54 protein-coding genes, 1 tRNA gene and 1 riboswitch (1 of these 56 running past the window's edge) are annotated in these 57,671 nt (G+C 45.1%); of the genes, 14 read left to right on the forward strand and 41 right to left on the reverse strand.

Translation table 11 applies throughout. From position 1 onward, the window contains the following. Nucleotides 1-137: 137 nt before the first annotated feature. Nucleotides 138-1,046: a hypothetical protein gene (locus BUA75_RS10495; RefSeq protein ID WP_072874565.1), complete on the forward strand. Its 909-nt coding sequence runs from the start codon at nucleotides 138-140 to the stop codon at nucleotides 1,044-1,046. 512 nt (nucleotides 1,047-1,558) lie between these two features. On the opposite strand, the gene BUA75_RS10500 is transcribed toward BUA75_RS10495, so the two are convergent. Next, complete coding sequence (locus BUA75_RS10500) at nucleotides 1,559-2,887, reverse strand: MFS transporter (protein WP_083574281.1); 1,329 nt, start codon at nucleotides 2,885-2,887, stop codon at nucleotides 1,559-1,561. After that, nucleotides 2,884-3,459, reverse strand: a complete 576-nt coding sequence (locus tag BUA75_RS10505; RefSeq protein ID WP_165611997.1) for a small multi-drug export protein — start codon at nucleotides 3,457-3,459, stop codon at nucleotides 2,884-2,886. The genes BUA75_RS10500 and BUA75_RS10505 overlap by 4 nt, the downstream gene beginning before the upstream one ends. A 136-nt stretch (nucleotides 3,460-3,595) precedes the next feature. Between BUA75_RS10505 and BUA75_RS10510 the strand changes: the two genes are divergently transcribed. Continuing rightward, a complete protein-coding gene (locus BUA75_RS10510) occupies nucleotides 3,596-4,027 on the forward strand; it encodes a GNAT family N-acetyltransferase (RefSeq protein ID WP_242650303.1) in 432 nt (143 codons plus the stop codon). 49 nt (nucleotides 4,028-4,076) lie between these two features. Here BUA75_RS10510 and BUA75_RS10515 read toward each other — a convergent pair whose 3' ends face one another. Then, on the reverse strand, nucleotides 4,077-4,718 hold the full coding sequence (locus tag BUA75_RS10515; protein ID WP_072874567.1) for an MBL fold metallo-hydrolase: 642 nt from the start codon (nucleotides 4,716-4,718) through the stop codon (nucleotides 4,077-4,079). Nucleotides 4,719-4,849: 131 nt separating this feature from the next. Between BUA75_RS10515 and BUA75_RS10520 the strand changes: the two genes are divergently transcribed. Beyond that, nucleotides 4,850-5,836, forward strand: a complete 987-nt coding sequence (locus BUA75_RS10520) for an aldo/keto reductase (RefSeq protein ID WP_072874568.1) — start codon at nucleotides 4,850-4,852, stop codon at nucleotides 5,834-5,836. A gap of 11 nt (nucleotides 5,837-5,847) precedes the next feature. Here the strand turns inward: BUA75_RS10520 and BUA75_RS10525 are convergent, their stop codons facing one another. From BUA75_RS10525 to BUA75_RS10575, 11 genes are all read right to left on the reverse strand, one after another. Further along, nucleotides 5,848-6,822, reverse strand: coding sequence for an aldo/keto reductase (locus tag BUA75_RS10525; RefSeq protein ID WP_072874569.1), 975 nt, complete (start codon nucleotides 6,820-6,822; stop codon nucleotides 5,848-5,850). Between the two features lie 125 nt (nucleotides 6,823-6,947). Continuing rightward, nucleotides 6,948-8,042, reverse strand: a complete 1,095-nt coding sequence (locus tag BUA75_RS10530) for an ATP-binding protein (protein WP_072874570.1) — start codon at nucleotides 8,040-8,042, stop codon at nucleotides 6,948-6,950. 6 nt (nucleotides 8,043-8,048) lie between these two features. Beyond that, nucleotides 8,049-8,738, reverse strand: coding sequence for a cobalamin B12-binding domain-containing protein (locus BUA75_RS10535; RefSeq protein ID WP_207549748.1), 690 nt, complete (start codon nucleotides 8,736-8,738; stop codon nucleotides 8,049-8,051). A 198-nt stretch (nucleotides 8,739-8,936) separates the two neighbouring features. Continuing rightward, complete coding sequence (locus BUA75_RS10540) at nucleotides 8,937-11,147, reverse strand: alpha-galactosidase (RefSeq protein ID WP_072874572.1); 2,211 nt, start codon at nucleotides 11,145-11,147, stop codon at nucleotides 8,937-8,939. Nucleotides 11,148-11,180: 33 nt separating this feature from the next. After that, nucleotides 11,181-12,113, reverse strand: a complete 933-nt coding sequence (locus BUA75_RS10545) for a carbohydrate ABC transporter permease (protein WP_238413543.1) — start codon at nucleotides 12,111-12,113, stop codon at nucleotides 11,181-11,183. Between the two features lie 108 nt (nucleotides 12,114-12,221). Continuing rightward, nucleotides 12,222-13,592 carry an ABC transporter substrate-binding protein gene (locus BUA75_RS10550; RefSeq protein WP_072874573.1) on the reverse strand — a complete coding sequence of 457 codons (1,371 nt, stop codon included), beginning with the start codon at nucleotides 13,590-13,592 and terminating at the stop codon, nucleotides 12,222-12,224. A 100-nt stretch (nucleotides 13,593-13,692) separates the two neighbouring features. Continuing rightward, nucleotides 13,693-14,520, reverse strand: coding sequence for a carbohydrate ABC transporter permease (locus BUA75_RS10555; RefSeq protein ID WP_072874574.1), 828 nt, complete (start codon nucleotides 14,518-14,520; stop codon nucleotides 13,693-13,695). Nucleotides 14,521-14,602: 82 nt separating this feature from the next. Beyond that, entirely contained in the window at nucleotides 14,603-15,604 is a 1,002-nt protein-coding gene (locus BUA75_RS10560; protein ID WP_072874575.1) for a LacI family DNA-binding transcriptional regulator, read from the reverse strand. A 238-nt stretch (nucleotides 15,605-15,842) separates the two neighbouring features. Next, nucleotides 15,843-16,793, reverse strand: a complete 951-nt coding sequence (locus BUA75_RS10565) for a cation diffusion facilitator family transporter (RefSeq protein WP_072874576.1) — start codon at nucleotides 16,791-16,793, stop codon at nucleotides 15,843-15,845. Nucleotides 16,794-16,908: 115 nt separating this feature from the next. Next, a complete protein-coding gene (gene rpoN / locus BUA75_RS10570) occupies nucleotides 16,909-18,225 on the reverse strand; it encodes an RNA polymerase factor sigma-54 (protein ID WP_072874577.1) in 1,317 nt (438 codons plus the stop codon). Nucleotides 18,226-18,439: 214 nt separating this feature from the next. After that, nucleotides 18,440-19,042 (reverse strand): transglycosylase SLT domain-containing protein, encoded by a 603-nt coding sequence (locus BUA75_RS10575; RefSeq protein ID WP_072874578.1) that lies wholly within the window; start codon nucleotides 19,040-19,042, stop codon nucleotides 18,440-18,442. Between the two features lie 295 nt (nucleotides 19,043-19,337). On the opposite strand from BUA75_RS10575, the gene BUA75_RS10580 reads away from it, so the two are divergent. Then, on the forward strand, nucleotides 19,338-19,919 hold the full coding sequence (locus BUA75_RS10580) for a pyridoxamine 5'-phosphate oxidase family protein (protein ID WP_072874579.1): 582 nt from the start codon (nucleotides 19,338-19,340) through the stop codon (nucleotides 19,917-19,919). A gap of 197 nt (nucleotides 19,920-20,116) precedes the next feature. Here BUA75_RS10580 and BUA75_RS10585 read toward each other — a convergent pair. The 9 genes from BUA75_RS10585 to BUA75_RS10625 form a co-directional block, all read right to left on the reverse strand. Further along, nucleotides 20,117-20,201: transfer RNA gene (locus BUA75_RS10585), tRNA-Leu, on the reverse strand. 47 nt (nucleotides 20,202-20,248) lie between these two features. After that, nucleotides 20,249-20,860, reverse strand: coding sequence for a lytic transglycosylase domain-containing protein (locus tag BUA75_RS10590; protein WP_203115624.1), 612 nt, complete (start codon nucleotides 20,858-20,860; stop codon nucleotides 20,249-20,251). Next, on the reverse strand, nucleotides 20,848-21,456 hold the full coding sequence (gene coaE / locus BUA75_RS10595; protein WP_083574283.1) for a dephospho-CoA kinase: 609 nt from the start codon (nucleotides 21,454-21,456) through the stop codon (nucleotides 20,848-20,850). Before coaE ends, BUA75_RS10590 begins: the two co-directional genes overlap by 13 nt. Continuing rightward, entirely contained in the window at nucleotides 21,453-22,319 is an 867-nt protein-coding gene (mutM, locus tag BUA75_RS10600; RefSeq protein ID WP_072874581.1) for a DNA-formamidopyrimidine glycosylase, read from the reverse strand. The genes coaE and mutM overlap by 4 nt, the downstream gene beginning before the upstream one ends. A 159-nt stretch (nucleotides 22,320-22,478) precedes the next feature. Beyond that, entirely contained in the window at nucleotides 22,479-25,139 is a 2,661-nt protein-coding gene (polA, locus tag BUA75_RS10605; RefSeq protein WP_072874582.1) for a DNA polymerase I, read from the reverse strand. 169 nt (nucleotides 25,140-25,308) lie between these two features. Then, the gene (mdh, locus tag BUA75_RS10610) at nucleotides 25,309-26,250 is read right to left on the reverse strand and encodes a malate dehydrogenase (protein WP_203114672.1); all 942 of its coding nucleotides are present in this window, start codon (nucleotides 26,248-26,250) and stop codon (nucleotides 25,309-25,311) included. A gap of 100 nt (nucleotides 26,251-26,350) precedes the next feature. Further along, complete coding sequence (icd, locus tag BUA75_RS10615; RefSeq protein ID WP_072874583.1) at nucleotides 26,351-27,646, reverse strand: NADP-dependent isocitrate dehydrogenase; 1,296 nt, start codon at nucleotides 27,644-27,646, stop codon at nucleotides 26,351-26,353. Between the two features lie 83 nt (nucleotides 27,647-27,729). Next, the gene (gene trpS, locus BUA75_RS10620; RefSeq protein ID WP_072874584.1) at nucleotides 27,730-28,719 is read right to left on the reverse strand and encodes a tryptophan--tRNA ligase; all 990 of its coding nucleotides are present in this window, start codon (nucleotides 28,717-28,719) and stop codon (nucleotides 27,730-27,732) included. Between the two features lie 18 nt (nucleotides 28,720-28,737). After that, complete coding sequence (locus tag BUA75_RS10625; RefSeq protein WP_072874585.1) at nucleotides 28,738-29,646, reverse strand: NAD(P)-dependent oxidoreductase; 909 nt, start codon at nucleotides 29,644-29,646, stop codon at nucleotides 28,738-28,740. 190 nt (nucleotides 29,647-29,836) lie between these two features. Between BUA75_RS10625 and BUA75_RS10630 the strand changes: the two genes are divergently transcribed. After that, a complete protein-coding gene (locus BUA75_RS10630) occupies nucleotides 29,837-30,397 on the forward strand; it encodes an HNH endonuclease (RefSeq protein ID WP_083574285.1) in 561 nt (186 codons plus the stop codon). A gap of 68 nt (nucleotides 30,398-30,465) precedes the next feature. Continuing rightward, nucleotides 30,466-30,553: riboswitch (ZMP/ZTP riboswitch) on the forward strand. Nucleotides 30,554-30,628: 75 nt separating this feature from the next. Continuing rightward, nucleotides 30,629-31,495, forward strand: a complete 867-nt coding sequence (locus BUA75_RS10635) for a bifunctional 5,10-methylenetetrahydrofolate dehydrogenase/5,10-methenyltetrahydrofolate cyclohydrolase (protein ID WP_072874587.1) — start codon at nucleotides 30,629-30,631, stop codon at nucleotides 31,493-31,495. A gap of 53 nt (nucleotides 31,496-31,548) precedes the next feature. Here BUA75_RS10635 and pyk read toward each other — a convergent pair whose 3' ends face one another. The 7 genes from pyk to BUA75_RS10670 form a co-directional block, all read right to left on the reverse strand. After that, nucleotides 31,549-33,303, reverse strand: a complete 1,755-nt coding sequence (pyk, locus tag BUA75_RS10640; RefSeq protein ID WP_072874588.1) for a pyruvate kinase — start codon at nucleotides 33,301-33,303, stop codon at nucleotides 31,549-31,551. A gap of 306 nt (nucleotides 33,304-33,609) precedes the next feature. After that, entirely contained in the window at nucleotides 33,610-34,563 is a 954-nt protein-coding gene (locus BUA75_RS10645; protein ID WP_072874589.1) for an acetyl-CoA carboxylase carboxyltransferase subunit alpha, read from the reverse strand. Beyond that, nucleotides 34,547-35,455 (reverse strand): acetyl-CoA carboxylase, carboxyltransferase subunit beta, encoded by a 909-nt coding sequence (gene accD / locus BUA75_RS10650; RefSeq protein ID WP_072874590.1) that lies wholly within the window; start codon nucleotides 35,453-35,455, stop codon nucleotides 34,547-34,549. The genes BUA75_RS10645 and accD overlap by 17 nt, the downstream gene beginning before the upstream one ends. Before the next feature lie 15 nt (nucleotides 35,456-35,470). Continuing rightward, a complete protein-coding gene (locus BUA75_RS10655; RefSeq protein WP_072874591.1) occupies nucleotides 35,471-35,665 on the reverse strand; it encodes a glutamate decarboxylase in 195 nt (64 codons plus the stop codon). A 103-nt stretch (nucleotides 35,666-35,768) separates the two neighbouring features. After that, the gene (locus BUA75_RS10660) at nucleotides 35,769-36,251 is read right to left on the reverse strand and encodes a phosphatidylglycerophosphatase A family protein (protein ID WP_072874592.1); all 483 of its coding nucleotides are present in this window, start codon (nucleotides 36,249-36,251) and stop codon (nucleotides 35,769-35,771) included. Nucleotides 36,252-36,291: 40 nt separating this feature from the next. Then, on the reverse strand, nucleotides 36,292-39,279 hold the full coding sequence (gene dnaE, locus BUA75_RS10665; protein WP_072874593.1) for a DNA polymerase III subunit alpha: 2,988 nt from the start codon (nucleotides 39,277-39,279) through the stop codon (nucleotides 36,292-36,294). An 8-nt stretch (nucleotides 39,280-39,287) separates the two neighbouring features. Next, nucleotides 39,288-40,592, reverse strand: coding sequence for a DRTGG domain-containing protein (locus BUA75_RS10670; RefSeq protein ID WP_072874594.1), 1,305 nt, complete (start codon nucleotides 40,590-40,592; stop codon nucleotides 39,288-39,290). Between the two features lie 141 nt (nucleotides 40,593-40,733). Here BUA75_RS10670 and BUA75_RS10675 point away from each other — a divergent pair, with 141 nt between their 5' ends. Then, nucleotides 40,734-41,627 (forward strand): YitT family protein, encoded by an 894-nt coding sequence (locus BUA75_RS10675; RefSeq protein ID WP_072874595.1) that lies wholly within the window; start codon nucleotides 40,734-40,736, stop codon nucleotides 41,625-41,627. A 4-nt stretch (nucleotides 41,628-41,631) separates the two neighbouring features. Here the strand turns inward: BUA75_RS10675 and BUA75_RS10680 are convergent, their stop codons facing one another. Both BUA75_RS10680 and cysK read right to left on the reverse strand, forming a co-directional pair. Continuing rightward, nucleotides 41,632-43,278, reverse strand: a complete 1,647-nt coding sequence (locus tag BUA75_RS10680; RefSeq protein WP_072874596.1) for a pyrroloquinoline quinone-dependent dehydrogenase — start codon at nucleotides 43,276-43,278, stop codon at nucleotides 41,632-41,634. A gap of 145 nt (nucleotides 43,279-43,423) precedes the next feature. Then, nucleotides 43,424-44,347, reverse strand: coding sequence for a cysteine synthase A (cysK, locus tag BUA75_RS10685; RefSeq protein WP_072874597.1), 924 nt, complete (start codon nucleotides 44,345-44,347; stop codon nucleotides 43,424-43,426). A 242-nt stretch (nucleotides 44,348-44,589) separates the two neighbouring features. Between cysK and BUA75_RS10690 the strand changes: the two genes are divergently transcribed. The 4 genes from BUA75_RS10690 to trxA all read left to right on the forward strand — a co-directional run bounded on the left by BUA75_RS10690 (nucleotide 44,590) and on the right by trxA (nucleotide 46,580). Next, a complete protein-coding gene (locus BUA75_RS10690) occupies nucleotides 44,590-44,994 on the forward strand; it encodes a Fur family transcriptional regulator (RefSeq protein ID WP_072874598.1) in 405 nt (134 codons plus the stop codon). Between the two features lie 83 nt (nucleotides 44,995-45,077). Next, entirely contained in the window at nucleotides 45,078-45,617 is a 540-nt protein-coding gene (locus BUA75_RS10695; protein WP_072874599.1) for a peroxiredoxin, read from the forward strand. 116 nt (nucleotides 45,618-45,733) lie between these two features. Further along, on the forward strand, nucleotides 45,734-46,183 hold the full coding sequence (locus tag BUA75_RS10700; protein WP_083574286.1) for a TlpA disulfide reductase family protein: 450 nt from the start codon (nucleotides 45,734-45,736) through the stop codon (nucleotides 46,181-46,183). Between the two features lie 73 nt (nucleotides 46,184-46,256). Continuing rightward, on the forward strand, nucleotides 46,257-46,580 hold the full coding sequence (gene trxA / locus BUA75_RS10705; RefSeq protein ID WP_072874600.1) for a thioredoxin: 324 nt from the start codon (nucleotides 46,257-46,259) through the stop codon (nucleotides 46,578-46,580). Between the two features lie 128 nt (nucleotides 46,581-46,708). On the opposite strand, the gene tpx is transcribed toward trxA, so the two are convergent. The 5 genes from tpx to BUA75_RS10730 form a co-directional block, all read right to left on the reverse strand. Next, complete coding sequence (tpx, locus tag BUA75_RS10710) at nucleotides 46,709-47,227, reverse strand: thiol peroxidase (protein ID WP_370541883.1); 519 nt, start codon at nucleotides 47,225-47,227, stop codon at nucleotides 46,709-46,711. A gap of 76 nt (nucleotides 47,228-47,303) precedes the next feature. Then, a complete protein-coding gene (locus BUA75_RS10715) occupies nucleotides 47,304-48,515 on the reverse strand; it encodes a M20 metallopeptidase family protein (RefSeq protein WP_165611998.1) in 1,212 nt (403 codons plus the stop codon). A 186-nt stretch (nucleotides 48,516-48,701) separates the two neighbouring features. Then, nucleotides 48,702-49,160 (reverse strand): arginine repressor, encoded by a 459-nt coding sequence (gene argR, locus BUA75_RS10720; RefSeq protein WP_255567371.1) that lies wholly within the window; start codon nucleotides 49,158-49,160, stop codon nucleotides 48,702-48,704. 139 nt (nucleotides 49,161-49,299) lie between these two features. Next, entirely contained in the window at nucleotides 49,300-49,818 is a 519-nt protein-coding gene (lepB, locus tag BUA75_RS10725; protein WP_072874603.1) for a signal peptidase I, read from the reverse strand. A gap of 326 nt (nucleotides 49,819-50,144) precedes the next feature. Then, nucleotides 50,145-50,450 (reverse strand): hypothetical protein, encoded by a 306-nt coding sequence (locus BUA75_RS10730; protein WP_072874604.1) that lies wholly within the window; start codon nucleotides 50,448-50,450, stop codon nucleotides 50,145-50,147. 132 nt (nucleotides 50,451-50,582) lie between these two features. Here BUA75_RS10730 and BUA75_RS10735 point away from each other — a divergent pair, with 132 nt between their 5' ends. Beyond that, complete coding sequence (locus BUA75_RS10735; RefSeq protein WP_072874605.1) at nucleotides 50,583-50,840, forward strand: DUF3243 domain-containing protein; 258 nt, start codon at nucleotides 50,583-50,585, stop codon at nucleotides 50,838-50,840. A 122-nt stretch (nucleotides 50,841-50,962) separates the two neighbouring features. Here the strand turns inward: BUA75_RS10735 and BUA75_RS10740 are convergent, their stop codons facing one another. Continuing rightward, nucleotides 50,963-51,652, reverse strand: a complete 690-nt coding sequence (locus tag BUA75_RS10740; protein WP_072874606.1) for a metal-dependent hydrolase — start codon at nucleotides 51,650-51,652, stop codon at nucleotides 50,963-50,965. A gap of 182 nt (nucleotides 51,653-51,834) precedes the next feature. On the opposite strand from BUA75_RS10740, the gene BUA75_RS10745 reads away from it, so the two are divergent. Beyond that, nucleotides 51,835-52,281 carry a helix-turn-helix domain-containing protein gene (locus tag BUA75_RS10745; RefSeq protein WP_242650304.1) on the forward strand — a complete coding sequence of 149 codons (447 nt, stop codon included), beginning with the start codon at nucleotides 51,835-51,837 and terminating at the stop codon, nucleotides 52,279-52,281. A gap of 48 nt (nucleotides 52,282-52,329) precedes the next feature. On the opposite strand, the gene queC is transcribed toward BUA75_RS10745, so the two are convergent. Genes queC through BUA75_RS10760 form a run of 3 tightly spaced genes read right to left on the reverse strand, consistent with a single transcriptional unit; the run spans nucleotide 52,330 to nucleotide 55,744 of the window. Next, complete coding sequence (queC, locus tag BUA75_RS10750) at nucleotides 52,330-53,013, reverse strand: 7-cyano-7-deazaguanine synthase QueC (RefSeq protein WP_072874608.1); 684 nt, start codon at nucleotides 53,011-53,013, stop codon at nucleotides 52,330-52,332. A 31-nt stretch (nucleotides 53,014-53,044) separates the two neighbouring features. Then, nucleotides 53,045-54,439: a glycosyltransferase family 4 protein gene (locus BUA75_RS10755; RefSeq protein WP_072874609.1), complete on the reverse strand. Its 1,395-nt coding sequence runs from the start codon at nucleotides 54,437-54,439 to the stop codon at nucleotides 53,045-53,047. A 39-nt stretch (nucleotides 54,440-54,478) separates the two neighbouring features. After that, nucleotides 54,479-55,744 carry a nucleotide sugar dehydrogenase gene (locus BUA75_RS10760; protein ID WP_072874610.1) on the reverse strand — a complete coding sequence of 422 codons (1,266 nt, stop codon included), beginning with the start codon at nucleotides 55,742-55,744 and terminating at the stop codon, nucleotides 54,479-54,481. A 529-nt stretch (nucleotides 55,745-56,273) separates the two neighbouring features. Between BUA75_RS10760 and ileS the strand changes: the two genes are divergently transcribed. Beyond that, nucleotides 56,274-57,671 carry the 5' end (the start) of an isoleucine--tRNA ligase gene (gene ileS, locus BUA75_RS10770; RefSeq protein ID WP_072874612.1) on the forward strand. 1,746 nt of this gene lie beyond the right edge of the window, so 1,398 of the gene's 3,144 nt are visible here — the first part of the coding sequence; its start codon is at nucleotides 56,274-56,276; the stop codon falls past the right edge of the window.

Below are 57,671 nucleotides of genomic sequence, written 5' to 3' on the forward strand. Positions count from 1 at the left end.
TGTCTGGGTGTGGGATTGATAGAATCGCCTCATGCGTTGTTTGATTCCGTCCAGTAATTGGATTTTGATTGATTTAACCCATTCAATAAAGTTGCCGTATAATCATCATGTGCAAAATACTCAGGAGGTAATTCAATGTGAAACGATATAAAAAATGGACTACAGCAGGGATTGCATTGACAATAGTCGGGCTCCTAACAGGATGTGGGACAGGTGGTGGAGTGAGTTCAGGTTCGACTCCAACGAAGAACATCACGAATACCACTTCCACAAACAATACAAGTGCATCAATATCATCAAATAATACGGTAGTCACTGCGAATTTGACAAATCAAACCAAGATGAGCAGTACGAGTTTAAATCAGACTGGTACAAAAATGGATACCTTTCCTGCACTAATCCAAGAAGGTATGCAACAGATTAGTGGGAAGACATCACTTCCGTTGTATGCACCTACAATTTACCCTGGTTCAGCACACACACCTGTTCCAGTGACAGTATCAACTAATATCGGAAGTTCACCGACATCGAATTATAGTATCATGTTCAATCGGAATAACTTAAACATAGGTGGATTTAGCATGTCTGACTGGTCTACTACAAACACCGCTTCTCAACATTTATTACCGGAAAATTCATCGCTGTATATACAAACATCTGTGCCATCTGTATCAACAATAGGCTTGGGAAATGGTATTCAAGCTGAAGTAAAAAAGTCACCAGTTCAAGGGAAAAACGTATCTGCACTCGTCTGGAACGAATGGCGATGGACAATGCAAGTTTTGTATCCAACAAGTTCACAAAGCGAAGCTATTACAATTGCTAAAAAAATTGTCCAGTATTGTCATTATAAATTTCTTCCTGTTCCCGATACAAAAGGCTACGTTCTCACGAATCTGGCATCAGGATATGCAACTATTTACGTTGCTTGGAATAAAGGACAGTACGTATTTAACACAAATAGCAATGGAACTTGGAATTCTAATTCAAGTGGAGGTTATCTGTCGGCATTAGAAATGGCCGTGTCAATGACACCTTATAAGTAGTATTAATGAAAATGTAACTCCCCCATGAATTATATGTGGGGGAGTGACAGATTTCTGTGCGCCCGGCATGGGCGCTGTCTATACGGTGAAAGTCCGGAATGGTGAAGGTAGCAGTAGCCATTAGCTTAAGCCAAGGGTGTCCTCCGTAAGGTAGAATCTGAAGGAAGACGGCGGCAAACCTTCGGCCCGAGGGTCACGAACTCCAATTGAGGCTAGCAACAGTTGGGTGAGTCTGCAGAACAAGACAAAACCCTTGCTACCGAAGGCTGTTGAAAGTAAATGGAGCGGGTACACTCATCAATCGGCTATCTAACGCTGGTTGAATACGAAAGAAGATATTTCCAAGTATCGAGGGCCAAGGCAAGCTGAGTGGGACAAAAGTAATCATATCAGAATATGAAAACTTGGAATTTCTCCGTTCTGGAGTGTCCACTATATTGACTTAATACCATACAGCATGATGTATATTGTGCACGCACTCGCCTTCATTGAAAATAACCATCCTTTTGTATTCAAGAATGGCTTGCCGATTTAGGCGAGGCTGTTGTTGACATGTTATCGTATGGGCGCATGAAACGCTGAAAGAGAAAAACATACGCCAATTGTAAGAACGAAGCGATTAAAAATGGCCAAAAGAAAGAAACGCGATCGAGCAACCAACCACCCACAGCAGGACCAAAAGATGCCGCAAGGCTCCAACTTAAATTATTCAGACTACTGGCAAAACCTCGTCTTTTGTCACGAACAAGACTAACGGATAGTGCTTGGCGCGCTCCCATGGAACCGCGATTGACAATGGAACGTACCACATATAATAGCGCAGCCCAAGAAAAAGTTGGAACAAAGGGCAAGGCAACCAGCAGGGCTACTCCTAATAAACGCGGCCAGACAATCGACTGTACTAATCCAAAACGTTGCGTCAATCGACCTATTCCAATGGAAGAAAGTCCTGTTAACACGAAAGTAAGCGCGTAAACTGGACCAATGGCCGAAGGGCCAACCCCAAATTTCACGTCAAACCAGTACGGGAGTAGCGGCGCTACGAGTCCTACACCCACTGAATTGACGAGATTGATAACAGCCAACAATAAAAGGGCACGATTTTCTCGATGTCGAATTTCTTTTTCGCTTTCTACTGCAGACATGACCACTTCTTTTTGTCCCTGTATAACTGAATCGTTTGACGCAGATTGCTTTTCCAAGCTTTTTTCTTTCTGGAATGGAAGTTCTTCCGGTACAGGAGCATCCTCTCGCAATGTCGCAATTTGCAACAAGTTGATGGCCGCTATCACGGCGTTTAAGACAAATAAAAGCAAAAAACGGTGCGAACCCGATGTGCCCGGAAGCATTCTCGGCAGAAAACCTGCAAGCAAAGAACCAATTCCCATGCCCCAGAACTGCAACGCCGCATTCCAACTAAAAATGGAACCTCTCTGACGACCAGGGATATACTTGGCAAGCCAGGCTTGCTCAGCTGGCGCAAATGGGCCTGACGCTCCGTTGGCCCCACGACCAAAACCAAATAAAACCGCAGATAAAATCAGCACCCCTATAGACGGAGCCAATGTAAGCCACAACGTAGCTGCCAACAGACCTATTTCATAAAAAACCAAAAATAATTTGCGCCCTACACGATCACTGGTTATCCCAACCAATAAACTGAGAGCACTATTAGCAAGTCCTCCCCCCATGAGAAGTAGACCCATTTCGGTTGCATCCCAACCACGCGCATGTAAATAGAGTGTGAAATCAACTGCCAGTGCTCCTTGACCAACACTGCGCAAAAATCTTGTCTCCATCAAACGCCTAGCAATAGGATGAATGTTTATCTTCTCTTTCATCGGTGATTCATTCCAAACGAAAAAGGATGAAATATATGCAAAATAAAGTCGCCTCCATATGTAATCAGTAATGCTGAACCAATAACACCTATGGAAATGCTTACAAATGTGGGCACAGGCCGCCAATGCATACCATAAGCCAAAGTAACACAGGCATACGCACCAATAAACGGAGATAGAACTACAAGAAACCATACGCCGTAATGTCCATACTTACGTGACCAACGTTTGGTCTTCAATAGTTTCTTTCGAAGCCAACGCCACTTCTGCAATAATTGATGAAAAAAAAGCATCAAAAACGGCAGAGGGATAAAATTGGCCAAAATGCTGATGATCGCTCCTGAAAGTGGATGAAATCCCATAGGTAGGCTGGCTACTGCCGCAGGTTGAGCTTCGAGCAAGATGGATAACCCAATTAAACTCAACCCCAGGAGAGCTTTCCTTTCAAAGACGCCAATCAGAAAAGCGCCGACAAAGCACGTAACGCTGATGACAGAACTGATAAATAAGAGTTTTTTAAACGTCCTGCCCTGAACTGGCGGCAACATGCCCATGCTTTCCGCGTCCAGCACCTCCGCACACAAGACTGATAGAAACATTGTATACTTGATGCCAAGATGACAGCAAATACCTGCGCTAGCAAGCAAGAACTACAAGTAAGGATGGATGGAGAAAGGTTGTGCGCACTTGGACGTTCAAATTTTTGAGGTGACGAGTGAAAGCCAAAAACAACAAGCTCTGCAAATCAGGAAAATAGTTTTTGTGGAAGAACAGCATGTTCCGGAATCTCTTGAATTAGACGAGTACGACACACATTCCGAAACATCCCACTGGTTGCTGACAGTAAACAAGCAACCAATAGGTACCGCGCGTTTTCGCCCTTATCAACTACAAACCATCAAAATCGAACGCGTAGCGATCTTGCAAGAAGCCAGAGGACAAGGATACGGCGAAGCCCTAATGCGGGCTATGGAAGCACAAGCAAGAAAACGCGGCTTTATCAAAGCTCGCCTGAATGCCCAAATACAAGCGCTCGCTTTCTATGAAAAACTAAATTATTTACCCATAGGCGAGCGTTTTGAAGAAGCTGGTATCTTGCACCAAACCATGGAGAAAGATATTAGCCACTTCGTTCTATGAGCATCAGCAAGGCCTCGCACACAATACGAGGCCTTTCATATTGCTGAGTTTACTGCAAGCGTAACAAAAAAGGATTGCTTTCTCGCTCCATTTCCATAGTGGTAGCTCCCATATGACCTGGATATAGTTTGAATTCGTCTCGCAATACAAGCAATTTGCGTAAAGACGTCTGCATATCCAAAGGGTTGGCAAAATCCAAATCTGTCCGACCAATGCTGCCTGCAAACAAAGTATCTCCTGTAAATACCAACTCTTTCCCTATAAACAATACTGAGCCTGGCGAATGTCCCGGCGTCTCCATCACAGTAAAAGTCTCACCAGCAAAATCAAGTTGGTCGCCTTCCTTAAAATATCCATCTGGAGCTGCCAAGGACGGTATTTCATGCCCATAAACACGCTTAGCCGTTTGGGGCAAAGCCTTCCATACCGTGTCTGCATCAGCCCGGTGAATATAAACTGGCACTGAGTAACGAGATCGAACCACATCTACACCGGATACATGATCAATATGCCCATGTGTGCAGTAGACTGCCTGTAAAGTAAGCTTCTGCTCATCCAGAAAATCAAAAACAGGCTGTAAATCGAGATCGCCAGGATCTATAAGAACAGCTGGTCGATGTTCTTGAAGAGGATTGAAATAAACATAGCAATTGGCCTGAAAAGGAGATACCACAAATCGGCGGATTTCCATATCGTTCTCTCCTTGATTGAGATTTTTGAGCGAAATCATACCAAAACGGGATGTCTTGTATAGCATTGTGTACAATGGAACTTGGATTAACTTTTTCCAAAAATGACTTATGCAGCAAAGGAGACTGTTTTATGTCCAGAATCTTACCCTTACAAAAACGAGGTTTAGCAGCGACGCCTTTGATCTACGGTTGCATGGGACTTGGTGGTGCAGATTGGAGCGGACGTACACCGCTCAGCCAAGCAGACATCAAAGAAGCCCATGAAGCTGTGGACGCTGCCCTCTCAATTGGTATTCATTTTTTCGATCACGCTAACATCTATAAGTCCGGCAATGCAGAAAAAGCGTTCTCTTATGTGCTGAAAGAAAGACCCAGTTTGCGTTCGGAAATTCTATTGCAATCCAAATGCGGTATTCGTTTTGCAGATGAACAAGCCTCTTTTACTCGCTTTGATTTTTCTAAAGAATACATCCTTCACTGCGTAGACGGTATTTTACAACGACTTGGTGTGGATTACTTAGACATTCTTCTCCTCCATCGACCTGATCCGCTTGTTGAACCGGAGGAAGTAGCTGCTGCCTTCGATATTTTACAACAGGCTGGGAAAGTGCGTTGGTTTGGAGTATCCAATATGAGCGGCAGCCAAATTGAATTTCTCAAGACAGCCGTAGTACAGCCTATTGTTGTGAACCAATTAGAAATGAGTTTGTTGCACCATGATTTTGTCAATGTAGGAATCAATATTAATCGCCAACCTGCAATAGGCGATATTTTTCCTGAAGGTACTATAGAATATTGTCGGACTCACAATATTCAAATTCAGGCATGGGGACCGTTGGCTCAAGGTGCCTATACAGGCGCACAAAACCTTGCTGAGGCTCCTCCCGTCGTACAAAAAACTGCAGCCAAGTTAAGCGAATACGCTGAAAAAAAACACACCACAGTGGAGTCCATCCTAATTGCATGGTTGCTTCGCCATCCTGCAGGAATTCAGGCTGTAATTGGTACTCGAAACAAAGAACGTATTCTTGCCTGCAAAGATGCTGCAAATATCGAACTAAGTCGGGAAGAATGGTATGACCTTTGGATTACCGCCCGTGGCGAACCCATGCCCTAAGGCACATCCCTTTATCCAAGCGGACGATATACAGCAAATGGCGGCGCGTATACAAACGACTTGCTCATTTCATCGAGCGTTTGCAGCGTGTCCGCCGAAAGTTCCAATTCAGCAGCCTGTAAGTTTTGCTCCAATTGCTCTACTTTAGTGGCGCCCACAATAACTGTAGAAACAGCAGGCTGATGCAACAGCCAGGCTAAAGAAAGCGTCGTCGCTGTAGCACCGAGCTTTTCTGCAAGCTGAGCCACCTGATTTCCTAGTTCTATGCGACTGTCATCAAGCTTCTTGGCAAAATTCGGATCTTTCTCTGCTCGTGAACCTTGAGGTGTACTGTCTTTAGTGTATTTGCCTGTCAGAATACCTCCAGCCAGCGGAAAATAAGGTATAATTCCAACGCCTTCTGAGACACACATGGGTATGAGTTCTTGTTCAATGGTTCTATCTGCCAATGAATAGCAAGGTTGTACAGAAATAAACTTAGCCCAGTGGTGACGTTCACTCAAGCTCAAGGACTTCATTAATTCCCAAGCCTGAAAATTAGAAGCTCCTATATAACGCACTTTCCCAGAAGAAATAAAATCATCTAAAGCAGCTAACGTCTCTTCCAGTGGCGTATGGGGATCAAAAGTATGCACCTGATACAGATCAACATAGTCTGTCTGTAATCTTCGTAAACTTCCTTCTAACTCAGTCGTTAAGTGAATGCGCGTAGCACCACGTCGATTGGCTCCTTCTCCACGCGGCATACCACCTTTTGTAGCCAGTATGGCTGCAGAACGCCGACCGATCAGCGCATCGCCAATCATTGATTCTGACTGTGTGTTGGTATATACGTTTGCCGTATCAATCATGTTCAGTCCAGCGTCAAGCGCCTGATGAATGATACGAATGGAGCTTGCCTTATCTGCACGACCTCCAAATGCATTGGTACCCAGGCCAATGACAGACACTTCAAGACCGCTTTTACCCAAATGACGATATTTCATTCTATATCCTCCTTGCTGTCATCCAATCTACCGGATGCTCCAAACATGATGCACAACCCATAGGCCACTCTCAGATTTCATTGTAACGTATTTTTATAAGCTAACCTATTTTAAGCGTATATATATTACGATGATGATTTTAATAAAGACAAAGAGAGACAGAGCGTTGTTCCATTCTGTTCTCGTTTAGTCACTTTCAGTTTCCCACCGCTTTCCTCAACCCATTTACGCACTAAATCTAAATGCAAAAAAGCCAAGGGTTGCTGATCGAGAGAAGTAGGATGAAACATTTGTTCCAATACCCATTCATCGACCATCCATCCGTTATGATAAATCGTCAATTGTAAAATTTTTTCATGTTTCCGTACATCAAAATGAATATATCGCAATTGGTCTCTGCCAAGCCCTAACACTGACTGCATAGAATGATAAATAAGAGTTCGCAAAATTTGCGCAAGTTGATGGGCATTAAACCACAGTTCACTATTTTCTAACCACGCGTCCAATTGAACTGAGATGTTTTCTTTTGCAATGACTTCATCAAATTCGTGCAAAATCGACTGAAGAAGCCGAACAAAGTCCAGTTTGTGCTGTTCTCCAGAAATTAGCGAATAATCGGCTTGTAATTGAGAAATCAGTAACTCTGCCACACTGAGTTCATGCAACAGTTTTTCGTTTAATTGATCATCTGTCTGTTGTTTTTCTTCCTGAAGATTCTGTTCTTCTAATAAATCTTCCAAACGCAATAATGATTGCTTAAGAGGGTTGATCAATTGGCCTATCTTTTTCTGTACCCAAAGCCAATTTGGATGAGAAAGAGCTGAATCTGACAACCATTGGGCAGTTTCCAACGACTGAAGTATAGGAAAGGGAACAGCTTCAAGTTTTTTTCGAATATTTTCAAGCTGCCGTGTCAATTCGTCCGTTTCGCTTTGCATAGTATGACAAAGAATCGTCGCTTTCCCAGGTGAGTCCCAAATAACCTCCAATTTATTAAGCTCAATCTGATTTTTTTTGGTCATCAGATTCACTTCCAACTGCATGATAGGCCTATCCGGGCGAATAAAAGACCCTACTTTCGACAGACTTCCTTCATCCACTATATTTAAAAAATTGTTTGGCGTAGCAAATTTATTTTGACCAGCTGGCGAAGCATAGAGGATATGAAACTCCGGATCGATCACAAAATAACTGATAAATTCCCCAGCATCGATCCACAATTCTGCTCACCCCAAACGAGGACGCAAAGACGAATTCGCGTCATTCTCTAACCAGTGCTGAACTTCTTTCAGGTTGTGAAATAGTAGACAATGCGAAAACCTGGAAACATCATCCGCGATTTGCTGTATCAGACGTCCACCTACAATGATTTTAAACTTCTCAAGAGTTTTCAAAGAATGAAACGCTTCAACCGCCTTGACGACAGACGGAAGATGGTAGGACATGGATGCTGAAATACCAATAATAGATGGCTGAAATTGCTTGGCGTACTCGATTGTTTCAGCTAAGGGAATTTGCGTTCCTAAAAACACGGTCTCGTAACCGGCTTCTTGAAACAATAAACGAACCATCTTGAGCCCCAAATAATGACTCTCTCCTTCAACACAAAAAAACATGGCCCGTTGATTTCTGACAGTTTGATGCGCGTAACGATTATCCGCTAAATGATAGTAAGCATATTGGGATAAAATATAATCACAAATACCAGTCGCCAGATGTTCATCCGCCACTGTAATTTCGTTTTCCATCCATAACTGGCCAATCCATCTCATGGTTTGGGTTAGATAATCATATACACCCAAACTATCACCTATATCGTTTGCGTATCTTCGCAAAAGAGTCCATGCCGTGACCCGGTTTCCCTCAAGCAGTGCTTTGGAGAGTTGTTCCACATCCCCATTCACGGCATCACTCACCTTACTTCCATAATATTCTCTGTCTATATCTTAAAAAATTTATTTTCATCCCATCTATAAGAATACTTCTAAAAAGAATCTATGTATAGAAAATATATAAACTTCTCATGAAGATGAGAGAATTGAATTGAATTTATCGTTCATAAAAAATTGGCCTCTATCGCGAGATAGGGCCAATGGATAGGGTTTGCTTTTCGTTTAGGCGTTCAGCTTGGACAACTTCCACATACAAGATTGAAAATCAGTTGTGAAATAAGGAATGGCTATCCCCGCGTACATTAATTCATCGCCGCCATAAATATCACTTTCATAAGACATCCCTTGCACAAGTTCCACACGATATTGAGCTTCAGCATCCAGGCCTTTAAGACGCAACCGATGTATAGCATGATTGGCCTGTTGAAGCTTCGTAACACAAGAAACAACCGCCTGTTGCCTGTTCTGGGATACAAACATCCAAGCATAAAAATCGCCCTCAAATGGATTGGCTAAAGCAAAGTAACGACCAAATTGAACCGTTTCTCGAATTTGCTTATAGGTTTCAACCTGTTCTGCTACGATATTTTTTTCCTCATTTGTTAACTTTGTAATGTCCAATTCGTAACCAAAATTCCCTCCCATGGCAACAATCCCGCGTGTGGCAAGCGGCGTTATTCGCTGCACCTGATGATTGGGTACAGCAGAAACATGGGCCCCCATGGTGATAGGGGGATAAACCAGAGCAGTACCGTATTGAATATAAAGACGTTCAATAGCGTCTGTATTATCACTCGTCCATGTCTGAGGCATATAGTAAAGCATGCCAGGATCGAATCGTCCTCCACCCCCGGAACAACTCTCAAAGAGCACTTCAGGAAAACGTGTTGTCAAAGTTTCCATGACTGCATAGAGACCAAGCATATAGCGATGCGCCGTCTCTCGTTGTCGTTCAACTGGCAAACAGGCCGATCCGATTTCCGTCATATGGCGATTCATATCCCATTTTACATACTGAATGGGTGCAGACGACAGTATTTCACTCACTGAATGGACGATAAAATCACAAACATCTTTTCGTGAAAAATCCAGAACATATTGATGACGACCTGTAGAAGAACGACGACCAGGCACATGCAAGCACCAATCAGGATGTTCTCTAAACAACTGACTTTCTGGCGATACCATCTCCGGCTCAAACCAAAGACCAAACTTCATACCCTTTTCGGCAATAGATTCGGCCAATCCAGCTAATCCATGCGGGAGTTTTTTCAAATTCACTCGCCAATCACCCAGAGACGTTTTGTCATTATCCCTTTGACCAAACCAACCGTCGTCCAGCACAAATAGTTCAATGCCCAACTGACCTGCTTCTTCAGCAAGTTGTAAAAGTTTTTCTTCATCAAAAGCAAAATACGTTGCTTCCCAATTATTAATAAGAATAGGTCTCGGTTGATGGCGATGAAGGCCACGACAAAGTCTCTCTCGATAGGCGTTGTGAAATATCTCCGTCATTCCATCTAAACCTTCAGCAGAATAGACCAGTACCGCTTCTGGTGTTTGAAAAATTTCACCAGGCTCTAATAACCATGAAAAATCTGCTGGATTGATTCCTATTTGAAGACGTGTCTGCTGCAAGGAATCTTGTTCAGCGAGTGCCAGAAAATTACCACTGTATACTAGATTAACCGCCATTACTTCACCATGTGTATCCCTAGCATCAGAAGCCATTAACGCTAAAAATGGATTTTGATGATGACTACTCGCTCCACGACGACTTTCTACCGCTTGTAATCCAGGGACCACGGGTCGACGAACCAAATGACGCTCTCTTCCCCAGGCACCAGAAAGTTGCATCATATCCCAGGAAGAACACGGTAAATCAAGACTCATACTCAATGCTCGAGTCAGCTGAATAGGTTGTTGGCCGGCATTATACAATCGGGCCGATCGCGTGATCACCCCGATTTGTGAGAACACGGTATAAAGTAACGTAACCTGTAACTCCTGAACCGGATCGAACAAATCGATTTCCAGCGTCAAAGCTTCATGCGGAGATTCTGTATAGATCATAGGAAGCCCAGCCAATGCAGGTTTACCTTCCAGAATTCGATGGTTCCTGTATCGCAAATCAACAACGGATGTGCCATCCGCAAAAATAGCTTCTAATGCGGGAACGCGAAAATCTCCATGACCATAAACAGGATATTCTTGAGGAAGCGTGTCCAGAGAAAAAGCAGGATTTTCAGGATTACAATTGGGCGAAAAAGGACGATCTATCATCTTCAGTAAATGTGCGGTTGAAGAGGAACGCAATTTCCTTCCCCAATAGAGATGTGCTAAGTACCCTTCCTCTGTAACCTTCATGACATAACTGGTGTGTTTGTTTTGAAGATGGAACAATTGCTCTTCAGGATCAAACAAAATTTGCATTTCTCACATCTCTCTTCTTTGGGAAAGTCGTGGTTAGCTTAAATCGTAAGTTGTACGGTTGCGGAAATAGGCAAACTGCAACAAAGTGACTAGCAAAATGACAACAAATAAAATTACGGATAAAGCAGAAGCAAATCCCATATGAAAGAACTGAAATCCTTCCTGGAAAATATAGAAATTATACACATTGGTTGCTTGACCCGGTCCTCCCTGAGTCATTACATAGACTGTATCAAATACTTGAAACGATCCAATCACTGAAGTAATGAGCACAAAAAGTAATGTGGGTCGCAAGAGCGGCAATGTTATCGTGAAAAATTTACGAATCGGTGAGGCTCCATCCAACTCGGCTGCCTCGTAAAGGTAGGCTGGGATACCTTGCAAGCCAGCTAGAAAAAAGAGCATATTGTAACCGGTCCACTGCCATATGTTTACCATTGCAACTGCAGGTAAAGCCCAGTGTTGTGTCCCAAGCCAATCAATTTGCGGTAGATGCAACACCTGTAACAGTGAGTCAAGCATGCCCGTGGGCTGCAAAATCCATTGCCAAACCACACCTACTGCTACCGGCATAGCCAACCAAGGTATGACAAACAAAGCCCGAAAAATGGCCATCCCAGGCAATCTACGATTGAGAAGTAACGCCAAAATGATGGCTAACACCGTTTGAAGTGGAATATTCAGCAAAACATAGTAAACCGTGATCAGCATAGAGTGAAGTGCCGTTGGATCGTGAAAAACTTTCGTGTAGTTACTCAGGCCAGCAAAAGAAGGAGACGAAAGCAAATTCCAATGCAATAAACTAATGACTAGCACTGCTATAGCCGGAATTAACATAAACAATAAAACGCCAACAAAACTGGGGAAAACAAAGAGATAGGGTGTAATACCTTGCGATGTTAGTTTCGATTTTTTGATTTTTTCTCTAGGCATCCGAGTAGACAACATCTTGGTATCAAAACTCACGGTTTACACCTCGCTTTCTGAAGCCTATCGTCTTCCGTCCATCAGACAAAAGAGAGAATTTTGAGGAAGGGAGGCACAGCAAAGCACCTCCCTCTGCCTGTTCCAGATTCATTGACCAGAAAGTGCCGCATCTGCATTTTGAACAGCAACTTGCGCCGCCTTTTGGGCCGATATTTGATTTAACCAGAGCAAATTGAACTCATTGTCTATAGCTGTGCTCGCTTGCGACCAATTGGTTGTAATGGGGAAGCTAATCGTCTGACCATGAGACTCATTCAAGAATGGTGTAACGTTGACACCGCGCTTCGCCCATGACTCTGCAAACAGCGGAGCGAGTGACGGAATTCCAGGCCATACATAGCCGCCTGAAGCCAAAATTTTCTCCGACTGTTTGCTAGCCAGCCATTTGACTAGCTCCCACGCTGCATGTGGATGTTTGGTATGCGCATAAATCGCATCCGACAAACCATTCATGACTGAAACCCGACCATCTGGTCCAACTGGCAAGGGTGCTATACCCACAGGGAAGTTAGCTCCTTTGACCACAGGAGTTAAATCCCAGTCACCATCTGTATACATGGCTACTTTGCCTTCATCGAACAGTTGAATGGCGTTTGAACCGACATTCGGCTGGGTAACATCAGAGCCGCCTGGGGACACATGGTATTTGTAAATCATATCCACTAAATTTTGCAGTGCTGCTACAGATTGTGGACTGTTGAGAAGCATCTTGTGACAAAAAGGATGGTAAATAATTTTCCCGCCATTTTCGGCAATAAAATTGTAGTAGAATACCTGGTTGTTGTTTCCTGAGAAAAATCCATATTGCTTGATATCATTCGGATTGAAACCTGGTTGTCCAGGATGTTTGCCATTTGCATCTACAGTCAATTCTTCAGCAGTTTGTAAAAGCGTCCCGCCATTCTGCGGGTTCCATGTCAAATGATTAGGAGCTGGTATACCCGCTTTCTTGAAGAGATTTTTGTTATAGAAAATAGCGATAGTATCCCAATCCTTGGGTAATCCATAAATCCCACCTTGATATTCATATTGCTTGAGCAGATTGGGATAGTAGATGGATAGATTAAGATGATCCTTCTCAATAAAAGGCTTAAGATTTAACAACTGGCCATTTTGTACGAACGTAGGAAAGTAGGTTACATGATCCCAAAAAACGTCTGGAGCATCCCCTGCTGCCATTTCGGTTTGAAGCTTCTGCCAATATTGAGCCCACGGATACTGTTCAATGGTTACTTGAATATTTGGATGTAACTTTTCAAACACATCAATCGATTTCTGATATCCAACTTCTTCATTTGGATCCCATAACATGTAAGTCAGATGAACTACTTTACCATCCGAACTGCCTCCACCTGAAGAGGTATTACTCGACTGCGGGCTACCACAAGCAGTTACTGCGCAGGTCAAGGATAAGACAGAAGCACCAGTAATCCATTTCCAAGTTTTATTTTTCTTCATATATTTACCCCCTAAATTTTAAATTAATGAAAATTTCATACAAACCAGAGCAAACGCCAAGCCTCGCCCCCTCTCCAGCCTATCGATCAGACTGAGTGCTTTATTTCAATCCTGTCAATTGAATAGAGCGAATAATTTGTTTTTGGAACAGGATAAACAGGATAATCAGAGGCAAGAGCGCGATTGTAGCTGCAGCCATCAATTCGTTCCACTCTGCGCCATACTGCAATTGGAAGGACGCAATTCCCAGACTGACCACCTTATATTGATCCGTATTGGTGACAATCAATGGCCATAAAAAGTTGTTCCAGGAAGTTACAAAAGTGATAATCGCTAACGTCGCAAGGATGGGACGACTGAGGGGAAGAATGATTTGCAGGAAAATTCTAACCACACCCGCGCCATCAATTCGTGCGGCTTCCTCAATATCTCCCGGTATACCAAGAAAAAATTGCCGAAGAAGAAATATCCCTACTGGCGTACTCAATACAGTTGGGGCAATCAAAGCCGCGTAAGAATTAATCCAACCTAAATCTTTCATTAAAATGAAGAGCGGAATCAGAGTCACAATATTAGGAACCATCAATGTGCTCAAATAAATCATGAACAATACGTTGCGTCCCATAAACCGCATGCGGGCAAAAGCATAGGCTGCGAGTGATCCAAAAATGAGTTGCCCCAAGACAATGACCACGGACACAAACAACGTATTCAGCAAATAACGTCCAAACGGAACTGACGTCCAAACTTCTAGATAATTTTTAAAATCAACATGAGAAGGAAATAAATGGCCTGCATAAACCTCGTTAGCCGGTTTGAGGGAAGTTAAAATAGAAATGAGATACGGGAAAATGGAGATACACGCCCCCACGCAAAGTACTGCATAAATCAAAGCATTGACCCACCAAGCAGAACGGGCATGTGACATTGGTTCTACGCCTCCTTATGGTTTGGTTAGAACTGCTTTATCTGTCGCTGTATGGATACTTCTCAATTCCTCAAGCCTCTTTTCAAGATGGTTCTAAAGATGAACCACAACTCTCACGAATCACCAATTCTGAAGGTAGAGTAATTTGGAATGGCCCCTCATTTTCATGGACAGATCCAAGCAAAATCTGCACTGCCAATTTCCCCATACGTTCAGCCGGAATACGAATGGTCGTTAATGCCGGATTCATGTACGCTGCCATATCAATATCGTCGCAGCCGACAATCGCTATGTCTCCAGGAACAGAGAGCTTGGCTTCACGCAAGGCGTGAATGACGCCAACTGCCATAGGATCACTGGCTACAAAAAACGCGGATGGCAAATCATATGACTGTAGAGCTTGCTTGGCTAATTCATACCCGCCATTAATGGACCAAGGTCCAATAAAAACCCAATCTTCCCGAAACAGCCCCTGTTCTCTCATATAGTTTTCAAAAGCGACATGTCGTTCATCTCGTCTTGAAAGCCGACTCCCACCGATAAAACCAATGCGCGTATGACCTAACTTCATGAGATGTCTGAGAACCAAATGTGTAATACGCTCAAAATCCGTTACAACTGAAAAAAATCTCTCTGGATTGGGCGAAGAATCGATAAAAATCAAATTCTTTGCCTGATTTTCCAAAGCGGTATAAAATGGATCGGGTTCACCAATAACCATCACCCAATCAAATTCCCCTAAATCACTTCTTCCTTCATTCAGATTTCTCCATCCTAATAAAAGCGAAGCTTCAATTCCCTGCCTGTTACACTCCGTCTCAATCCCGCGGCGAATACTCAAAAAGTATGGGTCCTGATTCTCAAGTTCCTCGTTACCAAAAGGAATAATGCCGATTTTCTTAACAGTTGCCGTATCTTTTTCCCGGCGTCGACGTTTGGCAACATAATGCAATTCTTCTGCAGCACGAAAGACTCGAAGACGTGTGCTTTCCGGAACAGCCAATGTTCTGTCTCCGTTTAAAACACGTGAAACGGTAGCAATGGAGACGGATGCCTTCTCAGCTACATCTTTTATGGTCGGCATCTTATCACTCTCTTTTTTAGTAAAATAATTTTAATTAATGCTCATATTTTATCTTGGAGATTAGTCTATGATTCCGTTTTCAATTTGTCAATAGTTCTTTTTTACCCAAAAAACTTGTCATTTTTATAAAAATCGAATAAAAAACTAGAAAAATATCAAGAATATATTCAATTTATTTTACTAAAATTTTTGGGCTGTTTTTCTAAAAACGTTGGAGAAATGAAAAAAAACAGTGTTTTCATGAATGATTGTGGGTCTCAATGGCTGCACAGAATTCGGAGTCTGTATGAGGATGGTTTGAGTCTTCGATTTGAATGGTGGCATGGCCAATACCGACATGAGCCAGCCGATGTTCTATGGCTCGCAGGATGATTTGACTTTCCTGTATACTCATCTGGCCGTCAAGTATAATATGACAGGAAAGTGCATTTTTCCCATTGGTAATGCTCCACATATGGATATCATGAACCCCTTGAACTCCCTGTACTGACTTAATCTCATTGACAACTTTCTCAAATTGAATTCCTTTTGGTGTCCCTTCCATGAGAATCCCAACTGCTTGCTTGACAATTCTCCATGCTCCCAAAGCAATCAAAACAGCAATGAGCACACTTAACAACGGATCGACCAGATACCAGCGTGTGAACAAAATGATTAGACCACCTATAATCACACCTGCTGATGCAGCAGCATCGCCAAGCATATGCAAAACGGCGCTCTTGACATTGATATCTTCTTCATGACGCATTCCTAATCCTAAATATAGATTGATACAAAGTCCCACACCAGCACTGACAAACATCCAGCCCGGCGATACTGGTTGCGGATGCTGAAAACGTTGATAAGCTTCCCAAAGTATCCAGAGCGTTACCAGAATGAGCAACAATCCATTGAGAAAGGCCGCCAGTATCCCCGCTCGATAATAGCCAAATGTCATCTCTTGATTAGCAGGTTTCTCTGATTGTTTCATAGCAAACCATGACAATCCAATCGCTGCAATATCCGTCAGAACATGGCCTGCATCAGAAAAGAGCGCAAGACTGTGCGATAACCAACCACCCGCAATTTCGGCTGCAAAAATAAATAAAGTCAGAAAAAAAGCAAGTTGCATTTTTCCTGCAGGAGCGTGACTATGAAAAATATCCGCATGGTCATGGGAATGGTTGTGACTGTGATCATGATGGCTCATGCATGTTCTCCTTTTTTGATCCAATGGACGCATTTTAACCTTCAATTTCCCAATCCTATTTTACATATTATAGCCTAGCCATACCCTCTGTTACTGAAAAGATTGTTTTCAGAATTTAGAAAAAACCTCCGAATCCCTTTCGCTTGCGCAAAGAAGAATTGGGTATGCCAAGCTGATCACGATATTTAGCAACCGTACGCCGGGACAATTGAACCCCTGGCTGTACACTGAGTTTTTGAGCGATTTCCGCATCAGAGAACGGACGTTCAGGGGGCTCCCGTTCTATCCAGTTTTTCAAATGTTGTTGAATCGCTTGCGCTGATAAGTCTTCTTCTGGATGCAGACGATGACTGAAAAAAAACTTCATTGCATAGGTCCCGCGTGGTGTCTGCAAAAATTTACCTCGCACTGCACGACTGACCGTAGATGGATGTAAGTCAAGACGAAGTGCAACATCACGCATGGACAAAGGCTCCAGACAATCAGAATTGGACTGCAAATAATGATTTTGCACTTCCAATACAATGTTTACAATTCTGCGAATCGTTCTCTGTCTTTGTAAGACGCATTGTTGCAACCACATCAACGCACGGTACTGTTGCTGCACATAATCCCTAACGCTCTCTTCTGCATGGTGAAGAATCTGGCTATACTCGTCAGACACACGTATTATCGGCAAGATTCGCTCTTCGATATCCATTTCCCAGCCAAAGTCTGTCATCCATACACGCACATCCGGCAGAAGGGTATCTCGCTGAACTACCGTATAACCACTAGCCGGGCGAGGATTCAATGAACGCAACTGTACCATGAGTTGTTCGAAATGAGCGTCATCTATGCCTAATATCTTCTTAACCTGGCGATAACGCCCGGCAGCAAGATCGGGTAAATGCTGTATCAATAAGAGCAAGGGTTGACTGATTTGAGGAGAATACTGACCAACTTGTAACGAAAGACATTCCTGCAAATTGCGCGCACCAATTCCTGGTGGATCGCACGATTGCACAGTTCCTAATACACGTTCAACAGTTTGCACAGTTTGACCTAAACCATTTGCAACTTCTGTTAATGGTACACGCAAATATCCTGACTCATCCAACGAACCAATGAGGTATTCAGCAATTCGCATCTCTTCGGACGTATGGAGCAAACAGCGTACTTGTTGGGTGACATGTTCAACCAGTGAGGGCTGGTAAGGTCGTGCAGCTAACCAATCATCCATTTGCACACCGCTACGCCCCCCCGCTGAACGGACGAAGTTTTGAGGTTCCACCACCTCAAGACAGGGATTTTGGCTAACAGCGTCCAACAAGTAATCCCGCAATTCATATATATTGCAACTTAAAATCTGGATGGATTGCGTCATCTGAGGTGTAAGCGCCAGTCTTTGCGACAGTTCTTGACTCATACCCAGACTTATTTCGAGATTCATTCGCTCCCCTCCCAGACTATACCTGAACAACGCGATCGCACCTTTTTCACTCTATTGTAGGTGAGTCGACAGAAAGTGTCGATAAACTCGAGAATCATAACAATCGCCCTATCCCCAAAGGGATAGAGCGATAAAATTTTCCTGAATGGCTTGCGCCACAATTCCCGCTGTTCAATCATTGAAATTCCGTATAGCACCCAACTGGTTGCAGGTCTCAACGGCTCTCAGTGAAGTTAAATTCTCCATTGACTTTATTAACCTGGATATTCGGTATGGAACGCCACTTGATATAGCTGCTGCCTTTATAGACAAAGCCTTTTACCTTTCGTCCATCAATGGAGAATTTACCGTTACCGAGATATTTGTAGGGAATACCCCACTTTGCGAGAATCGTCCATAGCATATACGTTGAATTGCCTACTTCAACTGCCATAAACGGCTGACCATCGACTCGTACATTGATTCGGGGAAAATGGGCCGACTGCTCTACTTCTAATACACTATGTTCTGCAATTCCTAAAAATTGTTTGTACGATCCGCTGTCAAAAGAAGTCCATGCACTCCAATTGAACCCACCATCACTAATAAAGTATGCCATTCGTGCATTATCCAATGGATGAAAAAGTAGATCTGGTTGGGCTCCACGATTGGAATCACTGATTTGCCAAAGCCCGAAACACGAATGATCCGGATTGACTGCTGTAGAATTGAATGATGATTCACTGTCGGCAATCGCTACCGCTGTCACCAGAGAACTGCCTCGAAATCCCGCTTCATAAGCGTAGTGCGCGACTTGATGAGCTGATAAATACGCCATTGATTCGTCCTTTCTGATTAAAATTTTTCCTCTTGCCAAAAAAGATTGTATCGTATATATCAACTTTGGCAAAGTGCCGAGAAATTACAACTTTACATTTTACCAATCCGTTTTGTGACTCAGAATCATCTACAAGCCTTATCCTTCCGTCCTGATATATCATACATCCAGAGAAAATGGCTGTTATGGAAGGAAACAAGAACGGATTAGAAATGATAAACTACATTTAATATCAACAATTTGGCAGCTATCAGAAACACTCAATGATAGCTGTGCGGAAAACGGGTGAATAGGCTTGTTTGGATCAAATGGAGAAAAAGAGCTGCAAAAAAGATACAAATCGGAAAGTCGGGCGCAAGCTTTTTATGACAATCAAACGCTTGAACATCTTAATCCAGAAATGATTCGATTCATTGCCAAACAACAGATGATGTTTGTCTCTACAGCTGATTCTCAAGGAAATTGCGATGCGTCGTTTCGGGCTGGAGAACCTGGTTTTGTCAAAGTTTTAGATGCAAAAACGCTGGCTTATCCAGAATATAGAGGAAATGGAGTTTACGCCAGTATCGGAAATATTTTAGAAAATCCTCATATCGGACTTCTTTTTATTGATTTTTTTCAAGACTGTATTGGCTTGCATGTGAATGGTACTGCCTTTATCGAAGAAGAAATCGCGGATTTGAACGATCCAAAAGCTGAACGTTGGGTCAAAATCAAAGTGGAGGAAGCGTATATACACTGCTCCAAGCACATCCCTCTTCTCAAAAAACTGGACAAAGAAATTCATTGGGGTACAGACAACGCAGAATATAAAGGTGGCGACTATTTTAAGGCTAAATTAACCAAACAAACCAAACACTCAAATCAGACATTGTAGTGGTTCACTCTCCATACCCTCACGCTCCCTGTTCTGGACGTGTGGGGGACTTGGTCAAATTGGCCCGCACTCTTGTGAACGTGTGTCTCCATACGTTCACGCTAAATTCCTGCCATAATATCAGACAGAAATGAAAACAGGGTTTTTGAGCTCAAAAGCTCAAAAACCCTGATGCACTGCGGCATTCCAGACTTTTTTGGTGTCGAGAGCGGGACTTGAACCCGCACGGGTTACCCCACACGCCCCTCAAACGTGCGCGTCTGCCAATTCCGCCATCCCGACGTGTATCAAAGAGAACGAATCCCATTATAACAGTTTTCAATTCAGTGTCAACCTTTTTGCCATTCAGGAAAAGATCCATAAATATGCTGATAAAGACGATAATTGTAAAACACGCGATCGACAAAATGACGCGTCTCACCTACAGGAATATTTAAGATAGTATTCAGTTGGCCATTCCATACTCCTTGCTCTAGCCAGGTTTCCACTCGACGAGGACCCGCATTGTATGCAGCAACTGCCGCCACAAGATTACCGTGAAAGCGTTGAATAAGATAAGCTACATACCAACTCCCAATGGCAATATTGACACTTGGATTGGCCAAACTATGACTCGAATCTGCGGTATTCCTCAGCAACGCCATATTCTGTTGATTCATTTTCTGTAACGCCCAAGAAGCAGTGCTTGGCAACAGTTGCATCAATCCAACTGCCCCTACATCCGATACATCGTTTTTATTAAATTTACTTTCCACCCGAATAATGGACGCTACCAAAAGCGGATCAACCGATACAGCGCGAGCAGATTGTTGAATCGTTGTCTGATAAGAGATGGGATACATCCATCTCCAAAAAGTGTTTGAAGAAATGATGGCGAAGACTGAAATGAGCAGGAGTAAGGAAACCAGGAAGCGACGGCGGACAAAAATTATTCTTGGCATGCGTTTTGTTGAATTGTACGCCATATGGATTGCACCTGCTCTCTTGTATGTTCCAGAGTTAACGAATTGTCAATTAAATAGTCGGCAAGTTTTCGCTTGGAATCGAGCGGCATTTGGGAAGCTATACGAGCCTTCGCTTCCTCTTCAGACAGTTGATTGCGCTTCATCAGACGTTCTAACTGAATATCGTAGGGCACATATACGAGGAAAGTTTCATCCACGAGTTGGTGTGTATCCCCTTCAAATAGAAGCGGCACATCCCATATCACAGGTTGACCTGGATATTGCTTAAGATAGTCTTCTGTCTCCTCTTTCATGCCTATACGAATTTTTGGATGCGTAATTGCATTGAGACGATGGCGATAATCTGGATGATGAAAAATCAACTCAGCCAGTTTAGGTCTATTCAGTTCGCCATCTTCTGTTAAAATTTCACGCCCAAAAAAATCGACTATTTCTTTCCATCCACTACTGCCTGGACTGACCACTCTGCGTGCCCAAATATCTGCGTCAACCACATATGCCCCAAGTTCTCTGAACATAGCCGAAACTGTACTTTTTCCTGAAGCAATACCGCCTGTCAATCCAATAATCACGCTTCTTTTCTCCTTTGGACAGATTGAGAATCCGACTGAACACGCGGTATCTTTTGACACTTTGGACAAAAATGAGTACCTCGACCGGCTAAACGAATTTTGACAATTTCCCGACCGCAATGTTGACAGGGTTGCCCTTCTCGTTGGTACACTTGCAATTGGATTTGAAACCCGCCGTGGCGACCATATCCATCAGCATAAGAACGTATCGTAGACCCACCCGCCTCGATAGCCATTTGAAGTATTTCGCGAACACTCACCAATAAACGTTGCCAATCTTTCTTCTTTAATTGCCAACAAGACGCCGCCGGATGAATACCTGCCAAAAAAAGCGCCTCGTCCGCATAAATATTCCCTATACCCGCAATAACGTCTTGCTGCAACAGTAACGCTTTAACTGACAGTTTCCTGCGTCCTGCGATTTGCAGAAAGTAAGAAGCATTCAGCGATTCATCAAATGGCTCTGGACCGAGCGTTTGTAATCCTATCGGATAATTTTCAGGCCGATCCGTCAAATGCATGGTGCCAAATTGCCGAACATCCCGATAACGTAATTCTGTGCCATCTGTGAAGTGAAAAACCACATGCGTATGCGGTTGTTCTTCTTCTGAAATCGCTAATCTATATTGGCCTTCCATACGCAAATGAGAGATAAGTTCAAAAGGAGGGATTGAAAAAATCAGATATTTTCCTCGGCGACGAACACCTTGTATGGTCAAACCCTGAAGTTGTGCACAAAATTCTTGGATTGATGGATAGCATATGATCCTTGGCAAACGCACTTCTACACAGCCTATGGTCTTTCCAACCACCAACTTCTGCAAATTACGGCAAACATGCTCTACTTCAGGCAATTCAGGCAACTGTCGAATCCTCCCCTTACTACTTGCCATTGACATTCTAACGCACAAAGTTTACAAACAAATGACAAGCATAACAGGGTGTCCACACCCCATGCCTAAAGGCAGGGGCTTCTCAGAACACACATAAAATAAGTTTTCCAACCAACATTTTCATATCTTTTATTTGGCATCATACCAAGAGTCCCCTACATGAACGTCCACTTTTAATGGAACCGTAAGCAATATAGAGGTTTCCATCTGTTCTTTCACTAGTTGACTCAACAAGACTACTTCGCTTTGAGGACATTCAAAAATCAGTTCATCGTGCACTTGAAGCAGCATACGTGCATGCAAATTCGATATTTTTAAAGCATGATCCATACGCACCATGGCCAGCTTGATAATATCCGCAGCCGTTCCCTGAATCGGCGTATTCATTGCTGTACGTTCAGCGAAGGAACGTATGGTGTAATTTTTATGGTGAATATCGGGAAGATAGCGACGACGATTGAGTAACGTTGTGACATAACCTCGTTTCCTAGCCTCTTCAACAGTTTCTTGCATGTAAGTGTAGATTTGCGGAAATTTTGAAAAATAATTTTCAATAAATCGATTGGCCTCTTTACGTGAAATGTTCAAATTTTGGGCCAAGCCAAAATCACTAATTCCATAGACAATACCAAAATTCACCGCTTTTGCCTGACGGCGCATGAGTGGCGTCACTTGATCTGGAGAAACCTCAAATACGTCAGCAGCTGTACGTGTATGAATATCCATGTCTTGGCGAAAAGCTTCGATTAACGCCTCATCTCCAGAGAGATGAGCCAAAACGCGCAGTTCAATTTGAGAATAGTCAGCCGAGAGAATCTTCCAGTCTGGATAAGTAGGAAGAAATGCCTTGCGCAAACGGCGTCCCTCTTCCATACGAATAGGTATATTTTGTAAATTAGGATCAGAACTTGATAAACGACCCGTAGCGGTAAGCGCCTGATGAAAACGAGTATGAATTCGACCCGTATCCTTATGAATGACTTTCAAAAGACCCTCTACATAGGTTGACTTGAGTTTGCTAAGTTGACGATAGTCAAGGATATTTTGAACAATTTCATGCGTTGGCGCCAAACGTTCCAAAACATCAGCCGCTGTGGAGTAACCTGTTTTCGTCTTTTTCTCTGCTGGTAAGCCGAGTTTATCAAATAAAATCTCCCCCAGTTGCTTGGGAGATTGAATATTAAATTCCGTTCCCGCCATCTGATAAATAGTCTTTGTCAATGCTTGCAAACTTTGATCCAGTTCTTTGCCTATTTCTTTCAAAAGCTTTTCATCCACCCGAAATCCACAAACTTCCATGCCTGCGAGCACAAACGCGAGTGGCATCTCTACATTCCGATACAAATCATCCATTTCTTGAGCAGATAAGGCTTCCAGTAACCCATTGAGCATTTCGACCAACGAATGCGCTCTGCGTCCCAACCAAAGAAGTTCATTTTCTACAGGCACATTCTTTGGAAATGATAGCGATAACTCTCGCTCTGCCAATTGCTCAAGGGTCAATTCTCCCTCTGATGGGTTTAGAAGATAGCCAGCTAACATAACATCCTGAAAATTATGATCCGGATACAGTGTAATACCGTGAGCATCTAACAGTACAGCCATTTCTTTGACATTAAAAGTAACCTTTTCTTCCGGACCATTGAAAAACTCCTGCAGATCGCTCATATCGAGTTCTTTCTCAAATGACACGAAAGTTGCAGACTTGGAGGAAGCCAGCATGACCCCGCTAATCTCCGAAGAAACACTTGTTTTATCAGAAAAGTGAAAGAGGATTCCTAACGGATCGGCTAATTGATTCAAAAAATCGGACCACTCGCTACGCGTCTCGATATGACGAATCTGTTGAATGGTCCAGTTGTCTGAGACTTCACTCGTTTCGACATGATTTTTGTCGGGATTCGTGGATGTTGTCATTTCCCCGGAAATTTTGTCGATTAAAGAGCGAAACCCATAGGAATGAAACGCTTTTTTTAGCCGTTGCACGTCGTAACCTGGATACTCCAGTTTAGAGAGAGGAACGTCCAAGGGCACATGACGATGAATCGTAGCAAGTCGTTTGGAAAGCAGAGCCTGTTCTGCATGCTCAGTTAATCGTTCACGCAATTTGTTTCCCGAGACTTCTTCCTTATTGAGAAGAACATTTTCTACCGTTTCATAAGTTTGTAATAACTTGATGGCGGTTTTTTCTCCAACACCCGGAACTCCAGGAATATGATCGGACGGATCACCCATCAATCCTTTCAAATCAACGATTTGCTTAGGTGATAGTTGAAATCGATTATAAACGGCATCTTCGTCATACTCATCCATATCTGTAACCCCTTTTTTGGTTAAGGCAGCCCTTACTGTAGGAGTCACCAGTTGCAAGAGATCTTTATCACCCGAAACAATCAAAGTCGGCAAACCTTCCTCTTCCGCTTGCCGAGATAATGTGCCAATAATATCATCTGCTTCGTATTGATCGATTTCAAAATAGGGTATTGAAAATGCCTCAAGCAACTCTCTTATATATGGGAATTGTTGCACCAAATCATCGGGAGTTTTTTCTCTTGTGCCTTTATAATCTGTATACCACTCATGACGGAATGTTTGTTTGCCTTTATCAAAAGCGACAGCCATATGTGTCGGTTTTTTTTGTTCCAGTAATCGCAACAGCATCATGGCGAATCCGTAAACTGCCTGTGAGGGTCGTCCCTGTGGATCCGTTAAAGGAGGCAGCGCAAAAAAAACTCGATATGCAATACTGTTTCCATCAACAATTACCAAAAGAGGGTTTCGTTCAACCATATATGCACCTCTACTTCCTATCTTCGCCTTGCGAAGACAAGCTTCACTCGCTAGTCATTGTAGCATAGCTAGCTCCAGGTCATTCCTACCTTTAAATAAAAAAGCAACAGGCAGTGCCATTCAGGCCTACCTGTTGTGATGATGAACAGCTTTGTTTAACCCAGTTTGCCTACATATTGTCTACAACACTGATGACACGACGCACTGAATTAGCCGAACGCTGTACAGCGTCACGTTCTTCTTGCGTAAGTTCCACTTCTATAATTTTCTCAACACCGTTGCCACCAAGAATCGTGGGCACACTGAGAAACATATTCTCTTGCCCATACTCACCTTCGAGAAGCACAATAGAATGAAGAATGCGACGCTTATCTTTTAAAATGGATTCCGCCATTTCTGTTAACGACGCACCAGGAGCGTAGTAGGCACTTGCATTGCCCATTAGAGCCCCAATTTCTCCTCCGCCTTTCGCTGTACGTTCAACGATGGCATCAATGCGCTCTTTGGAAAGCAATTGTGTGAGTGGCACTCCGCCTACTGTGGAATAACGAACCAATGGAACCATATCATCACCATGGACACCTACAACAAATCCCCGCACATCTTCCACAGACACACCAAGTTCCATGGCAACGAATGTGTTAAAACGTGCCGTATCCAAGACGCCCGCCTGACCAATGACTCGATTTTTAGGGAATTTGGACGTTTTATAGGCCACATAGGTCATGGCATCGACAGGATTGGATAGCACCATCAAAATGCAATCAGGTGAATACTTCACCACTTGCTCTGTCACCGATTTGACAATTCCGGCATTGGTGGAAACCAAATCATCACGGCTCATACCAGGTCGGCGCGGCAGTCCAGCTGTAATGATGACCAAGTCGGAATCTTTGGTATCCTCATAGTTTGCCGTACCTATTACTGTTACGTCCGATCCGATAACAGGCATAGCTTCTTGCATATCTAAAGCTTTACCTTTAGTTGGGTTTTCCATCTGTGGGATGTCCAAGAGCACTACATCGGCTAATTCTTTGGAGGCAATCATGAAAGCTGTTGTAGCACCTGTTAGTCCTGCCCCAATCACAGATACCTTTTTGCGCTTCATCATAGTCATAACCCACCTTTCTCTTCTGACTATCTATTCTTCGCAAACCAGATTGATGTTTACGTCAATAAGAAAAGGACGCGCCAAGCGGCACGTCAATGTCTTATAGATTCGCAATGACTGCGTCGGCAAACCCAGAAGTTTTTACTTCAGTAGCGCCTTCCATCAGTCTGGCAAAGTCATAAGTTACGACTTTCGATTCAATGGTCTTTTCCAACGCCTGAATAATGGAGTCCGCTACTTCCTGCCACCCCATATATTCAAACATCATCACACCAGACAAGATCACAGAACCCGGATTGACTTTATCCAGATTGGCATACTTTGGCGCTGTACCATGTGTCGCCTCAAATACTGCGTGTCCGGACTCATAATTGATATTCGCTCCCGGTGCTATGCCAATGCCACCTACTTGTGCTGCTAAGGCATCAGAAATGTAATCACCATTTAAATTCAGTGTAGCAATGACGTCATACTCCGCTGGACGCAATAAAATTTGTTGCAAGAATGCATCTGCGATGACATCTTTAACAATAATTTTGCCTAACTTGAGCGCTTCATCCTGAGCCTTGTCAGCCGCGGCCTGTCCATCTTTTTCTTTAATGCGATCATACATAGCCCATGTAAACGTTTGGTCTGCAAACTCACGCTCGGCAAGTTCGTAACCCCAAGTTTTGAAGGCTCCCTCTGTGAACTTCATTATATTTCCCTTGTGAACCAATGTGACGCTCTTGCGTTTATGTTGTAACGCATATTGAATCGCTGAACGTACCAAACGTTCTGTACCCTCTTTGGAAACTGGTTTGATGCCTATGCCGGACGTTTCTGGGAAGCGTATCTTCTTCACGCCCATCTCCTGACGCAAGAACTGTATGACCTTTTTCACTTCAGGAGTACCTTCTTGCCATTCTACACCAGCGTATATATCTTCCGAGTTTTCACGGAAAATAACCATATCTACCAAGTCTGGACGTTTAACCGGAGAGGGAACGCCTTTGAAATAGCGAACTGGACGCTGGCATACGTATAAATCAAGTTCTTGACGCAACGCTACGTTTAACGAGCGAATGCCTCCCCCTACGGGTGTGGTCAGTGGTCCCTTGATGGAGACAATATACTCCGAAAGAGCCTTCAATGTATCTTCTGGCAACCATTCCTGAAACTGATTGAACGCCTTCTCGCCAGCATAAACTTCAAACCACGCAATTTTCCGCTGGCCACCATACGCTTTTTGAACAGCGGCATCAAAAACACGCTGCGATGCGCGCCAGATATCCGGACCTGTGCCGTCGCCTTCAATAAAAGGAATAATAGGATGATGAGGAACATGAAGCTGCCCGTTTTGAAGAGTAATTGGTTCTCCTTCTGTCGGGCCTGAAAACGCTTTGAATTGCGCCATGAGGGTGCCTCCTTATGTATCAGGTTCCACGCCACATCTTAGCATAATTGCTAACGAAAAACCAAAAACCAAAGAATGATCTTTTACGCTCTGCGCGGCAGAAACCCAATTTGTTCTTTGACCTGCTCCAGTGTCACAGAAGCCAGTTTCTCAGCTTTTTCAGCCCCATCTGCAAGTGTCTTTTCTAAATCTGGAGATTCGAGCCATTCGTGATAGCGTTGCTGAATGGGTTCAAACACGGATACAACCGCATCAGCGATAGCTTGTTTAAAAGGCCCATACCCTTGACCTGCAAACTCTTCCTCTACTTCTTGCAGACTCTTTCCCGTACAAAGCGCGTAAATCGTCATCAAATTGGATACTGCTGGTTTTTCTTCTTCATTGTATCGGACCTCGCGTCCCGAGTCTGTGACAGCGCGACTAATTTTTTTCCGTAGGACTTCTGGCGGATCGAGCAAATAGAGCGTTGCATTGGGACTTTCATCACTCTTGCTCATTTTTTTCAAAGGATTTTCCAAACTCATAATTCTTCCACCCATTTTAGGGATCATTGCCTCAGGAACGATAAACGTTTCTCCATAACGACGGTTGAAACGAATGGCTACATCGCGAGTCAGTTCAAGATGTTGTTTTTGATCTTCGCCAACAGGGACAAGAGTGGTTTGATACAGCAAAATATCAGCAGCCATCAATGCCGGGTAAGTGAATAGACCTGCTGTAACTACATCTTTTTGTTCTGATTTATCTTTGAACTGCGTCATGCGTCCAAGTTCGCCATAATAAATCATGCACTGCAAAAGCCACCCCAGTTCAGCATGAGCAGGCACATGTGATTGAACAAACAAGATTGCCTTTTGTGGATCAATGCCACACGCCAAATACAAAGCGGCCAATTCGCGCGTTCTCTGATAGAGTTGCTGTGGATCTTGCGGCACAGTAATTGCATGCATATCTACAACACAGAAGAGACATTCAGCTGTATGTTGCAATTGGACAAAATTGCGTATAGCGCCTAGGTAATTTCCTATGGTAATGGTTCCTGACGGCTGAATGCCGGAAAACACTCTTTGCATGAATTCTTCCTCCTTGCCCTACAAACCTAAGTTGAAAGATGAATCCTTCGCGCCAGTATACCCTGATTGCCTTAAAAGTTCCATCATAACAGCTGCCAAATCGTCTTCCGCAAAACCATTGTGCATCGCTGACGTATAGCTCGCGAAAGCTGCTGACGTGGCCGGAAGTACTGCTTCTCTCTCAGTCGCTGCCTGGAGAATCAAATTCAAGTCTTTACGCATGTACTTCAGTGCAAATGCTGGTGGAAAAGATTCATCAATCAACATCTGCTTTTTAACCCCAAGAAAAGGTGATGCAACAGACGACTGGGAAAGCATATCGAGAACATTGGAACGAGACAAGCCTAACGTTTCTGCAAGGACAAGCGCTTCAGAGATTCCTTGCATCGTCAAGGCAAGAAGTAGATTGACAACCAATTTTGCTTTGGCGCCGTTACCGCCAGGTCCGAAATAAAATTGCGCCTGACTCATAGCCGCCAGAATCGGACGCGTGATTTCATACGTTTCCAACGGACCGCCTGCCAAGACGAGTAACTTCGCTTCTTTGGCTGCACCTGCACTTCCTGAAACGGGGGCATCCAGCATCGCAATGCCTAATTGGTTCATATGTTTCTGCACTTCCAGAGCTGTTCCCGGCGAAACGGTACTCATATCAATAGCCACAAAAGAATGTTTCGCGTTCTCGGCCACACCACCATTTCCTAAATAGACTTCTCGTACGGCGCTGTCATCAGAAAGCATGCTGATAACTACATCTTGGTTACGTACGGCTTCAGCTATATTCTGAGCCTGTTTTCCGCCCATTTGCAGCAAGGGTTGAACTTTTTCAGGAGATCGATTATATGCTGTAACACTATATCCTGCACGTAGCAAGTTTTCCGCCATGGGCAAGCCCATAGTTCCTGTGCCGAGAAATCCAATTCTCATTATTTTCCACCCACCATAGAGATTGATGTTCACCACTCTCATCAGTATAGCTCTTTTCAGCTTCTTACCAAGCGCACAGTGAGCCAGTCGCATTACGAATCAAAATTTGTCACAATAGAATTCAGAGAACTTACGGAATCGATGATTTGATGACAAAATCCTTGAACTTTCTAGTCAGTGAGGTGAGCATGTGGGCAGAAAACGTCATGCAGAGGGGAGATGTCCTCGTTGCAACGGATTATTTACCATATCCAGTATGGAGAGTCATAACGGGGCCTGCCCTCATTGCGGACACCAACTGAACGAGGGTAGCGTGGTACGTGTATTAGATGGTTCGGGTGCCCTGCTCACTCCCTGTACCAAAGAGCGAGCACAGGAAGAAGTACGCTACGGAAATGCGTTTTGGGTCAATGAAAGAACAATTCGCCTGCGTTTTTCCGCTATGAGCAAAAAGAAATATCGAGAAACGGTTCTGCGCCGCGACAGTGGCCGTTGCGTATGGTGCGGAGCACCTGCCACAACAATGGATCACATCATTCCTGAGTCTAAAGGTGGGCGATTTCATCCCAAAAATTTGATGTGTGCCTGTTTAGCGTGCAACCAAGAGAGAAAAAATATGGACATTCCAGAATTTCTGGCTCATTGTGAGGCTACTGGGCAAACCGTTCGGCGCAAACATATTCTCGCACTTTATCGAGAGGCAGTTAGGTTTCAATATCATGGTGAAAATTCAAACGAACGTAACAGATAGAAGTTGACAAACAGTTGCACGAAAGTACTCCATCGCGTTAGACTTACACTGTTACAGTGAATGAAACAGGCTGCGCGCAGAACTGGCGGATAACGTGGAAAACCACGGGGGACTGCGCACGATTGCTGCCTTTTGCCGACCGCCTGGGCAACGTCTCGAAAAACAAAGACGGCGCCCAGACGGTTTTTTTTCGTCATTGGGACAGCCTATGCAAAGGAGGTTGATGATCTCATGGCCCACTTGCTCTATGGCAAACCAGTGGCAGATCAAATGAAGCAACAAATTAGAGAGCAGGTGAATTCCCTCTCTCATCGACATATACAGGTAAAAATGGTGGCTGCTTTAGTCGAAGGAGACGCCGCATCTCTCTGTTACGCTCGTTCTAAAGTCCGCATGGCAGAGAAGCTCGGCATTGAATGCATGTTGCATATCTTTCCCGCACGCGTTACGGAACAACGCGTCATAGAACAGATTCATGCATGGAATCAAGATCATACCATTCATGGCATCATTCTTGAGTTACCGCTCCCTCATCATTTAGAATCATGGAGAATTTTACAGGAGATCGATCCGTTTAAGGATATTGACGGTTTGACAGAAAAAAACGCACTAGCCAATATGCTCGGTACACCAGGGATTTACCCAGCTACTCCTCTCGCTTGTTTGAAAATGCTCGATCATTACGGAGTTCCATTGCGTAAACGAAACGTTACGTTAGTTGGATGTGGGAGAACGGTCGGTATGCCTCTTTTACATCAACTCATTCGCCGAGGAGCTACTGTAACCGCTTGTCATGCAGAAACACGAGATATTGGCGAGCACTTGCAACGCGCTGAAATTGCCTTTGTTGCAGTCGGGAAGGCAGGTCTAATTCAGCCCGAAATGTGTCATCCAGGACTTATTATCATTGATGCAGGTATCAATCAGGATAAAAACGGGCAAATCGCAGGCGATACCGCGCCGGAAGTGGCAGAAGTGGTTCATGCCCTCACTCCCACTCCCGGAGGAGTAGGCAGCGTAACTACAATGCAAATATTCGCGAATTTATTAGAAGCTGTTGAGTATCAATATTCGTTGATGGTACATCCTACTTCATGAGGATGGCCAAGCGCCATCCTCATGATTTTTATTTACCCATCCGCTGAACTATTTTACAGCACTTGCGCTCGACCACGATAAATCAAACCTCGAACCGGATCGACCGTAACCAATGCACCATCTTCCACACGCTCCGTGGCTTCCGAAGCTCCGACTACTACTGGCTTGCCGAGGGATATGGCCACAACTGCAGCGTGAGAAGTCAATCCACCTTCTTCAACAATCATTCCTCCAGCTCTCTCAATCGCAGGCATAATGTCAGCATCGGTGCAATTCGTGACAAGAATATCTCCTTCTTGAACACGTTCCAGAATATCTTGATTTTTCTTAGACACTACTGCACGTCCACTCACAGCATGTTGTCCAATTCCCTTACCACGAACTAAAATTTCTCCTATAGTGTGCACTTTTAGTAAATTGGTGGTTCCACGGATACCGACAGGAACACCTGCCAGAATAATCACCATATCTCCATGCTGCACATAACCTGCATCGAGAGCACCTTCTACTGCGGTTTCCAGTACATCGTCTGTCGTGGAAGCCATAGGTACCACAACTGGACAGACACCCCAGGAAAGCATTAAACGACGTGCCACCCTCGCATCCGGAGTTGCAGCTACAATGGTCTTAAGCGGACGATGTTTGGCAATATGTCGCGCTGTATGTCCGGAAGTCGTTGCGGTGACAATAGCAGCCACATCCAATTCGGAAGCCATTTCTTTAGCCGCATGAGAAATCGCATCCGGCACCTTCCGTTCAACTTCCGTATGATGATGATAGACCACTTCACGCTTTAAAATGGCCTCTTCAGCACGCTCAGCAATCTGCGCCATGGTTTGCACCGATTCCAGGGGATAGCGGCCTGCAGCCGTTTCGCCCGAGAGCATGATAGCATCTGTGCCATCCAAAATAGCGTTGGCCACATCGCTGGCTTCCGCACGAGTTGGACGAGGATTACGCTGCATCGAATCGAGCATTTGCGTTGCAGTGATAACAGGTTTTCCCCACTGGTTACAAAGCGAGATAATGCGTTTTTGAGCCAGCGGCACATCTTCTGTCGCAATTTCTACACCAAGATCGCCACGGGCCACCATGACACCATCTGTAACTTCGACAATTTCATCCAACCGTTCGAGACCTTCCACCGTTTCAATCTTAGCAATAATATCTGCTTCGTAATGGCGTTCTTCGAGAATTCTGCGCACTTCCAAAATATCTCCGGCTTTACGTACAAAGGAAGCAGCAAACATATCGACACCTTGGTCAATACCAAAGCGAATATCTGCCTTGTCCTTCTCAGTAACACCAGGAATACGCAGTGTCACACCAGGTACATTAATTCCTTTATTGTCTTTCAGTATACCGCCATTGGTTACTATGCAGACAATGTCCTGACCTTTGACTTCAACCACTTTCAACCCAATCAAGCCATCATCAATACGAATAGGAGCCCCTGGATAGACGTCTTCCACAAGTCCTTCATAGGAAATCCATACGCGTTCTGCCGTTCCCTCTGCAAGAGGCTGGATGGTCAAGGTGACCAACTTTCCGTCAAGCAGTTCAACTTGTCCACCCGCAATTTTCCCTGTCCGAATCTTCGGACCTTTGACATCCAACAAAATGGCTACATGCTTACCTACATCCGCAGCCGCTTCACGAATACGACGGATACGCTCAGCATGCTCCTCATAGGAACCATGGGAGAAATTGAGACGGGCAACGTCCATGCCTGCGCGCATCAATTGACGCAGGATTTCGGGTGATTCACTGGCAGGCCCAATGGTACAAACGATTTTGGTTTTTCGCATGATTCACCGTTCCTTCCGAGGATATCGTTCCTCATCTTTGGCGATTTCAATCAGTTTCCATACACAAAGCAAAAGAAATCAAGAGACACAAAAGCAATGCGCTGGACTTATTTTGTCATACATGGACATTTTTTGTCCCTAAATAGAGAAACAGTCTTATCCACTCAACGACGGCTGCTCTCTATGTACGCTCTTGGAGCACGCATTCTCCATGTAGTCTTTCTCATTTCCTATGACATTCACGCTGGGCAAACGGAATGCCCACCAGTCCGGTGGACATCGCCGCTTCCGTTCAATCCAGTTCTGTTATTCCGAGAAAGATCCCATATCCCTGTACTTATGGTACCTCTCATCCAACAGTTGTTCAATAGGAATTTGCAAAAGTTCTTTCAATCCTGCTACTATTTTTTCTCCTACTTTAGAGATCATCCAATTTGGATCTTTCTGGGCACCGCCTCGTGGTTCTGGTATTAATTCATCAGCAATTCGCAAATCGACTAAATCTTGCGCTGTAATGCGCATGACCTCAGCCGCTTTTTCGGCGTAAGTACTGTCGCGCCAGAGAATAGCAGCTGCTGATTCAGGAGCGATGACAGAGTACCAAGAATACTCTAAGGCATAAATTCGATCGGTCACGCCAATGCCGAGTGCTCCTCCGCTCGCACCTTCACCAGTGACCACACTGATGGTAGGTGTTTTGAGGCCGGCCATTGCCCGCAAATTGGTTGCAATAGCCTCACTTTGCCCCCGTTCTTCAGCAGAACTACCAGGATAAGCACCCATAGTATCGATAAAAAATACCACTGGCCGACCAAATTTTTCTGCCTGACGCATAAGTCGCAACGCCTTGCGGTATCCTTCAGGATGCGCCATACCAAAATTTCGATAGAGATTCTCCTTGGTATCTCGACCACGTTGATGACCAATCCATGTGATAGGTTGTCCTTGCAACATGCCAATACCGCCAACTACAGCCGGATCGTCCCGAAAGTTGCGGTCACCATGCAACTCTACAAACGTCTCACAGATCCCACGCACATATTCCAAAGTGGTTGGGCGCCCCGATTGGCGAGCAATCTGCACTCGTTGCCAAGGAGTAAGATTACTGTATAGCGAATCCTCCAGTGATTGCAGACGCTGTTCAAGCGTGCGAATTTCATCAGACAAATCCACTTGATGGCCCTCCGCAAAAGAACGAAGTTCTTTAATTTTGCTTTCCAAATCGCGAATGGGTTGCTCGAAATCAAGTCCCGTTGCCATGCTTCCACCCCTTCGCGCTATGGATTGTCAAAATATTGGCTAAAGTATGGACCAGTTCCTTACGATGTACAACTTCGTCAATCATGCCATGTTTGAGCATGAATTCCGCCGTTTGAAAATCGTCTGGCAACTTCTGTCGGATGGTCTGTTCAATCACGCGCCGCCCCGCAAAACCAAAGAGAGCTCGCGGCTCTGCCAGGATAATATCACCTAACGAGGCAAACGACGCACTTACGCCACCTGTAGTAGGATGCGTGATAACAGTGACAAAAAGAAGCTGTTCTTCATGCAAACGCTCCAACGCAACACTGGTTTTGGCCATTTGCATTAGCGACAAAATGCCCTCTTGCATGCGAGCACCGCCAGAAGCCGTAAAGAGTACCACTGGCAGGCGTTCCGCTAAAGCGCGTTCCATCATTCGTGTCAGCTTTTCTCCGACCGCGGAACCCATGCTACCCATAATAAAACGCGAGTCCATCACGCCCATAGCGAGTGGAATCCCAGCAATGGTCCCGCGTCCTGTGACCACGCCTTCGCGCATGCCGGTCATCTCTTGTGCTTTGGCTAATTTTTTGTCGTAATCGGGAAAATGTAGTGGGTTGACTGAAGTCAACGAAGCATCCCACTCTTCAAAGCTGCCCTCGTCCAGCGTCAAACGGATACGGCGGTCAGCCCCAAGCGTGAAATGATAGTCACAATGAGGGCAGGTGAAATCATGCTTCTGCAGCTCCTTACCAAGCAACAAGGCGCCACAGCCGTCGCATTTCTCCACCAATCCTTTAGGAATATCTTTTTCAGGAACAGACTGACTTTTCTGATCTCGTTCTGACGATTTAACAGCGCTAGGCAGCGTTGCATAATGCCGCTTCTTTACAAATAAATCTTTAAGCACTCCGTCACCTCTGCATCACAAAGAAGAGTGAAGGATATCATGAAGAACTTCCTTTACCTCTTCCAATTCCGTTTCAGGTATCAAAATTTCGTATTGTTGCTTGGCCATGTGGGCTGCACGAATTTTGGCGAGAAAACCTTCCTGAGTCAATTTTTCTTTCACCCATTCAGCCTGCTTGGCAGACTGGGCGATGTAAATTACAGTCCACATTCACAATCGCCCCATTTCTATCGCCCACGTTCCTCTTTTTGAAATTATGTTTAGTATACCATGCCTGTCTGCGGACGCCACACCTTGATTGTTATCAGTCATTTTATTCATCTTTATAAGAAGAAGCGTGATGCTGATGAGCAATTCGAGCTGCCGCAGCCGCTGCTACACTAGCCACGAGATCGTCCAAAAATACGTGAATTTCCGACGCGTGATTATTCAGGTACCCCAAAATCCCAATTTTTGTTTTATCGAGATATCCAAAATTGGTCAAACCTATACTCCCGTAAACATTGGTCACACTGAGCGCAAGAATTTCATCGACGCCGTAAAGAGGCTCATCTTTTTCCATGATGCTTTGCAGCGGCTCTGGCAGCAATTTCTGCTCCGCCAGTTCATCAAGTGCTATTCCTGTATAGAGAGCGTGCTGCACTTCCCGCTTATCCAAGACACGATGAACACTCTCCAAACAATAGTCAAGCGTCAGGTCAGAATAGTACGGACGCTGTAACTCCAACACAATATGGGCAATATCGGTCAATTCCACATGGCGGCGCGACAGCCACTCCACGATTTGCTGTTTCATGTTACACGTCTCCTTTACTCATGCTTTCTCCTAAACCTACTCAATGACGAGCCGTTTCAGACCGCTGCTGCAATTTCACATTGCCAAGACCCACAATAGTCTCTAATTCAGCGATTAAATCGGGATCGACCTTTACTGTATAACGAGCTGGCAACAAGCGTGCTTTGCGGGTAGACGTTTCAACTAAAGCCACCGGGGTCGATCCCGGTTTCTCAAGCAGAGCTGAACGCACTGCAGCCAAAAGTGTGCGGGAATCGTCGCCAGCTCGATAACGAATGAAGAGAGTTGCTGGCCCCGAAGCTGTCGCGTGTGCAGAAAACGTGTGGTCGGAATTGAACAGCCGAGCCTGTTCACCTCCTGCTTCAGCTTCCAAATAGGCATGGTCGAGGATTTGGGAAAGTGCTTGCTCACTGAGTTTGGCTGAAGGCAGAAAAGCTTCCATAGCCCCGGCTGTAGCCAGGCTTTCAACGGCTTTGCGATTGCAGGCGCGAGAAGAAACACGACGCAAAAAATTAACCAGGGAAGTAAAAGGGGCTTCCTCGCGCGCACGCAATATCTCCATGACTGCCGCACGACCAACGCCACGTATGGAGAGAAGGCCAGTACGAATGCTCCTGTCCGACTCGGCTGAAAAAGCCGCTCCGCTTGCAGAGACGCTGGGCGGTAACAGTTGAATGCCTAATTTTTTGGCATCCCTCGTATACTCAGTGATTTTATCTGGAGTACCGGCAGCCAGCGTCATTAAAGCTGCAAAAAAATCAGCTGGATAATGAGCGCGCAAATAGGCTGTACGGTAGGCGAGCAATGCATAAGCCGCTGCATGCGAACGGTTAAAGCCGTAATCCGCAAAGCGAACAATCAAATCGTAGACGGTATTGGCTGTCTCCGCACTGTAACCACGACGTTGACATCCCGTGACAAATCGTTCACGCTCAGCGTCGAGCACTTCTCGTTTCTTTTTGGATACTGCGCGCCTCAGAATATCTGCCTGACCGAGCGTGAAGCCAGCCATCCGGGAAGCAATTTGCATAATTTGCTCCTGATAGACAATGACACCGTAAGTATCTTTAAGAATCGGTTCCAAGTCAGGATGCGGGTAGCGAATCGATTGACGGCCATGTTTGGCAGCAACAAATTCAGCAATATTCTCCATAGGACCAGGGCGATATAGAGAAATAACGGCAATTAAATCTTCCAAGCAGGTAGGCTTGACATCCCGCAACACTTTTCGGACACCATACGATTCAAGCTGAAAACAACCGCTCGTCTCGCCGCGCGTCAGCATACGATAAGTCGCTTCGTCTCCATCCGCGATTTGCTGCCATTCAGGCAACGGTTGTCCTATGCGCTGAGCCACACTTTGACGGGTCATATCCATCAGTGACAAAGTTTTGAGACCCAAAAAATCCATTTTCAAGAAACCAAGTGCCTCGACATCTTCCATAGGATACATGGTGACTGGCATTCCACTAGCGCCAGGCACAACAGGTATCCAGTCCTGCAGTGAAACAGGCGAAATGATAACCCCCGCTGCGTGTATGGAGACATGACGCGGCAACCCTTCCAGTCGACGGGCATAGGCGAGAATTTTTTTCGCCTCCAGATTTTCTTCCTCCATTTGCCGCAGTTGAGTTACATTTTCAAGAGCTTCATTCAACGTTACACCTGGATGAGAAGGAATCAGCCGCGCCAATGTATCCACCAATTTTTTATCCGATCCCAATACACGCCCCACATCGCGAATCGCTACTCGCGCGGCAAATGTGCCGAAGGTTCCAATTTGGGCTACCCGCGTATCGCCATAACGCTCCAGTACGTACTGAATGACTTCTCCACGCCGCTCAAATTCAAAATCGATATCAATATCCGGCCAACTCACCCGTTCGGGATTGAGAAAACGTTCAAACAGCAAACCATATTGCAACGGATCGACATCTGTAATCGATAGTGCGTAAGCGACCAAACTACCTGCAGCAGAACCTCGGCCAGGACCTGTGGAGATGCCTTGCCGATGCGCATAGCGAATAAAATCGGCCACCACCAGAAAATAGTCGGCAAAGCCAAGTCGATCAATAACATCCAACTCGTAACGGAGACGTTCTTCCACTTCGGCTGTCCATAGGGGATAGCGTTTTTTTGCACCCACATACGCCACACGTCGTAGCGTTTCTTGCGCAGATTCACCTGGGGGTAACGGATAGCGAGGCAAAAAAAGTTGCGGTTTGGGCCATTCGAAAGCGGCTGCATCCGCTATTACCCGTGTATTCGCAATTGCCTCGGTGAGATTCTGAAATTTCTCGGCCATTTCTTCCGATGATGCCAGATGAAAATGGTTTACGGGTAACAGTAATCCATCTGCATCCACTTGCGCCAAAACTTTCTGGACTGCAGCATCTTCTCGACGTGCGTAATATACTTCATTACTGGCCACAAGTGGTAACCCCAACTGGCGAGCGGCAGCAATTAACCCCGGCAAAGCCCGTCGCTCTTCAGGAAGACCGTGATCGTGCAACTGAACATACAATTCCCCAGGCGGAAACATCTCACTGGCGCGTTGCAGCAACTGCTCGCCTTTATGACGATCCGCTTCAGAAAACGCCCGCGCTATACTACTGCCGCGTCCACCCACCAGAGCAATCAGGGAGTGACTATGCTGAGCAATTTCTGACCACTGAACATACGGACGACGCGAACGGCTATGGGCCAGTGTAACCAGTTTCACGAGCGACGAATATCCTGCGAAACCTTTGGCTAACAATACCAGGCTATCCAGCGGTGAGTTGCCCTGACGTCCAGCAGATTCAGACGCCTCTTCCGAGAGAACGTCAAAATCCACGCCAATCAGTGGCGTAATTCCTGCCGACTTAGCCAAACGACAGAAAGATACTGCCCCATAGAGAGTGTTTTTATCTGTTAAAGCAAGGGCAGTCATATGTAGAGATTGGGCGGTCTCGATGGCGTCCTTTAGACTGAGACAACTTTGCTTCAACGAGTATGCAGAGTGAACATGTAAATGAACAAAATCCAACTGACCGTTCACCTCTCCATCATCTGCGTGGTTACCAGTGCCTTGGCATACTGTCCATCTTCTCCAGATACATCCACCTCCACTTTGGCAAACCGACGCCCAAAGTCGAGCACCTGCGCAGTGAGACTGATTTCAGCTTCAATCGATACAGGTTTGAGAAAATAAAACGATAGATTTTCAATTGCCATATCAACGTTGCGCTGCCGCCGCAAACATTCACGCACCGCATACTCAATCAAGGTGGTCAGCATTCCTGTGGAAAGCGTTCCGAGCGCACTGGTCAATTGAGCGGTAACTACACCCCGTACTCGGACACCTTGCTCACAAGTTTCTGAAGAAAATCCACGAACTGCTAGATCTTCTAGCGTTTCTCCAACTTGCGGCTGTCGATTCATAAACTGAAGTGATTTAATGACATCCTGACGACTTAAAACACCCATCAGTTTGCGATGAGAGACTACAGGCAGCATCTCAATGCCTTCCCAGACCATCCGATGCGCCGCTGAGGCAACCGTGGTTTGCGGTGAAACTGTGGTAGGTTTACTTGACATGAACAGTTCAACGGGATCTTCTGGACGAGCCTCCGCCACATCCCGTGCGGTGACCACGCCAACCAGACGTTGATTGCTATCGACAACTGGCAGGCGCGCATGACCCGTCTCTTCGACGACTCGAAAGTAATCTCGAACTGTCGCATCACGAGACAATACGGCCAATCCCTCTGTCTGTGCTACATCCCCTACAAAGAGAATGTCCTTTTTAATGAGTCGATCGTAAATCGCTCGATTAATCATGGCGGCTGTTGTAAACGTGTCATAAGAACAAGAAATAATAGGCAATTCTCGTTCATTAGCCAATTTACGCACTTCCGGTGAGGCATCGAAACCACCCGTTATAAGAACAGCTGCACCTGCTTCAAGAGACAGTTTTTGCACATTTTCACGGTTTCCCACAATCATCAGACTGCCTGGATCGAGATATCTTGTGATATTTTCTAAACGCATGGCGCCAATGACAAATTTATGCAGCGTCTTGTTCAGACCTTCTTGACCGCCGAGCACAGTTCCCTCAACAATACGCGCTACTTCCTCAAAAGTTAGGCGTTCAATTTCACGAACCTGTTTGCGTTCAATACGCACCGTACCTATTCGATCAATCGCACTGACCAATCCATGTGCTTCAGCTTCCTTGATGGCTCGATAGGCTGTACCTTCGCTTACCTGCATATCACGCGCCACACCACGCACTGAAATACGCGCGCCAATGGGGAGCTGTTCAATATATTCGAGAATTTGCTCGTGTTTGGTTGACAAAACGACTCCTCCCGAAATCTTGCCGCCCTATTTTGTCTGTAAAGTGGATTCCTTGCTATAGTACATCTAAAAGAAAAAAACGGAATCTTTCTTTAGCAAGGTTTTAACATTCTATGTTTCACGAAAGGGTGGAACACGTTCATGTCCACATCATTTTCTCCTTCTCAACTATCTATTAAATCATGGCGATCCAAGCCAGTCATTGATTTTATGTGGCGAGTCTTTGTAGTGTTGCTCGGAGACTTGGCAGGTTCCATTTCCGTTAACAATTTTTTGGTGCCCGCACACATACTTTCCGGTGGTGTCACAGGTATTGCCCAGATCCTTCACCACTATTTTGTGATTCTCCCGATTGGCACGCTCTATTTCCTTTTTAATATACCTCTCTTTTTGCTCGGATACCGCTATCTTGGAAAACGTTTCATTTTACTGACAGCGATTGGTGTGGTGGGTTTCTCTGCGGCTACCGACTTGGTGCATCTGAACTTTCAAACGCCACATCACGATCCACTTCTGATGTCTCTCTATGGTGGTGTGCTTGGCGGAATCTCCTCAGGGTTAGCTATTCGCGTAGGCGGCTCGATGGGAGGAACAGACATTCTTTTTGTCGTGCTCTACCGATTAACGGGACGCAACGTCTCTTCAACGGGACTTATTATGAACGTCATTGTTCTTCTTTTATCTGCGATGGTTTTTGGTACAGAGGCCGGCATGTATACCCTGGTTTCCATGTTTGCCGCCTCTCGCGTCGTGGCCACTCTAATGCACTATCAACAAAGAAAAACGGCTCTCATCGTCACCTCTCAGGCAGAAAAAATGGCCAACGCCATCAGCGCTCGCCTAACACGGGGAAGCACGCTCATGAGTGCTTCCGGCACTTATAGTAAACAAAATCTTGGGGTGCTCATGTGTGTGCTTACTTGGCTGGAAGTAGCCGACCTTAAATTGCTAGCTCAGGATATCGATCCTCATGCGTTTGTTACCATTTTAGACACAACGGAAGTATTGGGACATTTTCGCCATCTCTTAGATTAATTGGTTAAGTAGCTCCAGTTGCATGCCGAGCCTTGATTTGAAATGTCAAAACTTTTGTCTTGCCCAGATATGGGAATAAACCTTGGAGAGAAGCGCTTTGACCTAAAACGTAAGTAACTCTTATTTGCCCGTCTAATTTATAAACAATGGGTGCGCTTGCTACAGGTATGTGGGCGTCATACTGCCAAAGCGTCTGGCCATTCTTCATATTGACGGCATAGAGCATTCCATTGGCTTCGCCAAAAAAAGCGACACCCCCCATAGTGGTGGTTACGCCACCAATTGCTGGAGTTGATAGTTTTCTCTGCCACTCTATACGCCCGTCGTTGACTCGAATGGAAGTCAATGTGCCAGTCCAATCTCCTGCTGGCGCAGGTGAAGCACTGGTACCATCATCCACACGATAGCTGGTATGATGGGTCGGCCCGGCTTTGACATACTCCGGTCCATTGATACCGCTGATCAGTACTGTTTGTTGTATAGGGTCATAGGCACTCGGACCGTAGTTAGCGCCGCCGTCTGATCCCGGCCACTCCAAAGTTGGCTGAGCGCCAGGCGGTCGGTGCTGTTCTTTCACAAACGCTACTGGCGAAAAAACAGGTTGACCATTCGCTGCATACCATTCATACCATTGCCCGTCTTTCCCTGCTTCACCTACAGCTAATTTTCCCTGAACCGGAAAAAGCATAGGCGGAGAAGCCACATCATAATCCCATAAATCATGCTTGACTTCTTGTCGATACCAGTTGACTTTTCCCGTAGTTGCATTCACCGAAACAACAGCGTCTGTCATAGGGTCAGGTCCTAGACGCGAAACACCGTAAAAATCTGGTGAAGGATTCCCGGTACCAAAAAAGAGTTGACCCCCTTGAGGATTATAAGCAGGGATATTCCATACAGCTCCACCGCCGTGCTGACCACTTGCAGGCAACCAGCCTTCACCACGCTTGGGCACGGTATATCGCCGCCATAACAATTGCCCATTTGACGCTAGATAGCAGGCTTCAAACCCACGGACTCCCTCATCGCCGCCCGCACTGCCCACAAATACTTTGCCATCCACATAAAGAGGCGACATAGATTCAAAATATCCTTTTGACTCGTTAGCCACTGACACTTGATAGAGTAATTGTCCGGTCTGCTGAGAAAGAGCCACAAGTCGATCGTCCGCTGTCAGCAAAAAGACTTTTCCCTGCCCGACTGCAACACCTCGATTAATGGTGGGAATGCCTTGCAACAGATGCAATTGCGGCGAAAACTCCCACATGACATTTCCTGTGGAGGCATCTAAGGCTAAAACGCGATCGCGCATAGTGGTTACATAAAGAACGCCCCCCACTTCTATGGGGAAGCTTTCATTTTCCCCACCGTTGCCAAGATTTTGACTGTAAAGAAGTTGCATGTTGAAGGATTGAGAAATACGCAAGGGAGAAAGATGATTTTGCCAGAGATTATTACCAAAATTAGGCCAATCTGTAGAAATCTGCAGAACATTCGCTTTGTGGGTTTGGGGAGTATTCTTAGATAGACCCTGATGAGCGTGTTGAGGATGCATGCCTGAAGAAGAAACAGCAGAACTGCATCCCACCACAGCTGTGATGGTGAGACTCAATCCTGCTGCCCATATAGAGTATCTGCTTTTTATATTCACGCTTCCGCCTCATTTCTCTCTTTATCGTCTTTGCTTGACAGGAGTCAGGATTCAACCTGTTCACTGTTGAAAGACGACACAGTGGCGAAAAATGTGACAAAAGCGTCTGGATATGTTCCATCCACGGCAAAAGTACACGCGCCGCTTAAGCCTGGAAGAGATCGGACGACAGATATCGCTCGCCAGTATCAGGAGCAATAAAGAGTACACGCGCATCTTTGGGCATCTCTTGGGCAATCTGGACAGCAAAAAAAGCTGAAGCAGCTCCAGAAGCCCCAAGCAAAATTCCTTCTTCAGCAGCTAAACGACGAGCCATCTGCTGTGCATCTGCATCCTCTATATGGAGTATTTCGTCATAAACGGAGCGGTTGAGCACGGAAGGTATGAAACCTGGTCCTGTGCCAGGAATTTTGTGTGGACCTGGTTGTCCTCCTGCGAGTACCGGACTTCCCGCTGGTTCAACTACGTAAATTTTCAGCCCTGGAATCTTCTTTTTGAGTTCTTCTCCGGTACCTGTAACTGTACCACCTGTACCTGCTGTCAATACCATGGCATCAAGACGTCCAGAAAAATCGTTGTATATCTCTACTGCCGTTGTATGTCGATGAGCATCAGGATTTGCTGGATTGTCAAACTGCATAGGGATAAATACGTGCGGTAAGGAAGCAGCAATCTTTTTCGCTTCATCAATAGCCCCTTGCATCCTCAAAGCTGCAGGAGTCAGATGCACCTCAGCACCGTACGCTTTTAGCAACTTGACCCGCTCGTCAGTAGCGTTATCTGGCATGGTGATGATACAACGATATCCTTTGGCTGCACAGACCATGGCAATGCCAATACCTGTGTTTCCGGAAGTAGGTTCAATAATGGTGGTTTTTCCGGGAATCAATTTTCCCTCTTGCTCTGCTTGTGCAATCATGTTCAATGCCGGCCTATCCTTCACACTGCCCGCTGGATTATAACCTTCTAGTTTCACATACACAGCAGCGCCATCAGGATGAGGAATGCGATTTAATTTAACAACCGGAGTGTTTCCAATTAAATCTAACACCGAGTTATACAATGGCATCTCCATTCTCCTTTTTTGATTTGTCTTATAAAGTTCACAAACAGGTCATGATGTTAGGCGAGTATTTCTCCGACAATCCCAATCCATTATACCGGAATAACAGCCTTACTCAGCAATACCCGAGAAATTTGCCAAGAAAACAAATTTTGGCTTGATTTCACCCGTGAGTGAGCGTATCTTACAGCAAAGATAGTGTAAAGTATGCCCTTGCTGCAGATTCTACAGGAAAGGAGGGCGACGATATGGCGAAGACTGTTAATCTCACTGAACCTCGCCGTGTCATTTTAGAGGTTATCCGCAACGCAACAGATCACCCAACCGCTGCGGACATTATGGAGAAACTGGCCCAAGAGGGTAATCGCTTTGCTTACGCAACCGTCTACAACTCCTTAAAGTATTTGACCGATCACGGCCTTATACAGGAGTTGAATATTGGTAACGGCGTGACTCGGTATGACGGACGATTGGAGAACCATCATCACTTTATCTGTGAACAATGCGGATCTATCAGCGAGATCGCCACTCCATTACCTTCCGATTGGCTGTCTCAATTAGAATCACAGACGGGGTTTCAAATAGATAAAATGAACATCCATTTTACTGGCCTATGTAGCAGCTGTCGTCAGATGTATAAACGACCAAACTGACGGGTAGCTTAGACATTGAATATGTGTTATAATGTCCCAGTGCTTAGAATTAGTTTAATTCTATATCCTAGGAGTGATTACTCATGCCATTGGTCGGACAACCGGCTCCAGATTTTGAGATGCTCAGCACAAAAAATTTAAAAACCCTTGATGAGACTGTAAAATTATCCGACTATCGCGGCAAATGGCTGATTCTATTTTTCTACCCAGCAGACTTTACGTTTGTTTGCCCAACCGAAATTATAGCCATGAACGAGCGCCTACAGGAATTCAAAGATTTGGATGCTGAAGTTTTGGGTGTAAGTTGTGATAGCGTGCACAGCCACAAAGCTTGGATCAATACACCCAAAGATGAAAATGGTCTAGGTGGTTTGGACTATCCTCTGGCTGCCGACTTTACTAAAGAGGTTGCACGCAACTATGATGTCCTGGTAGAAGAGAGCGGTGAGGCTCTGCGCGGGTTGTTCATTGTTGATCCTGAAGGAATCCTGCGTTACCAAGTCGTTCATGATATGAACATTGGTCGCAATGTGGACGAAACGTTGCGCGTTCTTGAAGCTTTGCAAGCTGGCGGACTCTGCCCAGCCAACTGGAAGCCTGGCGAAGCGCTGCTCACTGTATAAGCAAAGTTTGCAAGAAAAGGCTGACTTTTGTCAGCCTTTTCTGCTCTAAAAAAGTCACAAGCTTCACCACTCATGAGACTGTTCAAAATCATCAAGCGAGAAAGGCGGTGCAAACAATGCCGTTGCGTCTAGGTACAGAAATGCCGTCCATTGAAGGCGCCACCGAATGGCTCAACACTCAAAGCAGACCACAACTGGCTGACAACCAGGTGACGTTGATTCATTTTTGGGCTGTATCTTGTCATATTTGTCATGAAACTATGGATGATTTGATGCGAATGGTGGAAAAATACACACCGCAGGGGTTGCAAGTTATTGCATTTCACTTGCCAAGAATTGCAGAAGATGCTAACGTTCAAAAGGTGAAAGAAGATATTTCACAATTTCATTTAACCCAGCCAGTCGGTCTCGATCACGCTCGCGCTGTAGCCGACCGATTTGAAAATGAGTATGTTCCTGCCTTTTTCATTTTTGGAAAGGATGGCAAACTAAAATTTCGCGCTGCTGGGGACAAAGGGTTTCAAAAAGTAGAGTCGAAAATTCAAGAAGCACTCGCTCAAGAGTGAGTATGTACACGACCCTTTCGTAAAAAGCGCTCTCTCATTCAAGTGAAAATCTAGTAGGAAAGTTGGTGTGTCAATGGCAGGTACCGTGCAGGTAACAGATAGCACTTTTCAAGAAGTTATTTCTTCTGACAAACCTGTATTAGTAGACTTTTGGGCAACTTGGTGTGGTCCATGCCGAATGATGGCTCCTGTATTGGAAGAAGTAGCTAAAGAGCATGCGGACAAACTGGTTGTAGCAAAATTGGATGTGGATGAAAATCCACAAACCGCCTCACAATTCGGTATCATGAGTATTCCCACGTTGGTGCTTTTCCAAAATGGCAAAGCGACTAAGCAGATTGTTGGCTTTCGCCCCAAGGCTGACTTAGTCCATCAGCTCTCCGACGTTCTCTCATAATCCAAAACATGGATTAGCTTTATAATCGCTTCATCCATACGCAACTTACGAATAGAAAAACAGCCATTACAGTATTAAAAGATGTCTGTAATGGCTGTTTTTCTATTTTTCATGCTCCCACCATCTCATTATTGAGCTGCTTTTGCCGCCTCAATAGCTGCTTCATAATTTGGATGCTGAGCAACTTCCGGAACATATTCTACATAAACAACGCGATCGCTCGAATCTATTACAAACACAGCTCGACACTCCAGCCGATGCTCTTTCATATACGTTCCGTATGCTTTCCCAAACGACATTTCCATGTGATCTGACAAGGTATGTACCTGTTCAATACCTGCAGCAGCACACCAGCGTTTCTGAGTGAACGGTAAATCTGCACTAATGGTTAAAATGACTACATGGTTACCCAGACTGGCAGCAGCTTCATTAAATTTACGAGTTTGAGCATCACAAATACCTGTTTCTAACGATGGAACCACACTGATGATGCGAATCTTGCCTGCAAACGAAGAGAGCGTCACTGGTTTTCGATCGTTATCCAGAACTTCGAATTCTGGAGCTTTTTGTCCAACTTGAATTTTAGGACCCACTAAAGTTACTGGATTCCCACCAAATGTAACCTCACCTTTGCGCTCTTCTGACACAGAAATCATCTCCCTTTCGACATTAGAAATCAAATGTCCATTGAAAATTTTAGCATATCTTTACTCAAAACAACTCTTAACTGCCAATGTTAACTGTCATTTCTTGCTGCGCATAATATTCAAGCGCTAAATAACCTGACTGTAAAAGAACACGACTAGTCATCAGCAGGCAATTCTCATCAACATCAAATTGTGGATGATGCCACCCTCGCGAGGAGCCATCGCCTTTGCCTGTACCCACCCAAAAAAAACAAGCAGGCATAACTTGGCTGTATATCGAGAAATCTTCTCCACCTAATGTTTGTTCTGCCTCAACTACATTTTCCTCACCAACAACTTGAATGGCAGCAAGGCGCACCCACTCAGCAACCTCCGAATGGTTGGTCGTTACAGGAAGTTGACGTTCAAATTCAATGTCTACACTGCCTCCAAACGCTTTGCAAATCGTTTCGGATACTTGCCAAATGCGTTCTTCTAAAAAGCGGCGGACATTTTCATCCAAAGATCTTACGGTACCCTCTAATACAGCAATATCAGGAATGACATTGCGTGCTGTCCCCGCTTGAAATTTGCCAACTGTAACCACTCCAGAAGCAAGAGGAGAAACCCCGCGACTGACCAATGTTTGCAAAGCGGTGACCAAATGAGCACCAATAACTATGGGATCTACCGTTAAATTTGGAATAGCTGCGTGACCACCAACACCATGAATGGTTAATGTAAATTCATCCACGCTACCCATCAGTGGTCCCACACGTACGCCAATCTTTCCACTTTCCAAGAGCGGGTTATTATGTTCTCCAATCATGCACTTGACTTGATGCTCTTTGAGCACACCGCTATCCAAAACCAGCTTGGCCCCAAGTCCAAGTTCTTCAGCAGGTTGAAAGACAAAAAGCAAGCTGCCTGCAAACGATTCATCACTCTCAGCCCGCTCTTTAGCCAACAATGCCGATCCGATTACAGCAGCGGTATGAAAATCATGCCCACAAGCATGCATTTTCCCTTCTATTTCACTGGCATAGGGCAACCCTGTAGCTTCTAAAATAGGAAGCGCATCAATATCAGCGCGAATAGCCACACAAGGACCTGGCCGTTTTCCCTTGACATACGCAAATGTACCTGTTGACATACGACCCGAGATGATCTCAATGCCATGTTCTTTCAAAAAATTTTCAATAGTTTGTGTCGTAGCATACTCTTCTAAACCAGTTTCTGGATGGCGATGCAACGCACGCCTTACAGCGACTAACTCTCTTTGCAAATCGACGTCTGATAGTTCAGTCAACTCAATCACCCCTTATCCTATTTTTCGGTCCAAATCGCATAATTTCTATAGAGACCATCTCACTATGGCGAAAATCAACTTCATTTTCATCTTTACAAATGTTGCTGATTTTTCGCTATAGTGAGATTTTAACCCTATAGAGACTAGAAGCGTAGAAGCGGAGAGATTTTCTTCTCATCAAACTATTCAACTGTTTTGTTTGACATCATTCAACAGCAAGGCCATGAGCTTAATGGCTGATTCATCATCTTGGCAAACCACAAGAATGGTGTCATCTCCGGCAATCGTACCCAGCAAACCATGTTGGGTCATCCCATCCATCATAGCACCAATCGCGTGAGCGTTGCCTGGCATCAGCTTGATAACCAAAAGATTATTCGCACGCGCGTGTGAAATGAGAACTTCCGCCAGTTTTCTACGCAACGTAGAAAGAGAAAATCCGGAAGCTGCCACAGGAATAGCATACTTATAACGCCCGTTGCTACCTACCACTTTAATGAGCTGCAATTCTTTAATATCTCGTGAAATGGTCGCTTGAGTGACCGGAAATCCAGACTCTTCCAGAGCCTTGACTAACTCTTCCTGCGTTTCGATTTCATATTGACTAACCAGTTCTCGAATCCGCATGTGACGCTTGTCCTTCACCCAAAAGAACCCCCTGCAGTCGAGTATACTCGACCCGCTTTCAACACAAATACCTGTGAACATCACAATGCAACTTACTTCGATTCATCTCAATGTCACATACCTATCAGGCGCGCCAAAGATTGACTGCCTAAGTTCATTATTGCGGAATTGGCTTCATCTTTGAAAGCGGCCAAATGACAGCATCCGCTTCACCAAGAATATAACTTCGCGGAACATATTTATAAGGTGTCCAATATCGACTGTCATAAGAATTTTGACGATTATCTCCCATGACAAAGTAATGTCCCGCAGGAACATGGTAAGGGCCGAATGTACCCTCCGTCAACAGACCATGAAGATAGGGCTCGGCCAATTCATGGTTGTCAATGTATACATGCCCACCATGAATCGTCACCGTCTCACCAGGAAGACCAATGACACGTTTCACAAATATCTGGGACGGATCATCCGGATATTTGAAAACAATCACTTCTCCTTCATGTATAGGAGATGTTTCCGTGGCTAAATGGTTAACTAAAATGTAACACGGATTGGGGATGGTTGGATACATAGAACTTGTAGGTACAACTGCAAAGGAAACCACCCAATGCATAATCCCCCATGCCACCAAAACTCCTACAAGAATCGGCCATATCCAGTCCCAGACTTTTTTCATGCATTCACCTCATGAAGTTCTGTCGCTTTGTACATACTTCAGTATGCCGAAGTTAAGCGTGTTTTGCCACCCAATTTCACAATATCGTCTCAAACTCGTACATATTTTTATACAAATCTCCTCTTCCCTATCTTTTCCGAAAACTCTTTTATGATAGAATAAAAGTTGCTGAAACTTGTTCAGCAACCCATGAGGAGGTTCTCAGATGGAGATTTTAGGCGGTGCGCTCGATCCGATTGTAACCATGCTGGTCTGCATTGGACTTGGCGGAGTCTTCGTATCTTACATGTTAAGAAACGAATCGCGAAATCCAAAAAAATAGTTTTTCATCCCCTTGAACGCACCCGTTTAGGTAATTCCTGTATATCTTTTCGCTGTTTGATACGGGAAGGTAATATTTGTCTAACTTCCAGCATCATACTCCTTTCTTTGTCCGCACCTACCAAAAAATATATATTGGCCGCAAGGACCAGTGTAATGGTTGCGATCCACAAGAAAGAAAATGTTCCCGGTAAACCATGTTGCAGACGTGGGATTCTGGGCAATCCATAGGCTGCTAAAGCAATAGCGGCACAACCGTAATACAGGGCTTTACGGCGGCCGTTAACAACATTCGTTGTTTTTCTCCACATGAAAACTTTGCACCTCTTTTCTTGTCCTTTATTCCAACATATGTTGTCCCTCCCTTTCCCATGCATAGCCTGCCTGCAGTTGCGGAATGCTGAAAAAGTACAATAGTTCAATTTGAAAGGATGATTCCAGGCATGAACAATAGTGTGTTGGAAAGCTTCGGCCGTTGGAAGGAATTTCTTGGTGAACATGTAGACAAGGCTCAGTCGATGGGCTTTAATGATGACCAAATTGCTAATGTAGCTGCCAAGATGGGTGAATTTCTGGCTGATAAAGTCGATCCGAAAAATCCAGAAGAACGTTTGCTGAAGGAACTGTGGGACGTAGGAGACAATGAAGAGCGCAGAACAATTGCAAAATTAATGGTTAAATTGGCCGATCGCGCTCACTGACCTGCTAACCGCTATAATGAACATAAACGCAACCTGTTCTCCAGTTTGGGACAGGTTGCGTTGTTCATGAAATGGAAAGAATGCTGCTTATCCAGAAACAAAATTCTTTACATAAGTTGTGGTTATACTTCCAGAGACTGACCGTATTCGAGTACTTGTCCCCGCAGCCCTTTGCGTTCAACTAACTGAACAAAAGCATGCGGATCTTGAGCAATCAAATCAAACGTATTGTAATGCATAGGAACGGTCACTTTGGCATGAATCCATTCTGCTGCGATAGCGGCATCCTCCGGACCCATGGTAAAGTTATCACCAATTGGAAGTAACGCTACATCCACAGAGTTCAATTCACCAATCAATTTCATATCGCCAAACAAAGCTGTATCTCCAGCGTGATAGACCGTTTTCCCGCCCATTGTCAAAAGGATTCCCGAAGGCATACCGCCATATATCGTCTGCCCGTTGCCGACATCTATGCTCGAACCGTGGAAAGCGAGCGTAAATTTAACACGGCCGAAAGCAAATTGATGTGCACCGCCAATATGCATAGGATGTACATTTAATCCACCTTTGCCAGCGAAATATACCGCCAGTTCATTCGGAGCAATAATGACTGCATTATTCTTGCGGGCAATCGGCTCTGCGTCCAGAATATGATCACCATGACCATGAGTGAGCAGAACTGCTTCTACTTTAACATCGTCAGGCTTGATAAGTGCTTTGGGATTGCCACTGAGAAACGGATCGATAATTACACTGTGCCCATCCGCTTCAATAATAAATGTAGATTGACCATGATAGGTTATCTTCATCAAATTCCCTCCCTTAGAACTCATTCTTCTTCAGTATAGCAACAAAAAGGAAGCCCACCAAAAATAGATAGTTACTTCTCCAACTATAGGCATGTACACGAAATCATGAACACCCTAGTTGTAGCGTCTTCTTACAAACCCTATACTCTAGATTGGATAGATACGCCTTGCGAGGTGATCGTGTGAAAGCAACAAACCGTATTGCCCAACTACGTAAAGAACGCGGCATGACTCAGGCGCAACTTGCTAAACTAGCAGGTGTAAGTACAAGTGCCATTGCTATGTATGAAACCAACCGCAGACAGCCAGATGAGCAAATTTTACAGCAGCTTTCTTCAGCACTGCAAGTAAGTCCTGAAGAACTCAACAACAGCAAAACCAACAACCAAACGGGAACCCGCCTACCCCATCAGGAGAAAACGCAAACTGTAAAAGCAGCGCCCATAGCGGCAACTCAGGCTGGAACCACTACACTGACACTTTCTCGAGAAGAAGCGCGAATGATTTTATTTACTCGCATGAACCCACAGGCTATGGAGTTTCTTCAAGCATATATCAATGCTGACGCACAAAAACGCGCTCAAGTGGAAAAGGCTTGGAAGCTCATTCACGAATTTCAACGCCAGTAATACCATCTTCCATTTGCATCAAGAGAATCGACTCCTTGATGTTGAGATTCAAAGACTGCGATATGGAATCGGATCGACCAAACCTGCTTCTTTGAAACCGCGCAGACGAAGCCGACAACTGTCACATTCTCCGCAAGCTTCCTCTGCGCCTTCGTAACAGGAGGTCGTCAATTGATAGGGCACGCCTAAGCGATGTCCCCAACGAATGATTTCTGCCTTGGTCAAATGTAACAAAGGTGTCTGAAGAGAGATGGGGGCACCTTCCACAGCAGTTTTTGTGCCAACATCAAGCACTTTTTGAACAGCTTGAATAAATTGCGGACGGCAATCAGGGTAACCACTATAATCCAGGGCATTGACACCTATATAGATAGCTTGCGCTTCAATCGCCTCCGCGAAAGAAGCCGCCAGAGAAAGAAAAAGCAAATTTCGGCCAGGCACATAAGTGATTGGAATGTCCTCTCCATCATGGACGTTCTTCGGAACAGACAAATGGAAATCGGTCAATGCACTCTTACCAATCTTTCGAAGAAAATCCAGTTTGACAATCCGCCGATCTGCAACCTGGTAATAGTCTGCTACTTGCTCGGCAGCTCTTAATTCCCGTGCGTGACGCTGTCCATAATCAAATGTCAACGTATACAAACTATACCCTTCGTCAGCAGCAATCCCAAGGCATGTGGTGCTGTCTAATCCTCCACTTAAAACAACAACCGCTTTTCTATTGAGCATTCTTCATCACCCCAAACCATGCGTATTCTCTTTATTGGACTGCCCATGCAGACTGGCTTCGGTTGCGTTCAAGCAACCAAGGCTGGAGAGTCTCCGTCAAAACATCAGCCAGCAACTGCGCCTCATATTGTCTGCTAAAAATCAGCAAATCCTGTTCATTCGGTCCTCCCGACCAATTCTGGATAAATTCGTTGCAATAAACACATAGCGCCTGAAAAACTTTTTCTTCATCCTCTACAGGAGCTACAACCCCCACTTGAAACTGTTCCAGAAGTTTGGCGGCCTCACCTGGTTGAAGCAAGGCAAAAACCGGCTTTCGAGCGTAAAGATATTCATAAACCTTTCCGGGAATATACATACCCGCGCGTTCGTCTGCATCTCCAATCAAAAGCAACCCGTCAACCTGCAGCATGCGTTTGGCTACTTCATCATGGCTCAGATAACCCAGAGGCTGCACTACATCTTCAAGATCTAGTTCTTTCAGCAGTTGACTATTGCTGACGGGCGCTGGATAGTCAAAAACGCCAGCAAATTCTATGCGAATTTGTTCTCTCTGAATTGCACCTGAAGCGATTGCTCTTTGCAAAGCGCGCAAGAAAATTTCCGGAGAACGCTTGGGATAAAGAATTCCTGCGTAAAGTAAAGTAAAAGGACGTTCTCCAGCAAGTGTTTGATGAGACGTATGGTGGTCTGGTGTAACAATGGGGAAATCTGCCGGATCGACCCCATTGCGAATCACATGAATTTTTCCTGGAACGGAAGGATGCTTGTGTTTAAAGAGCGATGCAAAAGAATCCGTCACAGTGATCAGCGCATCAGCAGTTTTGAGAACACGCCTTTCCAGAGCCCTTTCCACAACAGCGCGAACTCCCTCATCTGGAAAGTGCATATTGTCCGTCCAGGGATCACGAAAATCAGCCACCCAGGGAATACCCAGCCACCGTTTGAGCAAATATCCTGCTATATGGGCGCTATTGGGTCCCGAAGTTGTGAAAACACAATCAATCTGTTCTTTACGAATCACATGGCGAGCCGCGAAAGCAGCCGATATAGCCCAAAGCAATTGTTCATCAGGAATAGCTAAAGTATTGCGCAAGGTCTTGAGCATGGGCAGAAGACGCTGTTTGAAACTTCGCTTTGTTGGCTTGGCCGAAAAATTCTCAGACGTTTTGGCAGCATGAGCTGAAACTGGCGAAATTCTAGCCATCCAGCGAGCCATTCGATCTGCTGTGCGATAGACCGGGACAGACGCAGGCACTTTTTCCAGTAAAGACGGATCCATGGTTGCAACATGAAAATCACTGGTCGTCAGTACCACGGGCGACCAGCCATATTCGGAAAGATATTGTGTGAATTTGAGCGCCCGCTGTACACCAATACCGCCAATCGGTGGAAATAGATGGGCAATCACAAGTACACGCGGCATGCAGTCAACCTCTTTCTCCATCACGTTTCCAAAAAGTTTCTAGCTCAGATACCCCTTGAGTCGATGTCGAGGATCGATGATATAGGGACGATTGGTTTTCTCAAGCAATTGCCGCCAGGGCAAGGCTTCAAACGGTGGTTGCCAGGCACCTACGACCAAGACCTGTGCTCCGTCCAGACAAACTTCTGGTGATTCGACCTGAAAAGGAAAAGAGTGTTCGGCTATAGTTGGATCGTAAGCTCGTACATGGGCTCCACTGCTTATGAACACTTTAGCCAAATCGACAGGTGGACTGAGTCGAGTATCATTGGAACCATCTTTCATACCCAGTCCGAGAATAGCTACAGGCGCCCCCTGCAATGAACGTCCAGAAGCTGCAAGAGCGGTAGCAGCATCTTTCACCAACTGATTGGGCACATCACTGTTCACGCGACGCGCAGTATCATAGAGAGGCATCATATGTGGGTTGTCCACAGATGCGCGCAAGTAATAGTAGGCATTGGGAATACAAAATCCCCCCACTCCCACACTTGGCATCAAAAGCTGTACTCGAGGATGCGTATTCGTCATGCGTATCAATTCGTAGATATCAACATGATGAGCCTCAGCAACTTGACGCAATTCATTAATGATGGCTAAATTCACATCTCTTTGCACATTCTCAACAACCTTTGCCAATTGAGCCGTACGCAAGTCGGTAACATGTACCGTTCCAGACGTTAGTTGTTGGAGCAATTGCACTGCACGTTCCGTACAAGCAGGTGTCAAACCGCCAGCAACAACATCCAGTGTACGAAACTCTTCCATAGCCCGACCTTCAGCTACTCGTTCTGCAGCGTAGGCAACATGAAAATCAGCACCTGCTTTTAATCCACTTACCCGCTCAAGCTGTGGTATGAGCCGTTCTTCAATCATTCCGGGAACGACAGTGGGCCGCAGGAGAATAAAGTCCCCTTTTTTAAGAACAGATCCAATATTTTGCATCGCACTGTCCAAATAGTCGTATACCATATCACCTGTACCAGAAACAGGAACACCGACTGTAACCACATAAGTGTCCACAGCTTTAGCCGCTTCTTCCATACGATCCGTAGGAATAAACGTCTCTTGCTGTAAATGTTTTTGCAGGTACTTATCAAGCGGAATGCCTTGATCATCTTCTTGAACATAGGAAACGCCACGCTTCAACCAATCCAGCTTGGCAGTGTCTACCTCGATTCCATAGACACGAAATCCTTTCTCGCAAAAACTGATGGCCAAAGGCAGGCCAATAAAACCAAGTCCAACCACACTGATGCTTTGCAAATTGGAGCACCTCTCATTTTCTTAATCATCCGGTCTCTCATTTCATAAAAGAATAGTAAAGAAGACAAATGGCTACTTGAGACCGCAAATGGTTTATGCTAAAATCAGCCATCGACAAAAGGCGCAAACGCCATGAGTTTATAAGAAAATACCTCAACTCGTCCAATTTTCATATGAACATTCAATGCGAAGGACACGTTGCGCTTCCTCCAGTGTCGCAGAGAATGGGCGGTGGTGCAAGCCCATACACCGGTTGCGCGATATCCCCTTCAAGAAGTGTGTCGAAAAGGCAAAATCCGTATCATTTTGTCTGCTGTAGATCACACCGGTGTTCCACCGTTATCTGGATGCGCTGCGCAAGGTTTTTTCTCTTTCAGCCTTATTGCCAGCGGCCGATGGAGTCGTGCCCGCAGTCAGCGGATGTGCATGGCTAATCAGGGTGGTACAGCGGGTTCCTAGTAGCTCGTCCCTACGCGGGACGGGCTTTTTTGATTCAAAATTGTCTTTAGAAAAGGGTGATTAACCATCTATGGCTAAAAAAGTAAACGCTAAAGAGCAAGCTTCCGTTCGAGAGCAACGTGTACTGGAATTTTGGCACGAGCAAAGCGTTTTTCAGCGTACAGAGAAAGAACGCCGAGGAGGCCCAGAGTTCGTCTTTTACGAAGGTCCTCCCACTGCCAACGGAAAGCCACATCCGGGCCATGTTTTGACGCGCGTCATTAAAGACGTCTATCCCCGTTACCGTACCATGAAAGGTTATCACGTCATGCGCAAAGCAGGATGGGATACTCATGGACTACCTGTGGAAATCGAGATCGAAAAAAAATTCGGCATCAGCGGCAAAAAGCAGATTGAATCTTTTGGGGTCGAAAAGTTTATACAAGCTTGCCGGGAGAGTGTTTTTCAATATGAAGCTACCTGGCGGGAAATGACGGAGAGACTTGGATATTGGGTCGATCTCGATAATCCTTATATGACATTAAAAGACGAGTACATTGAATCGGTTTGGCATTTGTTGAAAACCATCTATGAACGTGGTTATCTCTATCAAGGGCATCGCGTCTCTCCTTACTGCCCACATTGTGAGACCACTCTATCCAGTCATGAAGTTGCTCAAGGCTACGAAAACGTGAAAGACCTGTCGGTTACGGTCAAATTCCGCTTACCCGATGACCACCCACTCAGTGAACCAGGGATAGTCACTTCTTTCTTAGCCTGGACTACCACACCATGGACGCTTCCTTCACACGTTGCACTGGCTGTGCATCCAGATATCGAGTATGTGCGTATTCTCTCACCTTCACAAAAAGAAGCGTATTGGGTGGCGAGCGCGTTACAGGAAAAGTTTCTTGGCGATGACGGCCGCGTGACAGCAAAAGCTCTTGGTCGTGAATTGGCAGGAACTCCTTACTCGCCTGTCTTCCCATATGTCAATCGCATTCCTGGAAAAAAATTCGAAGTCATTCAGGCTATGCATGTCACAGATGAATCCGGCACAGGTATTGTTCATCAAGCGCCCGCGTTTGGTGAAGATGACTACAAAGCTTGTCGCGAACACGGTATGGCCTTTTGCAACTTTGTAGATGAAACTGGTTGTTTTACAGATGACGTGACTGACTTTGCTGGCAGATTTGTCAAAGATGAAGAAGTCAACGTGGATATTGTCCGCAAGTTAAGCCAAGCAGGTTTACTATACAGCAAAGAGAAGTTTGAACACTCTTACCCACACTGCTGGCGTTGCGGCACACCGCTTCTTTACTACGCGATTGACAGCTGGTTTATTCGTATGACAGACGTCCGTGAAAAGCTGCTGGAGAATTCCAACCGTGTCAACTGGATACCCGAACATGTAAAAACAGGTCGCATGGGTAATTTTCTGCAGAACGTGGTGGACTGGAACCTTTCACGCAACCGTTACTGGGGAACA

The sequence above is a fragment of the Alicyclobacillus tolerans genome (assembly GCF_900142255.1).
GTDB lineage: Bacteria > Bacillota > Bacilli > Alicyclobacillales > Alicyclobacillaceae > Alicyclobacillus_I > Alicyclobacillus_I tolerans.

Bases quoted from the DNA above. Each gene is read 5' to 3' on its own strand.
- BUA75_RS10500 (WP_083574281.1), bottom strand. From the start codon at position 2,887: ATGAAAGAGAAGATAAACATTCATCCTATTGCTAGGCGTTTGATGGAG.
- BUA75_RS10515 (WP_072874567.1), bottom strand. From the start codon at position 4,718: ATGGAAATCCGCCGATTTGTGGTATCTCCTTTTCAGGCCAATTGCTAT.
- BUA75_RS10520 (WP_072874568.1), top strand. From the start codon at position 4,850: ATGTCCAGAATCTTACCCTTACAAAAACGAGGTTTAGCAGCGACGCCT.
- BUA75_RS10525 (WP_072874569.1), bottom strand. From the start codon at position 6,822: ATGAAATATCGTCATTTGGGTAAAAGCGGTCTTGAAGTGTCTGTCATT.
- BUA75_RS10540 (WP_072874572.1), bottom strand. From the start codon at position 11,147: ATGCAAATTTTGTTTGATCCTGAAGAGCAATTGTTCCATCTTCAAAAC.
- BUA75_RS10550 (WP_072874573.1), bottom strand. From the start codon at position 13,592: ATGAAGAAAAATAAAACTTGGAAATGGATTACTGGTGCTTCTGTCTTA.
- BUA75_RS10555 (WP_072874574.1), bottom strand. From the start codon at position 14,520: ATGTCACATGCCCGTTCTGCTTGGTGGGTCAATGCTTTGATTTATGCA.
- BUA75_RS10560 (WP_072874575.1), bottom strand. From the start codon at position 15,604: ATGCCGACCATAAAAGATGTAGCTGAGAAGGCATCCGTCTCCATTGCT.
- BUA75_RS10565 (WP_072874576.1), bottom strand. From the start codon at position 16,793: ATGAGCCATCATGATCACAGTCACAACCATTCCCATGACCATGCGGAT.
- rpoN (WP_072874577.1), bottom strand. From the start codon at position 18,225: ATGAATCTCGAAATAAGTCTGGGTATGAGTCAAGAACTGTCGCAAAGA.
- BUA75_RS10575 (WP_072874578.1), bottom strand. From the start codon at position 19,042: ATGGCGTATTTATCAGCTCATCAAGTCGCGCACTACGCTTATGAAGCG.
- BUA75_RS10590 (WP_203115624.1), bottom strand. From the start codon at position 20,860: ATGCCAAGAATAATTTTTGTCCGCCGTCGCTTCCTGGTTTCCTTACTC.
- polA (WP_072874582.1), bottom strand. From the start codon at position 25,139: ATGGTTGAACGAAACCCTCTTTTGGTAATTGTTGATGGAAACAGTATT.
- mdh (WP_203114672.1), bottom strand. From the start codon at position 26,250: ATGATGAAGCGCAAAAAGGTATCTGTGATTGGGGCAGGACTAACAGGT.
- icd (WP_072874583.1), bottom strand. From the start codon at position 27,646: ATGGCGCAATTCAAAGCGTTTTCAGGCCCGACAGAAGGAGAACCAATT.
- trpS (WP_072874584.1), bottom strand. From the start codon at position 28,719: ATGCAAAGAGTGTTTTCCGGCATTCAGCCGTCAGGAACCATTACCATA.
- BUA75_RS10625 (WP_072874585.1), bottom strand. From the start codon at position 29,646: ATGAGAATTGGATTTCTCGGCACAGGAACTATGGGCTTGCCCATGGCG.
- BUA75_RS10635 (WP_072874587.1), top strand. From the start codon at position 30,629: ATGGCCCACTTGCTCTATGGCAAACCAGTGGCAGATCAAATGAAGCAA.
- pyk (WP_072874588.1), bottom strand. From the start codon at position 33,303: ATGCGAAAAACCAAAATCGTTTGTACCATTGGGCCTGCCAGTGAATCA.
- BUA75_RS10645 (WP_072874589.1), bottom strand. From the start codon at position 34,563: ATGGCAACGGGACTTGATTTCGAGCAACCCATTCGCGATTTGGAAAGC.
- BUA75_RS10655 (WP_072874591.1), bottom strand. From the start codon at position 35,665: ATGTGGACTGTAATTTACATCGCCCAGTCTGCCAAGCAGGCTGAATGG.
- BUA75_RS10660 (WP_072874592.1), bottom strand. From the start codon at position 36,251: ATGAAACAGCAAATCGTGGAGTGGCTGTCGCGCCGCCATGTGGAATTG.
- BUA75_RS10675 (WP_072874595.1), top strand. From the start codon at position 40,734: ATGTCCACATCATTTTCTCCTTCTCAACTATCTATTAAATCATGGCGA.
- cysK (WP_072874597.1), bottom strand. From the start codon at position 44,347: ATGCCATTGTATAACTCGGTGTTAGATTTAATTGGAAACACTCCGGTT.
- BUA75_RS10690 (WP_072874598.1), top strand. From the start codon at position 44,590: ATGGCGAAGACTGTTAATCTCACTGAACCTCGCCGTGTCATTTTAGAG.
- BUA75_RS10695 (WP_072874599.1), top strand. From the start codon at position 45,078: ATGCCATTGGTCGGACAACCGGCTCCAGATTTTGAGATGCTCAGCACA.
- BUA75_RS10700 (WP_083574286.1), top strand. From the start codon at position 45,734: ATGCCGTTGCGTCTAGGTACAGAAATGCCGTCCATTGAAGGCGCCACC.
- trxA (WP_072874600.1), top strand. From the start codon at position 46,257: ATGGCAGGTACCGTGCAGGTAACAGATAGCACTTTTCAAGAAGTTATT.
- lepB (WP_072874603.1), bottom strand. From the start codon at position 49,818: ATGAAAAAAGTCTGGGACTGGATATGGCCGATTCTTGTAGGAGTTTTG.
- BUA75_RS10730 (WP_072874604.1), bottom strand. From the start codon at position 50,450: ATGTGGAGAAAAACAACGAATGTTGTTAACGGCCGCCGTAAAGCCCTG.
- BUA75_RS10735 (WP_072874605.1), top strand. From the start codon at position 50,583: ATGAACAATAGTGTGTTGGAAAGCTTCGGCCGTTGGAAGGAATTTCTT.
- BUA75_RS10740 (WP_072874606.1), bottom strand. From the start codon at position 51,652: ATGAAGATAACCTATCATGGTCAATCTACATTTATTATTGAAGCGGAT.
- queC (WP_072874608.1), bottom strand. From the start codon at position 53,013: ATGCTCAATAGAAAAGCGGTTGTTGTTTTAAGTGGAGGATTAGACAGC.
- BUA75_RS10755 (WP_072874609.1), bottom strand. From the start codon at position 54,439: ATGCCGCGTGTACTTGTGATTGCCCATCTATTTCCACCGATTGGCGGT.